The sequence below is a fragment of the Stenotrophomonas sp. RIT-551 genome (assembly GCF_026241915.1).
Lineage (GTDB): Bacteria > Pseudomonadota > Gammaproteobacteria > Xanthomonadales > Xanthomonadaceae > Stenotrophomonas > Stenotrophomonas bentonitica_A.
Genome location: NZ_JAPJIU010000012.1, coordinates 55,288 through 103,283, shown reverse-complemented (window position 1 = coordinate 103,283; position 47,996 = coordinate 55,288). Strand labels below are relative to the sequence as shown.

The following is a 47,996-nucleotide window of genomic DNA, read 5'->3' as shown; positions in this document are numbered from 1 at the left end:
TGAAATGTAAGCGTTTTCTGGCCAACGCCATTTCGTTGCATCCGTTATCATGGCCGGCTGATACCCAAAGGAGCCCCCGCCATGCGCCGCAAGATCGTCGCCGGTAACTGGAAGCTGCACGGCAGCCGCCAATTCGCCACCGACCTGGTCAGTGACCTGGTTGCCGACCTCCCGCTGCAGGGCGTCGACGTCGTGGTCCTGCCGCCGCTGCCGTATCTGGGCGAGCTGGTCGAAGCCTTCGAAGGCCGCGCCGTCGCGTTCGGCTCCCAGGACGTCAGCAGCAATGAAAAGGGCGCCTACACCGGTGAAGTCTCGGCCACCATGCTGGCCGAAGTCGGGGCCCGCTACGGCCTGGTCGGTCACTCCGAGCGCCGGCAGTACCACGCTGAAAGCAGCGAACTGGTCGCCCGCAAGTTCGCCGCCGCCCTGCATGCCGGTCTGACCCCGATCCTGTGCGTCGGTGAGACGCTCGAGCAGCGCGAAGCCAACCAGACCGAGGCGGTCATCGCCGCCCAGCTGGCCCCGGTGCTGGATCTGGTCGGGGCCGCAGGGTTCGCCCAGGCCGTGGTCGCCTATGAGCCGGTCTGGGCCATCGGCACCGGCCGGACCGCCTCCAAGGAGCAGGCCCAGCAGGTCCACGCGTTCATCCGTGGCGAAGTGGCCAAGCTCGATGCTAGAATTGCGGATTCACTGTCGATCCTCTATGGCGGCAGCGTGAAGCCCGACAACGCCGCGGAACTGTTCGCACAGCCCGATGTCGATGGTGGGCTGGTGGGCGGCGCCTCGCTGGTGGCCGCGGACTTCCTTGCCATCGCTGCCGCGGCGGCGGGGCGCTAATTAGTTACGTTGTCGGCCCAATCGCCGGCACGACATGTCCGAGGACGGATTCGAAATGCTGATGTTGATCCTCAATGTGGTCTACGTGCTGGTCGCAGTGGCCATGATCGCGCTCATCCTGATGCAGCGTGGTTCCGGCGCGGCCGCAGGGTCGGGTTTCGGTGCCGGCGCCTCGGGCACCGTGTTCGGCGCACGTGGTGCGTCCAACTTCCTGTCCAAGTCGACCAAGTGGCTGGCCGTGGTGTTCTTCGGCATCAGCCTCTTCATGGCCTGGTACGCCAGCCATGGCTCGCGCCCGGCAGCACAGCAGGACCTCGGCCTGATGTCGGCGCCGGCCGCCACTGCGCCGGCCGCACCCGCAGGCGAGCTTCCGGCCGTGCCCAAGGCCCCGGAAGCCCCGGCGCAGCAGCCTGTTCCGTCGGCCACTGTGCCGGCTCAGGCGGAAACTCCGAAATCTGGTGAAGAAAAGCCTTCGGAAGGCACCCAGACTCGCTGAAGACGGTTACAATATGCGGCGCACTGGAGAACAACCGGTGCGATCGTAAGCCCAGGTGGCGGAATTGGTAGACGCACTACCTTGAGGTGGTAGCGACGAGAGTCGTAGGGGTTCGAGTCCCCTCTTGGGCACCATTTGTTTGTAAGCGGGTTCGTCTGGCGCGCAAAGCGCCAGGTAGCGGTATCCGTCCACTCCCCCATGCCAAAGCGCCTGCAGGCGCAGCGGCAGAGGCAAGAGAGAATCGCTGTGCTGGCCGAATATTTGCCGTCTCTGCTGTTTCTGATCGTTGCCACCGGTATCGGCGTTGCGCTGATGCTGGTTGGCCGATTCCTCGGTCCCCGACGTCCTGATCTTAAAAAGCTCTCGCCGTACGAATGCGGCTTCGAGGCTTTCGAGGACGCGCGCATGAAGTTCGATGTGCGCTACTACCTGATCGCGATTCAGTTCATCGTATTTGATCTGGAAATCATCTTCATCGTGCCGTGGACCCAGGTCTTCATGGAACTGGGCGCACGTTCGCTGGTCACGATGGGCCTCTTCGTAGGCATGCTTTTCCTCGGTTTCATTTACGTCTGGAAGAAGGGAGCGCTGGAATGGGAGTAATTCAGACGCTCGACGGCCTGATGAACAACCCGGTCCCGGAAGGGCGGGTCGATGACATCCTGCGCCCCGAAGGCGACAACCCCCTGCTCGACAAGGGCTACGTGACCACCAGCGTCGATGCGCTGTTGAATTGGGCGCGTACCGGTTCGATGTGGCCGATGACTTTTGGTCTGGCCTGCTGCGCAGTGGAAATGATGCACGCCGGTGCGGCGCGCCTGGATCTTGACCGTTACGGCGTGGTGTTCCGCCCGTCGCCGCGTCAGTCCGACGTGATGATCGTGGCCGGCACCCTGGTCAACAAGATGGCTCCGGCCCTGCGCAAGGTCTATGACCAGATGCCGGACCCGAAGTGGGTCATCTCGATGGGCAGCTGCGCCAACGGTGGCGGCTACTACCACTACTCCTATGCAGTAGTGCGTGGCTGTGACCGCGTGGTGCCGGTGGACATCTATGTCCCCGGCTGCCCACCTACCGCCGAAGCGCTGGTGTACGGGATCCTGCAGTTGCAGAAGAAGATCTGGCGTACGCAGACCATCGCCCGCTGACATCCCTCCTGACAAGAGCACGCCAAGCCCCCATGGCAGAGCAAGCACATTCCTTCATCGACCGACTTTCCGCACGTTTCGCAGGTGCGCAGGTCTTCGTGGTCGAACCCCGCGGCGAAGTGACGCTGGAAGTGCCCGCCGCTGACTGGCATGCCACCGCTCTGGCGCTGCGCGACGAATTCGGTTTCGAGCAGGCCGTTGATCTGTGCGGCCTGGATTATCTCGGTTATGGCAGCGACGAATGGGATACGGCCGATGTGTCGTCCCAGGGTTTCAGCCGTGGCGTCGAGGGCAAGTCCGTCGGCCGTTTCGCCTGGGGTGAATTCCCCACCCGCGAAACCAGCGATGGTGCCCAGCCGCAGCCGATCCCGCTGCAGCGGTTTGCCGTTGTCGCCCAGCTGCGTTCCTACCAGCACAACCTCACCATGCGCATCCGCTGCTTTGCGCCGAACGAGGAGCTGCCGGTGGTCGCTTCGCTGACCAACATCTGGCCGGGCCTGAACTGGTTCGAGCGCGAAGCGTTCGATCTGTTCGGCGTGATCTTCGAAGGTCACCCGGACCTGCGCCGCATCCTGACCGACTATGGCTTCGTCGGCCATCCGTTCCGCAAGGATTTCCCGCTGATCGGCAACGTCGAAGTGCGCTACGACGAAGAAAAACAGCGCGTCATCTATGAACCGGTGACCTCGGTCGAACCGCGTGTCGGCGTGCCGCGCGTGATCCGTGACGACGCCCGTTTCCAGACCGCTGCCGGTGAATCCGCGCAGTCGGAGGCAAGCAAGTGAGTGAATTCACCCAGGCCAGCCAGGCCTTTGCGAGCAACCCGGCCGAACTGCGCCAGGAGATCCGCAACTACACGATGAACTTCGGTCCGCAGCATCCGGCCGCGCACGGTGTGCTGCGCCTGATCCTGGAAATGGACGGCGAAACCATCATGCGTGCCGACCCCCACGTGGGCCTGCTGCACCGTGGTACCGAAAAGCTGGCCGAGTCCAAGCCGTTCAACCAGTCGATCGGCTACATGGATCGCCTGGATTACGTGTCGATGATGTGCAACGAGCACGCCTACGTGCGCGCGATCGAGACCCTGATGGGGATCGAGGCGCCGGAGCGTGCGCAGTACATCCGCACCATGTTCGACGAAATCACCCGCATCCTGAATCACCTGATGTGGCTGGGTTCCAACGCGCTCGATCTGGGCGCGATGGCGGTCATGCTGTACGCCTTCCGTGAGCGCGAAGAGCTGATGGACTGCTACGAAGCGGTCTCCGGCGCGCGCATGCACGCAGCGTACTACCGTCCGGGCGGCGTCTACCGTGACCTGCCGGACCACATGCCCAAGTACAAGGAATCGCGCTGGCACAAGGGCAAGGCCCTGAAGAACCTCAACGCCTCGCGCGAAGGTTCGCTGCTGGATTTCCTGGAGAACTTCACCGTCGAGTTCCCCAAGCGCGTGGACGAATACGAAACCCTGCTGACCGACAACCGTATCTGGAAGCAGCGTACGGTCGGCATCGGCGTGGTCACCCCGGAACTGGCCCATGCCTGGGGCATGACCGGCGTGATGCTGCGCGGCTCGGGCATCGCCTGGGATCTGCGCAAGAAGCAGCCGTATGCCAAGTACGACGCGGTCGAGTTCGACATCCCGCTCGGCAAGGAAGGTGACTGCTACGACCGTTACCTGTGCCGCGTGGCCGAGATGCGCGAATCCAACCGCATCATCAAGCAGTGCGTCACCTGGCTGAAGGCCAACCCGGGCCCGGTCATGGTCAAGAACTTCAAGGTCGCGCCGCCCAGCCGCGAAGACATGAAGGACGACATGGAAGCGCTGATCCATCACTTCAAGCTGTTCAGTGAAGGCTACTGCGTCCCGGCCGGCGAAACCTACGCCGCCGTCGAAGCGCCCAAGGGCGAGTTCGGCTGCTACCTGATGTCCGATGGCGCCAACAAGCCGTTCCGCGTGCACCTGCGCGCGCCGGGCTTCGCCCATCTGTCCTCGATCGACTCGGTCGTGCGCGGGCACATGCTCGCCGACGTGGTGGCCATGATCGGCACCTACGACCTGGTGTTCGGTGAGGTGGACCGGTGATCGCATCCGCTTGCACGATGCCTGACACCCGCCGGCTGCTGCCGGCGCTGCAGGTTCTGGTTTTTAACGATTTCGTATTCGCTGAGGTCGGCCGATGAAGGCGACAGGTAATTTCGAGGCGGCGCGCGACGTCGACCCGATGGTGGTCTTGAGTGACAAGACCCGTGCGCACATCGATCACTGGCTGGCCAAGTTCCCGCCGGACCGCAAGCGCTCGGCTGTCCTGCAGGGCCTGCACGCCGCACAGGAACAGAATGCGGGCTGGCTGACCGACGAGCTGATCGCCGGCGTCGCCAAGTACCTGGACCTGCCGCCGGTGTGGGCCTACGAGGTCGCCAGCTTCTATTCGATGTTCGAACTGGAGAAGGTCGGCCGCCACAACGTCGCCTTCTGCACCAACATCAGCTGCTGGTTGAACGGCGCCGAAGACCTGGTCGCGCACGCCGAGAAGAAGCTCGGCTGCAAGACCGGTCAGTCCACCGCCGATGGCCGCATCTACCTCAAGCGCGAAGAAGAATGCCTGGCCGGTTGCGCCGGTGCGCCGATGATGGTCATCAACGGCCATTACCACGAGCGCCTGACCGTCGAGAAAGTCGACGAGCTGCTGGACGGGTTGGAGTAAGACATGGCACATCATCACGCACCCAGTGGTCCGGTCGGTCCCGCACCGTTGCCGCACCAGGTGGTCTACACCACCCTGCATTACGACACTCCGTGGTCGTATGAAAACTACCTCAAGACCGGCGGTTACGCCGCCCTGCGCAAGATCCTCGAAGAGAAGATCTCGCCGGAGCAGGTCATCGAGATGGTCAAGCAGTCCAACCTGCGCGGCCGTGGCGGCGCGGGCTTCCCGACCGGCCTGAAGTGGTCCTTCATGCCCAAGGGCACGATGCAGAAGTACATCCTGTGCAACTCGGATGAATCCGAGCCGGGTACCTGCAAGGACCGCGACATCCTGCGTTACAACCCGCATTCGGTGGTGGAAGGCATGGCGATCGCCTGCTACGCCACCGGCTCGACCGTGGGCTACAACTACCTGCGTGGCGAGTTCCACCACGAGCCGTTCGAGAACTTCGAGCAGGCCCTGGCCGACGCGTACGCGAACGGCTGGCTGGGCAAGGACATCCTCGGCAGCGGCGTGGACATCGACATCTACGGTGCGCTGGGCGCCGGCGCGTACATCTGCGGCGAAGAAACCGCGCTGATGGAATCGCTGGAAGGCAAGAAGGGCCAGCCGCGCTACAAGCCGCCGTTCCCGGCCAACTTCGGCCTGTACGGCAAGCCGTCGACGATCAACAACACCGAGACCTATGCCTCGGTGCCGGCGATCATCCGCAACGGTCCGGAGTGGTTCCAGGGCCTGAGCCTGACCAAGAACGGCGGCCCGAAGATCTTCTCGGTCTCCGGCTGCGTGCAGAAGGGCGGCAACTTCGAAGTGCCGCTGGGCACCACCTTCGACGAGCTGCTGGAAATGGCCGGTGGTCTGAAGCCGGGCCGCACGCTCAAGGGCGCGGTCCCGGGCGGCGTCTCGATGCCGGTGCTGAAGGCTGAAGAGCTCAAGGGCCTGCAGATGGACTACGACACCCTGCGTGCCCTGGGCACCGGTCTGGGGTCGGGCGCCATCGTGGTGCTGGACGACAGCGTCTGCTGCGTCAAGTTCGCCTGCCGCATCAGCCAGTTCTTCCACAAGGAATCCTGTGGGCAGTGCACCCCGTGCCGTGAAGGCACCGGCTGGATGCACCGCGTGCTGGAGCGCATCGTCGCCGGCAAGGCCACGATGGAAGACCTGCATCAGTTGAAGACGGTGGCCGGCCAGATCGAAGGCCACACCATCTGCGCGTTCGGTGAAGCGGCGGCATGGCCCATCCAGGGCTTCCTGCGCCAGTTCTGGGACGAATTCGAGTACTACATCGTCAACGGTCATTCGATGGTTGACGGCAAGAAGGTGGAGGCAGCCGCCGCATGAGCGCGCAACCCGTAAACCCGAGCGTGCCACCGGATCACGTGACCGTCGAAATCGACGGCCAGTCCCTGGTCGTGCCCAAGGGCTCGATGATCATCCAGGCCGCCGACAAGGCCGGCATTCCGATCCCGCGCTTCTGCTACCACGAGAAGCTGCCGATCGCCGCCAACTGCCGCATGTGCCTGGTCGACGTGGAAAAGTCGCCCAAGCCGGCACCGGCCTGCGCCACGCCGGTCATGGATGGCATGAAGGTCGCCACCCGCAGTGAAAAGGCGCTGAAGTTCCAGCGCTCGGTGATGGAATTCCTGCTGATCAACCATCCGCTGGACTGCCCGATCTGCGATCAGGGCGGCGAGTGCGAGCTGCAGGACGTGTCGCTGGGCTATGGCCGTTCGGTCAGCCGCTTCAACGAGCGCAAGCGCGTGGTGCCCGACGAGGACATCGGTCCGCTGGTCGCCACGGAAATGACCCGCTGCATCCAGTGCACCCGCTGCGTCCGCTTCACCGCCGACGTTGCCGGTACCTACGAACTGGGTGGCATGTACCGCGGTGAAAACCTGCAGATCGGCACCTACGACGGCAAGCCGCTGACCACCGAGCTGTCCGGCAACGTCGTCGATGTCTGCCCGGTCGGCGCGCTGACCAACAAGGTGTTCCAGTTCCGCGCCCGTCCGTGGGAACTGACCGCGCGTGAGTCGCTGGGTTACCACGACGCGATGGGCTCGAACCTGTTCCTGCACGTGCGTCGCGGCGAAGTGCTGCGCGCAGTGCCGCGCGACAACGAAGCCGTCAACGAATGCTGGCTGTCCGATCGCGACCGCTATTCGCACCAGGGCCTGTACAGCGATGACCGTGCGGTCAAGCCGCTGCGCAAGGTCAACGGCGAGTGGAAGGAAGTGAGCTGGGCTGAAGGCCTGGCCGCCGCCAAGGAAATCTTCGCCGCGAACCAGGGCGACGACCTCGGCGTGCTGGTGCACCCGTCGGCCTCGAACGAGGAGGGCGCGCTGCTGGCCCGCCTCGCCACCGGCCTGGGCACCACCAACATCGATCACCGCATCAACAACCGCGACTTCTCCGACGCCGCCACCGCCGAAGTCTTCGGCCTGCCGCTGGCCGAGATCGAAGGCGCGGACAGCATCGTCGTGCTCGGCAGCAACATCCGCCACGAGCTGCCGCTGCTGCATGCCCGGCTGCGCAAGGCACAGACCACGCGCAACGCGAAGATCCATGCCGTCAACCCGGTGGACTTCGATTTCGCGTTCAAGCTGGCCAGCAAGCAGATCGTTGCCCCGTCGGCCTTCATCGACGCGCTCGGCAATGCCGACCTGCGCGACGCGGTCAAGGGCGCCAGCAATGCCGTGCTGATCGTCGGTGGCATCGCCGAAAACCACCCGCAGGCTGCCGCGATCCGCGCCGCCGCGCGTGATTTCGCCGCTGCGACCGGTGCCAAGCTGTGCCGCATCCCGCAGGGCGCCAATGCCGTGGGCCTGACCCGCGCCGGCGTGCTGCCGGCCGGCAAGGACGTCAACGCCATGCTGGCGCAGCCGCGCAAGGCGTACGCCATCTACGGCATCGAGCCGGGCCTGGACTTCGCCGACGCCGCCGCTGCCCGCAAGGCACTGGCCGGTGCCCAGGTGGTGGCCTTCAGCCAGTTCGCCTGTGCCTCGACCCGCGATGTGGCCGACGTGATCCTGCCGATCGGCGCGCTGCCGGAAGTGGATGCCACCTTGACCAACCTCGATGGTCGCGAGCAGTCGGCGCGTGCCGGCGGCAAGCTGCCGGGCGAGGCGCGTGAAGGCTGGCGCGTGCTGCGTGCACTGGGCGGCGAACTGTCGCTGGCCGGTTTCGAGTTCACCGATCTGGCCGGCCTGCGCGCCAGCCTGGCCGCGGTCAGCGTCAACGTGTCGTCTTCGGCGGCCACGCCGGTGGCGGGCGAGGGCCTGGAAGTGACCTCGACCGCCGCGATCTACCGCACCGATGCGGTGGTCCGTCGTGCCCAGGCGCTGCAGTCGCATCCGCTCAACAACGCCCCGCGCATCGTGCTCAACGCCGACGACGCTGCCCGCCTGCAGTTGGTGGAAGGCCAGATGGCCAAGGTCGGCACCGATGCCGGCCGTGCCACCTTGCCGGTGGTGGTCGACGCCCGCGTTGCCGCTGGGTCGGTCTGGATTGAATCGGGCCACGGTGCAACCGCACCGCTGGGTGCCGCACGCGTAACGGTGGTGGCTGCATGAACGAATTGCTGTTGAACGCGGTCGATCCGCTGCACCAGTGGCTGCTGTCACTGGGCGACATCGGCGCGCTGCTCTGGATCATCCTGAAGATCCTGGTGATCGCCATGCCGGTGATCATCTCGGTGGCCTTCTACGTGGTCTGGGAGCGCAAGCTGATCGGCTGGATGCACGTGCGTCATGGCCCGATGTATGTCGGCATGGGCATCTTCCAGGCCTTCGCCGACGTCTTCAAACTGCTGTTCAAGGAAATCATCCAGCCGAGCAGCTCGCACAAGGCGATGTTCATCCTGGCGCCGCTGATCACCCTGGGCCCGGCCTTCGCGGCATGGTCGGTGATTCCCTTCGACGCCCGGATCGTGCTCTCCAACGCCAACGCCGGCCTGCTGTACCTGCTGGCGATGACCTCGCTGGGCGTGTACGGCATCATCCTGGCCGGTTGGGCCTCCAACTCGAAGTACGCGTTCCTCGGTGCGATGCGTGCCTCGGCGCAGATGATCAGCTACGAAATCGCGATGGGCTTTGCCCTGGTCGGCGTGATGATCGCTTCGGGCAGCCTCAACCTGAGCAACATCGTGATGGCGCAGGCGGGCAACTCCGGTCTGTTCGACTGGTTCCTGCTGCCGCTGTTCCCGCTGTTCATCGTGTACTGGGTGTCCGGCGTTGCCGAAACCAACCGCGCGCCGTTCGACGTCGTGGAAGGTGAATCGGAAATCGTGGCCGGCCACATGGTCGAGTACTCCGGTGGTGCCTTCGCGCTGTTCTTCCTGGCCGAATACGCCAACATGATCCTGATCAGCTTCCTGATCTCGATCTTCTTCCTCGGTGGTTGGCTGAGCCCGTTCCAAGGTTGGTTCGACATCCAGCTCAGCAACCAGGCCATTGCGCCGTGGGTTGAGTGGATCTGGGTGGGCGGCTGGCCGTGGCTGCTGCTGAAGGTCTTCTTCTTCGCCAGCTCCTACATCTGGTTCCGTGCCAGCTTCCCGCGCTTCCGTTACGACCAGATCATGCGTCTGGGCTGGAAGGTCTTCATCCCGCTCACCATCTTCTGGATTGCAGTGACGGCGTTGATGGTGTTTTACGGCGTGATCCAGAAGGGCGTCTAAGCGATGAACCGAATTACCCATTACTTCAAAAGCCTGCTGCTCCTTGAGCTGCTCGGTGGTCTGTGGCTGACCCTGAAGTACGCCTTCAAGCCCAAGTACACGCTGATGTACCCGATGGAGAAGTTCCCGCAGTCGCCGCGTTTCCGCGGCCTGCATGCGCTTCGCCGCTACCCCAACGGCGAGGAACGCTGCATCGCATGCAAATTGTGCGAAGCGGTGTGCCCGGCGCTGGCGATCACCATCGATTCGGCCAAGCGCGAGGACGGCACCCGCCGTACCACCCGTTACGACATCGATCTGTTCAAGTGCATCTTCTGCGGCTTCTGCGAAGAAAGCTGCCCGGTGGACTCGATCGTCGAGACCCACATTCTCGAGTACCACTTCGAGAACCGTGGCGAGAACATCGTTACCAAGCCGCAGCTGCTGGCCATCGGTGATCGGCTTGAAGCCGAGATCGCCGAGCGTCGCGCCGCCGATGCCGCTTTCCGCTGAGGTCGAATGATGGATTGGGTAAATATCAGTTTCTGGGTCTTCTCCATCGTGGCGGGCATTTCCGCCGCGGCGGTGATCAGCGTGCGCAATCCGGTCTATGCCGTGTTGTGCCTGATCCTGACCTTCTTCTCCGTGGCCTGCATCTGGATCCTGGTCGGCGCCGAGTTCCTGGGCGTGGCCCTGGTGCTGGTCTACGTCGGCGCGGTCATGGTGCTGTTCCTGTTCGTGGTGATGATGCTGGACATCGATCCCTCCAACCTGCGTGAGGGCTGGGTGCGTTACCTGCCGCTCGGCCTGGTGGTGGCGGTCACGATGCTGGTGCAGATGCTGGTGCTGATCGGCGTGAAGGGCAGGGCGGTCAATCCGTTCCCGGCCGACAACGCTGCCGCGCTGGCTGCCGACACCTCCAACATCACCTGGCTGGCCCGCAGCCTGTTCACCGAATACCTGCTGCCGTTCGAGTTCGCCGCCGTCATCCTGACCGTGGCCGTGGTTGCCGCCGTGATGCTGACCCTGCGTCGCCGCACCGGCCTGAAGACCCAGAACCCGTCCGAGCAGACCATGGTCAAGGGCAGCGACCGCCTGCGCGTGGTCAAGATGGACGCGGAGAAGCCGGTCGTGCACACCAACATCAAGCCGTCCAGCAACGAGGAGGCGCAGCCATGATCACGCTTGGCCACATTCTGGCGCTCGGCGCGGTGCTGTTCTGCATCAGCCTTGCCGGCATCTTCCTCAACCGCAAGAACATCATCGTGCTGCTGATGTCCATCGAGTTGATGCTGCTGTCGGTCAACATCAATTTCGTCGGGTTCTCGCGTGAGATGGGTGATACGGCCGGACAGCTGTTCGTCTTCTTCATCCTGACCGTGGCCGCGGCCGAGGCCGCCATCGGCCTCGCGATCCTGGTAACCCTGTTCCGTACTCGCCGCACCATCAATGTCGGCGAAGTCGATTCGCTGAAGGGCTGATCCGTAGATGGAAATCACTCTCTCCAAGAGTCTGTTGATCGCAGTGGTGCTCGCACCGCTGTTCGGCAGCATCATCGCCGGCCTGTTCGGTCGTCAGGTCGGTCGCGCTGGCGCGCAGGCGGTCACCATCCTCGGCGTGGCGGTCAGCTGCGTGCTGTCCAGCTATGTGCTGTACATGCTGCTGTGGGGCGGCGCCCAGCCGTTCAACCAGAACATCTATACGTTCTTCGAAGTGGGCCAGTACTCGGCGCACGTCGGCTTCATGGTCGACAAGCTCACCGCGATGATGATGGTCGTGGTGACCTTCGTGTCCTTCCTGGTGCACGTGTACACCATCGGCTACATGCAGGACGACCCGGGCTACCAGCGGTTCTTCAGCTACATCTCGCTGTTCACCTTCTCGATGCTCACCCTGGTGATGAGCAACAACTTCCTGCAGCTGTTCTTCGGCTGGGAAGCGGTGGGCCTGGTCTCGTACCTGCTGATCGGCTTCTGGTTCAAGCGCCCGACCGCCATCTTCGCCAACATGAAGGCCTTCCTGGTCAACCGTGTCGGTGACTTCGGCTTCATCCTCGGCATCGCCGGCGTGTTGTGGGTGTTCGGCACCCTCGATTACGCCACCGTGTTCGCCAATGCGCAGGTGCTGGGCCACCCGGATGCGCTGATCCAGATCTGGTCGGGCACGATCAACCTGTTCGGCACCTCCATTCCGGTGATGAGCGAGCCGGTGATCTGGTCGGTCGCCACCGTGATCTGCATCTGCCTGTTCATCGGTGCGATGGGCAAGTCGGCCCAGGTGCCGCTGCACGTCTGGCTGCCGGACTCGATGGAAGGCCCGACCCCGATCTCGGCCCTGATCCACGCCGCGACCATGGTCACCGCGGGCATCTTCATGGTCACCCGCATGTCGCCGCTGTTCGAGCTGTCGCAGACCGCGCTGAACTTCGTGCTGTTCATCGGTGCCACCACCGCGTTCTTCACCGGCCTGATCGGCATCGTGCAGAACGACATCAAGCGCGTCGTCGCGTACTCCACGCTGTCCCAGCTGGGCTACATGACCGTCGCCCTGGGTGTGTCGGCCTACTCGGCGGCCGTGTTCCACCTGATGACCCATGCCTTCTTCAAGGCGCTGCTGTTCCTCGGCGCGGGCTCGGTGATCATCGCCATGCACCACGAGCAGGACATGCGCAAGATGGGCGGCCTGCGCAAGTACATGCCGATCACCTTCATCACCATGTGGATCGGTACGCTGGCCCTCGTCGGCACCCCGTTCTTCTCCGGCTTCTACTCCAAGGACACCATCATCGAGGCCGCGCAGCACCACGCGCATGTCTCCTCGAGCTGGGTGGCGACCTACGGGTACTGGGCGGTGCTGGGTGGCGTGGTCGTCACCAGCTTCTACAGCTTCCGCCTGCTGTTCCTGACCTTCCATGGCAAGGAACGCTTCCGCGATGCGCATGACGATCACGGCCATGGCCATGACGATCATCACGCCGCAGACGCGCACGCAGCCGACGCCCACCATGGCGACGCGCATCATGACGATCATGGCCACGGCCATGGCGCGCATGAGCCGCACGAAACCCCGTGGGTGGTGACGCTGCCGCTGATCCTGCTGGCGATCCCCTCGATGGTCATCGGTTTCTTCAGCATCGGTCCGATGCTGTATGGCACCGACTGGGCCGGCCACCACGCCGACACCGCCATCCCGGGCCAGGTGCACACGTTCTTCACCGGCATCGTTGATTTCTACGACCCGGCGCGCAACACCATTGGTGCGCTGGCCGAAGAATTCCACGGCCCGGTGGCCTTCGCGATCCACGGCATGATGGCCCCGGCCTTCATCCTGACGGTGGTCGGCTTCCTGCTGGCGGCGCTGTTCTACCTGTGGAAGCCGGAACTGGCCGGCAAGGCCCGCAAGACCTTCGCGCCGATCGTGTCGGTGCTGGAGAACAAGTACGGCTTCGACAAGCTCTGGATCGGCGGTTTCGCCGGCGGCGGTATCAAGCTCGGCAAGGTTTCGCGCGCGATCGACACGAATGTGGTCGATGGTGTGGTGGTCAACGGTTCGGCGCGCCTGATCGATCTGGCGGCCAACCTGCTGCGTCGCACCCAATCCGGTTTCCTCTATCACTACGCCTTCGCGATGATCATCGGCCTGATTGCCCTTCTGGGCGTCCTGATGCATTACCTGCGTTGATGACCTGTACGGAATAAGAAGACGTGTCGAACTGGCCCCTACTTAGTGTTCTCATCTGGCTGCCGATCATCGGCGGTGCATTGATCCTTGCCATCCGGGATGCCCAAACCGCCCGGTGGGCGTCCCTGGGCGTCGCGGTGCTGACCTTCGTGGCCAGCCTGTCGCTGCTCAGCGGCTATGACACGGGAATCGACGCACTGCAGTTCGTCGAGACCCGCGCCTGGATCCCCGCCTACGACATCGGCTACAACCTCGGCGTCGACGGCATCGCGATCGCGCTGATCCTGCTGACCACGCTGGTCTCGGTGCTGGCCCTGATCGGTGCCTGGAGCGCGATCGACAAGCGCGTGAACCAGTACGTGGCCGCCTTCCTGATCCTGGAGGGTGTCACCGTCGGTATCTTCTCGGCGACGGACGCGATGCTGTTCTACGTGTTCTTCGAAGCGATGCTGATCCCGATGTTCCTGATCATCGGTGTCTGGGGCGGCCCGCGCCGCATCTACGCCGCGCTCAAGTTCTTCCTGTACACCTTCCTCGGCTCGGTGCTGATGCTGGTAGCCCTGATCTACCTGTACCTGAAGGGCGGCAGCTTCCAGCTGGCCGACCTGTACCAGCTGCAGCTGTCGGGCAAGGAACAGACGTGGATCTTCTTCGCCTTCCTGATCGCCTTCGCGGTCAAGGTGCCGATGTTCCCGGTCCACACCTGGCTGCCGGACGCCCACGTGGAAGCGCCGACCGCCGGTTCGGTGATCCTGGCCGCCATCGCCCTGAAGATCGGTGGCTACGGCTTCCTGCGCTTCAACCTGCCGATCGTGCCGGACGCCTCGCATGAGTGGGCCTGGCTGGTGATCGCGCTGTCGCTGGTGGCGGTGATCTACGTTGGCCTGGTCGCCCTGGTGCAGGACGACATGAAGAAGCTGATCGCCTATTCGTCGATCGCGCACATGGGCTTCGTGACCCTGGGTACCTTCATCGCCATGTGGCTGGTGCGCGACGCCGGCAACCCGGATGCCGCCCGTCTGGGCCTGCAGGGCGCGATGGTGCAGATGGTCTCGCACGGCTTCGTGTCCGGCGCGATGTTCTCCTGCGTCGGCGTCCTGTACGACCGCATGCACAGCCGCCGCATCGCCGATTACGGCGGCGTGGTCAACGTGATGCCCTGGTTCGCCACCTTCGCCATGCTGTTCTTCATGGCCAATGCCGGCCTGCCGGGTACCAGCGGCTTCGTCGGTGAATTCATGATCATCATGGCCAGCTTCCAGCGCAATCCGTGGCTGGCACTCGGCGCGGCGAGCACCCTGGTGATCACCGCGGCGTATACGCTGTGGCTGTACAAGCGCGTGTTCTTCGGTGAAGTGGCCAACGCCCATGTCGCCGAACTGAAGGACATCAACGGTCGCGAGTGGCTGGTGTTGGGTGTATTCGCCGTGGGCACCCTTGCCCTGGGCCTGTACCCCAAGCCGCTGACCGACCTGATGGAGCCCTCGATCGCGAAGCTGGCGATGCAGATCGCATCCAGCAAGCTGCTGTAATCGGGCCGTCGAGAGTATTGATTCCAGGATTTGATGATGACCACCTCGCCGCTGTTGCCACTGACCGCCGCTGACCTCCCGCCGCTCGCTCCCGAGCTGGTGCTGGTCGGCAGTGCGTTCGCCCTGTTGATGCTTGATCTTTTCATCAGTGAGAAGAACAAGATCTGGACCCACCTGTTCTCGATCGCTGCGCTGGCGGTCGTGTTCTTCATGCTCGCCACCGGAATGGGCGGGCAGGGCGAGGTCTTCCACGGCATGTTCGTCCGCGACAACGCGGCCGACGTGATGAAGACCGTGATCGTGCTGTGCAGCGGCCTGACCCTGATCTACGGCTGGAGCTACCTGCGCGAGCGCAAGCTGTACCAAGGTGAGATCCCGGTGCTGATCCTGTTCGCCACCGCAGGCATGATGATCCTGGTCTCGGCCGGCAGCCTGCTGATGGTCTACCTGGGCCTGGAACTGCTGGCGCTGTGCTCGTACGCACTGGTCGCCAGCAACCGTGAGAACGGTCTGGCCTCGGAAGCGGCGATGAAGTACATCGTGCTCGGTTCGCTGGCCTCGGGCCTGCTGCTGTACGGCATGTCGCTGATCTACGGCGCCACCGGCTCGCTGCATCTGGATGCGATCAACGCTGCCATTCCGCACACCGAAGAGAAGATGCTGCTGCTGACCGGCGCGGTGTTCATGATCGCCGGCGTGGCCTTCAAGCTGGGTGCCGCCCCGTTCCACATGTGGCTGCCCGACGTGTACCAGGGTGCCCCGGCACCGGTCGCGCTGTTCATCAGCTCGGCCCCGAAGCTGGCCGCGTTCGGCATGGCCTACCGCCTGCTGGAGATGGGCGTGGGCCCGCTGGCCGACGAGTGGAAGTACCTCATTGGTGGGCTGGCCGCACTGTCGCTGGTAATCGGCAACCTGATGGCGATCGCGCAGACCAACCTCAAGCGCATGCTGGCCTTCTCGACCGTCTCGCACATCGGCTTCCTGCTGATGGGCATGGCCGGTGGTGGCGAGCGTGGCTACTCGGCGGCGCTGTTCTACGCCCTGAGCTACGCGATCATGTCCACGGCCGCGTTCGGCGCGATCATCGCGCTGTCGCGCAACGGCTTTGAAGCGGAGAAGATCGAAGACTTCAAGGGCCTCAATGCCCGCAACCCGTGGATGGCCGGCCTGGTGCTGTGCATCATGGCGTCGCTGGCAGGCATCCCGCCGTTCCTGGGCTTCTGGACCAAGCTGGCCGTCCTCGGCGCGGCGATCCAGGGCGACATGCTGTGGCTGGCCATGGTCGGCGTGATCTGCGCCGTGATCGGCTGCTTCTACTACCTGCGCGTCATCAAGGTCATGTACTTCGATGAGCCGGTGGGCGAGCCGCTGCCGGCCAACAACGACCGCGTGCTGGGCGTGGTGCTGGGCGTGAACGCGCTGGCGCTGCTGGCCCTGGGCGTGGCGTGGAACCCGATCATGGTGTGGTGCCAGCAGGCATTTGCACAAATTTCGTAAAAAACGATACAAACGTGCGCAACTCGTGTAATATTCATCTCCTGAGTTGTTGATGCAGCGGTTTCGCCAGAAGATCGTTGCTAGGAAGTCCCCCGGGCCTTCCGCACTCATCCGCTTCTGCTGCGGGGTGGAGCAGTCTGGCAGCTCGTCGGGCTCATAACCCGAAGGTCGCAGGTTCAAATCCTGCCCCCGCTACCATATAGCTCCGGTGCAAACCGGAGGCAGTGGACGAATCAAGCGATACCGGAGACGGTGTCGCTTTTTTCGTTCCAGGCCCGGTAGAGCCGACCGTTGGTCGGCTGCTCTCCTGGGCAGGGGAGGAAACCGTCCCCCGGCTGCCGTTCCTCGGTGCGAGGTATTCGTTTCAACATGGGGTTGCACGGGGATGAAAACTCCCTTACAATTCCGCTTCTGCTGCGGGGTGGAGCAGTCTGGCAGCTCGTCGGGCTCATAACCCGAAGGTCGCAGGTTCAAATCCTGCCCCCGCTACCACAGAAAATCTGCAGTGCAGATGCAGTAGACGAAAAGGCGATCTCGGCAACGAGGTCGCTTTTTTCGTTGGGTCACGGCGCCTTCTTCGGACCTGCCCGCGCCGCTGCCCACGACGAAGGTTACACAGCCGCTTGGCTGTTCAGCTTTTCGAACAGGGACGCCAGAGGCCACCCCAACCATTGCACCAGCGCGGTGCAACGGCTATCATCAGTGGCTTAGCGGACTGTCTATTCCTATCCCCTCAAGGGATATGAACAGGCCCCGCGACCGGCTTCCAGGAACGGCAACCTGTACCCAGGCCGCCGTGACCCCCCGGAACGCTGGGCTCGCAGATTCGCACCACGTGCGCATCTGCACCGGAATCCAGCATGACCGGAGTTGTACCGGACAGGGGCCCAACGGGCCCTTTGTTGTTTCCGGAAGGTGGTCCAAGCCATGGACCAGACCGTATTTCTTTTCAACGAATCAAGGCCGACTGTGAGCGACAAGGCAACCGAAATCGCGAATCTGCTCGCCCCCACCGTTCAGTCGCTGGGTCTCGAGCTGCTGGGCGTGGAATATCTGACCGCCCCGGGTGGTGCCACGCTGCGCCTGTACATCGACGTGCCGCTGGCCGAACAGCCCGAGCGCATCGTCAACATCGACGATTGCGAGCGCGTCAGCCGCGAAGTGTCCGCCCAGCTGGACGTCGAAGACCCGATCACGGCGAACTACACGCTGGAAGTGTCTTCGCCGGGCGTGGACCGCCCGCTGTTCACCGGTGAGCAGTTCCAGCGCGCCATCGGCGAATCGGCCAAGGTGACGCTCAGCCTGCCGCAGGACGGCCGCCGCCGTCTGCAGGGCGAGATTCTCGCCGTGGATATCGAACAGGGCACGGTGACCTTCAAGGTCGACAATGCTCCGTTCACCGCCGACATCGAAAACATCGACAAGGCACGCATCATGCCGGACTGGGCCGCCCTCGGCCTGGCTCCGACCAAACCGACTGGCCCGGCACCCAAACAGGGTGGCAAGGCGAACAAGAAACCATCCAACGAGCCGGCGGCCAAAAAGCCGCGCGCGGAGTGAGCCAATGAGCAAGGAACTTTTGCTGGTAGTGGATGCGGTCGCCAACGAAAAAGGCGTCCCGCGCGAAGTCATCTTCGATGCCATCGAGGCAGCGTTGGCTTCGGCTGCCAAAAAGCGTTACCCGGAAGAAGAAGTGCTGGCCCGTGTGTCGATCGACCACAAGGACGGCAACTACGAAACCTTCCGCCGCTGGGAAGTGGTGGCCGATGACGTGGTCATGGAGTCTCCGGACCGCCAGATCCGTCTGATGGACGCCATCGATGAAGCCGACGGCGTGGAAGTCGGCGATTTCATCGAAGAGCAGATCGAAAACCCGGACTTCGGCCGTATCGCCGCACAGGCCGCCAAGCAGGTGATCGTCCAGCGCGTGCGCGAGGCCGAGCGTCAGCAGGTGGTCGATGCGTGGAAGGATCGCGTTGGCGAACTGGTCACCGGTGTGGTCAAGCGCGCCGAGCGCGGCAACATCTATGTGGACCTGGGCGGCAACGCCGAGGCCTTCATTCCGAAGGACAAGGGCATTCCGCGCGACGTGCTGCGCGCTGGCGACCGCGTGCGCGGTTACCTGGCCGAAGTCCGTTCGGAACCGCGTGGACCGCAGCTGTTCATCAGCCGCGCCGCCCCGGAATTCATGATCGAACTGTTCAAGCTCGAAGTGCCGGAAGTCGGCCAGGGCCTGGTCGAGATCAAGGCCTGCGCACGTGATCCGGGCGACCGCGCCAAGATCGCCGTGCTGGCCCACGATTCGCGTACCGATCCGATCGGTGCGTGCATCGGCATGCGCGGTTCGCGCGTGCAGGCCGTGTCCAACGAGCTCAACGGCGAGCGCGTGGACATCGTGCTGTGGAACGAGAACCCCGCCAACTTCGTCATCAATGCGATGGCGCCGGCGGAAGTGCAGTCGATCATCGTCGATGAAGAAAAGCACTCGATGGACCTGGCCGTGGCGGAAGAGCGCCTGGCCCAGGCGATCGGCAAGGGCGGCCAGAACGTCCGTCTTGCCAGCCGCCTGACCGGTTGGCAGCTCAATGTGATGACCCAGGACCAGGTGACCGCCAAGTCCGAGGCAGAGCAGGGCGTTGCCCGCCAGCTGTTCATGGACAAGCTGGAAGTGGATGAAGAAATCGCCGCCATCCTGGTGACCGAAGGCTTCAACACCGTGGAAGAAATCGCCTACGTCCCGGTCGGCGAACTGCTGGCCGTGGAAGGCTTCGACGAAGACATCGTCGAAGAGCTGCGTGCCCGTGCCCGCGATGCGCTGCTCAACGAAGCGCTGGCGGTGGAAGAAGGTCTGGAAGACGGCTCGCCGTCGGAAGACCTGCTCGCCCTGGAAGGCATGGACGAGGCAACCGCCTACGCCCTGGCCGGTCACGGCGTGCGTACCAGTGAGGACCTGTCGGACCTGGCCGCCGACGAGATCCTCGAGTTCGGCATCGAGGACATGGACCAGGAGCGCGCCGCCGCCCTGATCCTTGCCGCCCGAGCCGAGGAGATCGCCCGCCTGGAGCGCGGCGAATGAGCCAGCGATGAACAGTGCCCTGACCCGCTCAGGGCTTAGACTCCGCGCTGCCTTCGCACGTTTCGAGGGAGCGCCAACCAGATCATAGGATCCGAATGTCGCAGCAAACCACCATCCGCAAGCTTGCCGAACTGGTCAATACCCCGGTCGATAAACTGCTCGTACAACTTGCCGAAGCCGGCATGAAGTTCAGCGGTCCCGACCAGGTCGTGACCAGTACCGAGAAGGTGAAGCTCCTGGGCTTCCTTCGTCGCTCGCACGGCAAGACCGAGCAGCCCGTCGAGAGCACCGACGAAGCCGCCAAGAAGATCACCCTGAACCGTCGCAAGTTGCAGGAAGTGACCGTCAGTGCCGGCCGCAGCAAGACCACCGTCAACGTGGAAGTGCGCCAGAAGCGTACCTACATGAAGGACGCCAGCGGCAAGCCGATGACCGCGGATGAGGAGCGCGCCGACATCCTGCGCAAGCTGGAGGAATCCCGCCAGCGCAATCTGGACGAGCAGCGCGCACTGGCCGAGAAGGACCGTGCGCGCGATGAAGAGATCGCCCGCAAGCGTCAGGAAGAAATCGACGCCAAGGAACGTGCCGAAGCCGAGCGCAAGGCGGCTGAAGCCGCTGCCGAAGCGGCCAAGAACGCACCGCCGGCCCCGGCCCCGGTTGCCGCCAAGCCGGCTGCTGCCGATGCACCGGCGCGCAATGCGCGCCCGGCGGCACCGTCGGCTGCCCGTCCGGCGCCGCGTTCGGACGATCGCAACTCGAACAACAACAACCGTCCGGGCGCCAAGCGCGACGACGATGGTGGCAACCGCTTTGCCGGTCAGCTGCATCTGTCGGCCGCCGATCGTGCCCGCCGCGGCAACAACAGCAACTCGCGCGGTCGTCCGACCGGGCGCGTGCAGCACGGCAGCCGCCGTGACAGCAACCAGTCGCGCAGTGGCGGTGGTGCCCATGGCTTCGAACGTCCGGTCGCTCCGATCGTGCGTGACGTCACCATCGGCGACACCATCACCGTCGCCGATCTGGCCCAGAAGCTGGCCGTCAAGGGCGGCGATGTGGTCAAGGCGCTGTTCAAGATGGGCGTCATGGCGACCATCACCCAGACCATCGACCACGACACCGCCGCGCTGGTGACCGAAGAACTCGGCCACAACGTGATCCGTGCCAACACCAACGACGCCGAAGACGCGCTGCTGGCGCTGGCCGGTGGCAACCAGGGCGAGCCGGTGGCACGTCCGCCGGTGGTCACCATCATGGGCCACGTCGATCACGGCAAGACCTCGCTGCTGGATTACATCCGCCGCACCAAGGTCGCCACGGGCGAAGCCGGTGGCATCACCCAGCACATCGGTGCGTACCACGTTGAAACGCCGAAGGGCGTGATCAGCTTCCTGGATACCCCGGGCCACGCGGCGTTTACGTCCATGCGTGCCCGCGGTGCCAAGCTGACCGACATCGTGGTGCTGGTGGTGGCGGCCGATGACGGCGTCATGCCGCAGACCAAGGAAGCCATCCAGCACGCCCGTTCGGCGGGTGTGCCGCTGATCGTGGCGATCAACAAGATCGACAAGTCCGGCGCCGATCCGATGCGCGTCAAGAACGAGCTGCTCACCGAGCAGGTCGTGTCCGAAGACTTCGGTGGCGATACCCAGATGGTCGAGATCTCGGCCAAGGCTGGCCTGGGCATCGACGACCTGCTGGACGCGATCTCGATCCAGGCCGAACTGCTGGAGCTGAAGGCCGTGGCCGACGGCCGCGCCAGCGGCGTGGTCATCGAGTCCTCGCTGGACAAGGGCCGTGGCCCGATCGCCACCGTGCTGGTGCAGCAGGGTTCGCTGAAGAAGGGCGATTACCTGGTCTGCGGTATCCAGTACGGCCGCGTGCGCGCCCTGTTCGACGAAACCGGCGCACAGCCCGACCAGGCTGGCCCGTCGATTCCGGTGCAGGTGCTGGGTCTGTCCGGCGTGCCGGATGCCGGCGATGACTTCGTCGTGGTCGAAGACGAGCGTCTGGCCAAGGACGTCGCGCAGCAGCGCGAAACCAAGCGCCGTGAATCGCGCCTGGTGCAGTCCGCTGGCAGCCGCATGGAAGACATCATGGCGACCCTGGGCAAGGGCGATGGCCAGCAGGTGCTGAACCTGGTGATCAAGGCCGACGTGCAGGGTTCGGTGCAGGCGCTGAGCCAGGCACTGGTCGCGCTGTCCAACGACGACATCCGCATCAACGTGATCCACTCCGGCGTGGGCGGCATCACCGAATCGGACGCCAACTCGGCGGTTGCCTCCAAGGCCACCGTCATCGGCTTCAACGTGCGTGCCGACGCCTCCGCGCGTCGCATCATCGAGTCCAACGGTGTGGACCTGCGTTACTTCTCGATCATCTATGACGTGATCGATCAGGTGAAGCAGGTGGCCTCCGGTCTGCTCGGCGTGGAAATCCGCGAAGAGATCATCGGTATCGCCCAGGTCCGCGATGTGTTCCGCAGCTCGAAGTTCGGTGCCGTCGCAGGCTGCATGATCATCGAAGGTACGGTGAAGCGCAGCAAGCCGATCCGCGTCCTGCGCGACAGCGTCGTGGTCTTCGAAGGCGAGCTGGAATCGCTGCGTCGCTTCAAGGAGAACGTCGAGGAAGTCCGCAACGGTACCGAATGCGGTATCGGCGTGAAGGCTTACAACGACGTCAAGCCGGGTGACCAGATCGAGTGCTTCGAGCGTATCGAAGTGCCGCGCACCCTGTAATGTTCCAGGCCGGACCGCATCACGCGGTCCGGCTTTTTCGCTTTCGCATCACCCTTCAAGACGAGTCCGCCTACCGTGCCAAAGACCTTCCATCGAACCGACCGTGTTTCCGCCCAGATCCGCCGTGAACTGGGAACACTCGTGCACAACGCAGTGCGTGAACACGGCCTGCCTTCGGTGAGCGTCTCCGACGTGGAAATCACCCGTGACATGGCACATGCCAAGATCTTCGTCACGGCGCTGATGCCCGAACGTTCGGTGGAAGCGATGAAGGGCCTGAAGGAACTGGCCTGGGGCCTGCGCATGGAGCTGGCGCGTGCGATGAAGCTGCGTCACGTGCCCGAGCTGCACTTCCACTACGATGATTCGGTGGATCGCGGCGAGCGCATCGACAACATCCTGCGCGATCTGCCCGATACGCTGGCGGCAGAGAAGAGCCGGCAGGGCGATGACGACGGTGGCGACGATGCTGCCGACGAAGGCGAAAAGAACGCCTGATGGACCAACAGCCCGCAAGGGCTGTTGTCTTATGGGGCGGGGCCTGTCGCAGTGCGACCGCTCCGCCGGAGGCCGGATTGACCGGCAGCGCCACACGGCGCCGATTTGAATTGAATGCATGGCACCCCGAATTTCGTTCCGTCGCCTGGATGGCATCCTGCTGCTCGACAAGCCGACCGGCATGAGCTCCAACGCAGCCTTGCAGGTGGCACGCCGTCTGTACCGCGCCGAGAAGGGCGGCCACACCGGCAGCCTGGATCCGCTGGCGACTGGCCTGCTGCCACTGTGCTTTGGTGAAGCTACCAAGATCGCCGGTCTGCTGCTGGGCTCGGCCAAAGCCTATGACGCCGAGGTGGTGCTGGGCCAGACCACCGATACCGATGATTCCGATGGCGCGGTACTGCGCGAGCGGCCGGTGCCGGCCATCAGCGCGGCCGAACTGGAGGCGGCGCTGGCACCGCTGCGCGGTCGCATCCGCCAGCGCGCGCCGATCTACTCCGCGCTCAAGCAGGGCGGCGAGCCGCTGTATCTGAAGGCGCGCCGCGGTGAGGCCATCGAGGCCCCCGAACGCGACGTGGAGGTCCACGCCCTGGAGGTGCTGGACCAGCAGCCGACCCGTCTGTCGCTGCGGGTGACCTGCGGTTCAGGCACCTACATCCGCAGCCTGGCCCGCGATCTGGGCGAGACCCTGGGCTGCGGCGCCCATATCGCCGGCCTGCGCCGGCTGTGGGTGGATCCCTTCCGTGAGGCGCCGATGGTCACCCTGGAGACCCTGCGCGGCCTGGCCGAGCAGGGCGATGAGGCCGGCATGGAGGCCCTGCTGCTGCCGCTGGACGCGGGTCTGGCGCATTACTCCCGGGTTACGCTGAACGAGGAGCAGACCCCTCGCTTCCGCGTGGGCCAGCGCATCCGCGATGCTGGCTGGCCGCAGGGTGGGGTGGTCGTGTTCGGGCCGGGCGAGGCGATCCAGGGCCTGGGGCAGGTCGACGAGACCGGTCTGCTGGCCCCGCAGCGCCTGTTCAACCTCTGACCGGCCCCGGCCGGGCACCACCCCGGTCCTTGTCCCGGACGGCCGCTGACGTTACAATTTCGCGGCCTTTTCAGGCTTCCCGCGTTCTGCGGGTTCATCCTTTCGTTAACGGCGAGTCGCGCGGTACGTCAACCGGACGTTTCTGCGGGCCACGCATCCAAGAGAAAACTGATATGTCGATCGACACCCAGAAGGTCATTGAAGAAAACAAGCGCAGCGCGGCTGACACCGGCTCCCCGGAAGTCCAGGTCGCCCTGCTGACCGCCCGCATCGAACTGCTGACCGGCCACTTCAAGACCCACAAGAAGGATCACCACAGCCGTCGTGGTCTGCTGCAGATGGTCAACCGTCGCCGCAGCCTGCTCGACTACCTGAAGAAGAAAGACGCTCCGCGTTACAAGGCCCTGATCGAAAAGCTCGGCCTGCGTCGCTAAGCACGAACCCCCACCGCGGCGCAGGAATGCGCCGCGGTTTTGTTTTGGTAGTACCGCAATAAACGCCTGGGCCGGACAACCGGTCACCCGTCGGCGGCAAGGGTCGCCCGCGGTCCATTGAAGAAAGCATCATCCAAGGAAACCCCCGTGGCAAAAATCACCAAAACCTTCCAGTACGGCAAGCACACCGTCACGCTTGAAACCGGCGAAATCGCCCGTCAGGCAGGTGGCGCCGTCATCGTCAAGTTCGACGACACCGTGCTGCTGGTCTCCGCCGTTGCCGCCAAGAGCGCGCGTGAGGGCCAGGACTTCTTCCCCCTGACCTGTGACTACCAGGAGAAGTTCTACGCCGGTGGCCGTATCCCGGGTGGCTTCTTCAAGCGCGAAGGCCGCGCGACCGAAAAAGAGACGCTGATTTCGCGCCTGATCGATCGCCCGATCCGTCCGCTGTTCCCGGAAGACTACAAGAACGAAGTTCAGATCATCGCCACGGTGATGTCGCTGAACCCGGACATCGATGGTGACATCGCTGCCCTGATCGGCGCCTCGGCCGCGCTGTCGCTGGCCGGCACCCCGTTCAAGGGTCCGATCGCCGCCGCCAAGGTGGGTTACAAGAACGGTGAGTACATCCTCAACCCGACCGTGACCGAACTGAAGGATTCGGAGCTGGAGCTGGTTGTCGCCGGTACCGCCAACGCCGTGCTGATGGTGGAATCCGAAGCCGCGCTGCTGTCCGAAGACGTGATGCTGGGCGCTGTGACCTTCGGTCATCGCGAAATGCAGAAGGTCATCAACGCGATCAACGAGCTGACCGTGGAAGCCGGCACCAAGCCGTCGACCTGGGAAGCCCCGGCCAAGAACACCGCGCTGATCAGCGCCCTGCAGGAAGCCATCGGCCCGCGCCTGGGCGAAGCCTTCCAGGTGCGCGACAAGCTGCAGCGCCGTGACGCCATCTCGGCGATCAAGAAGGACGTGACCGAGTCGCTGGCAGGCCGCGTGGCCGCTGACGGCTGGAACCCGGCCGAACTGTCGAAGGAATTCGGCGAGCTGGAATACAGCACCATGCGCAACTCGGTGCTCGACACCAAGGTCCGCATCGACGGCCGTGCGCTGGACACCGTCCGCCCGATCTCGGTGAAGACCGGCATCCTGCCGCGTACCCACGGTTCCTCGCTGTTCACCCGCGGTGAAACGCAGGCCATCGTGACCATCACCCTGGGCACCGCCCGTGATGGCCAGGTCATCGATGCCGTTGCCGGTGAGTACAAGGAAAACTTCCTCTTCCATTACAACTTCCCCCCCTACTCGGTGGGTGAGACCGGCCGCATGATGGGCCCGAAGCGTCGCGAAATCGGCCACGGCCGCCTCGCCAAGCGCGGCGTGCTGGCAGTGATGCCGTCGCTGGAAGCCTTCCCGTACACCATCCGCGTGGTGTCGGAAATCACCGAATCCAACGGCTCCTCGTCGATGGCCTCGGTCTGCGGTTCCTCGCTGGCCCTGATGGACGCCGGCGTGCCGGTCAAGTCGCCGGTGGCCGGTATCGCCATGGGTCTGGTCAAGGAAGGCGATCGCTTCGTCGTCCTGTCCGACATCCTGGGTGACGAAGATCACCTGGGCGACATGGACTTCAAGGTGGCCGGTACTGCTGAGGGCATCTCCGCCCTGCAGATGGACATCAAGATCGAAGGCATCACCGAAGAGATCATGAAGCAGGCACTGCAGCAGGCCAAGGCTGGCCGTCTGCACATCCTGGGTGAAATGGCCCACGGCCTGACCGCCCCGCGCGAAGAGCTGTCGGACTACGCGCCGCGCCTGCTGACCATCAAGATCCACCCGGACAAGATCCGCGAAGTGATCGGCAAGGGTGGTTCCACCATCCAGGCCATCACCAAGGAAACCGGCACCCAGATCGACATCCAGGATGACGGCACCATCGTCATCGCCTCGGTCAACGCCATCGCTGCGCAGGCTGCCAAGGCCCGCATCGAGCAGATCACCTCGGACGTCGAGCCGGGCCGCATCTACGAAGGCAAGGTCGCCAAGATCATGGACTTCGGTGCGTTCGTCACGATCCTGCCGGGCAAGGACGGTCTGGTCCACGTGTCGCAGATCTCCAGCGACCGCGTCGAGAAGGTCGGCGACGTGCTGAAGGAAGGCGATGTGGTCAAGGTCAAGGTCCTGGAAGTCGACAAGCAGGGCCGTATCCGCCTGTCGATGAAGGCCGTCGAAGAAGGCGAAGGCGCCGCTGCCGCCGAGTGATCGGCCCACGCCGATCGGTCGGCAGGTGAGGACCGTTGGTCCTCACGCTTCCCGGTCGGTAGGTGAGGACCGTTGGTCCTCACGCTTTCGCAGACAAGAAAAAGCGGGCTTCGGCCCGCTTTTTTTGTGCCCGCATGTCCAACCAACAGCGCCGGTTCGCGGTGGAGTGCCATGCTATGCCACGCATGGCTGCCGTTGGGTGGGGCGCATTACGCCAGATAGCGCGATACCTCGATCAGATTCCGGTCCGGATCGCGGAAATACACCGACAGGATCGGTCCGGTCGCACCCGTCCGCTGGACCGGTCCTTCTTCGACGGTCACGCCCTGCGCCTGCAGGTGCGCCAGGATCTCGTCCATGGTCGCGTAGGTGATCAGGCACAGGTCCGCCGAGCCCGGTGTCGGCCGTTCGGCCTTGGGGTCGAATTCGTTGCCGTGCGCATGCAGGTTGATCTTCTGCAGGCCGAAGCGCAGCGCCTTGCGCCCCTCGCCGAAGGTATCCACCTCCATGCCCAGCACGCGGTGGTAGAACTCACAGGTCGCGGCGACATCCGCCACGGTCAGGACCAGATGGTCCAATCGGTCGATATGCAGGTCGGTCATCGGTGTCACGCAGCAGGCAGTCACTATCGCTGAACTGTAAAACCGATGACGCAAGGCGGGGGTGAACACCTGTCGCCGTCAGGCATACAGGCAGGCAGGCATACGTGCGGGCGGGCGGCGCGGCAGAGCGGGACAGACCGCGCGGTCGTCCGCTGCGGGCGGCGACTTCGAGTGACGCGTCCGTGGCGCGTACCGGGTGTTGCCGCACGGCCTGTGGACAGCCGCCAGGCCTGCGTGGGTCAGCCGTCAGTGTCCGCTGGACGGATTCACAGGACATCACCGCGCAAAGCGCCCGCGCACCACAGCACGCTGCTAACGTGGCTTCGCCTTCGCCCCGGGAGATGCCATGTTCCGTCCAACCGTCGCTGTCCTGGCCGTTCTGATCGCCAGCGTGATGCCACAGGCCGCCTCTGCCACGGAGTCGTTGCCCAAGGTGATCGGCGCGTACTACCCGGGGGGTTCGGCGGACCGCTACCCGGTGGAGACCATTCCGGCCGATACGCTCACCCATCTGTTCTATGCGTTCGCCACCATCGACCAAGGTCAATGCGCGGTCGCGCCGCAGGCCGATGCACATTTCAGGGCACTGGCCGCGCTCAAGCGTGCGCATCCGACGCTGCACACCCTGATCTCGATCGGCGGCTGGAACGCGGGCGGGTTCTCCGATGCGGCGCTGACCGCGGAAAGCCGCGAACGCTTCGTGGCCTCCTGCGTGGCGATGTTCTTCGAGCGCCATCGCGGCAGCTTCGATGGCGTGGACATCGACTGGGAGTTCCCGGTATATGGCGGCCCGACCCACATCACCGACCGCCCGGAAGATCGCCGCAACATGACCCTGCTGGTGCGCGAGTTCCGCCGCCAGCTCGATGCGCTGGACAAGAAAGACGGCCAGCACCGGCTGGTCACCGCCGCGCTGCCCGCCGGCCGCGTGCAGACCGATGGTCCGTATGATCCGGCCCGCAGCTATGAACTCAAGGAGCTCGGCCGCACGCTCGATTTCATCAACCTGATGAGCTACGACATGGGCACCGGCTTCTCGGCGGTGTCCACCTTCAACGCGCCGCTGCACGCGGTGCCGGAAGATCCGCTGGCGCCGGAACTGAAACGCTGGAACAGCGTGGCCGGCGCGGTGGCCTACTACGAGCAGCACGGTGTGCCGAAAGACAAGCTGGTGCTGGGTGTGCCGTTCTACGGCCGTGGCTTCCAGCTGGAGGGCGATGCCAACCAGGGCCTCTACCAGCACTACAGCGCGCCGCATCCGGCCGGCGACTGGCGGCAGATCCAGGCCAGCATGCTCGGCCAGCCCGGCTGGGAGCGGCACTGGCACCCGGTCGCGCAGACGCCGTGGTTGTACAACGCCACCGGGAAGCTCTTCGTCAGCTATGAGGATCCCACCTCGATCGGTCTGCGCGCCAGCTTCGCCAAGGACAGCGGTCTGCGCGGCGTCTTCATGTGGGAGCTGACCGGTGACGACGCGCAGGGCAGCCTGCTCAAGGCCATGGTGGCGCCGTTCCGGGTACCTGCGAAGTAAGTGCGCCGAACGCCGCCGCCACGCACGCGGCGTGCCCTATGCTTGCCGCCATGGAGACTGTCCGCCTGCTGGATCTGCACATCGACCGCCCTGCCCAGCAGGTGCGGCGAGGGGATCAGGTATTGCCGGTCGGCGGGCTGAGTTGGCGGCTGCTGGACTGCCTTCTGGCCCACGGCAACGCCGTCGTCGATTTCGACACGCTCGCCGATCAGGTCTGGGCACCGGCGGTGGTCGGCGAGGATGCGATCAGCCAGCGGGTGAAGCTGCTCCGGCAGGCGCTGGGCGATGACGGTCGCCGGCCGCGCTACATCCGCTCGGTCCGTGGCCGTGGCTACCAGTTGTGCGCCTCGCCGCAGCCGGTGATACGTGATGCCGTTGCCAGCGCCAGCACGGAGGGCGCTCCCGTCGCACCCGGCGCGCGCGCACCCGCACGGTGGGTCTGGCTGGCTGGGGTAACGGTCGCCGCTGCTGCCGTCGTGTTCACCTTGGTACGTCCCGCCAGCGCACCGGCGTCGCCAGCGGAGGCGGTCCTGCAGCGCGCCGCCTATTACGCGGGTATCGGCCAGGCCAGCAACAACGAACGGGCGATCGCGTTGTACCGCCAGGCGCTGCAGATCGACCCTGAATCGCTTATCGCACGGCGTGGACTCGCCCGGGCGCTGGCGGCCGATGCCTGCTTGTTCAACGGCGCGCGCGAGCGTGCGCAGGAGGCGCTGGTGTTGAGCAGCCAGTTGGTGCTCAAGGCGCCGGAAGATGCCGCCGGCTGGGCCGCACGCGGCTATGCCCACGACTGCCTCGGTGCGATGTCGCGCGCCATGGCGGACTACCGGCAGGCACTGCGGCGCGACCCGGGTGACGAGCGCACGCGCGCATCGCTGGCCTATCTGCAGCAGGAAAAAGGCGACCTCGCGCAGGCCCTGCAGGACAACCTGTCGCTGCGCGCGCCCGAGCGGGTTCGGTTCCGCGACGTGCAGCTCGCACGCGAGCTTGAGCTGTTGGGGTTCACCGATGCGGCCGCTCGACGGCACGCGCACAACTTCCAGCTCTATCCGGACAATGTCTTCGCCAACATCGCCTGGCCGCACAGCCTGTTGGCAATGGGGGAGTCGGCCAAGGCACAGCAGGCGCTGGATCAGGCACTGGCTCGCGGGACGCCACATCCGCAGTTGCTGCGCCTGCAGGGCGAGATGCTGCTGTTGAGCGAGAACCGGAAGGGCGCCGCCGGAGCCTTCGAGCAGAGCCGGGCATTGCGCCCGCAGCAGTCGATGGGGCAGACCCTGGCCGGCCTCTATGGCGATCCGGCGCCTGCCCCGACCTGGATCGCCGAGCGCCTGCAGATGCTGGAAGGGCAAGGCGATGATGGCTGGTCCGACACCGCACTGGAGCGTGCGATGTTGCTGCAGGCCCAGGGTGATGAGGCCGCTGCGCTGGTGGCCCTGCATCACGCGGTGAACGCTGGCTTCCGCGACGCGGCGTGGTTGCGCGCCACCCCTTTGTTTGCGCCGCTGCACGGTGCGGCCGGCTGGCAGGAACTGCTCGACACGATCGAGACAGACATATCCGCCCAGCGCGCCCGGGTGTTGGCCGCCCCATGGCGGCCAACAGACCTCGATGGCCTCAGCGCAGCGCGGGCAGCAGGAACTCGGTAAGGATGCGGCGCGACTGCGGGTGGGCGTAGCTGCGGTTGTAAGCCTGGCTGGTGATCACCGCGACCAGCTTCTTGCCGGGCATCACGAACACGTAGTTGCCGCCGTTGCCGGACATCGACCAGACCGTGGTCTGGTGCCCATCGACCGGAAGCTTCAGCCCCCACCACTGATAGCCGTAGTCGCTGCCATCACCGGTGGTGGCCTGGGCGCTGACCATCGCGCGGACATAGCGGGCCGGGATCAGCTGCTTGCCCTGCCAGCGCCCCTCGGCGAGCACCAGCTCGCCCAGCCGGGCGAGGTCCCGGCTGCGGTAGCGCGTCCCGCCGCCGCCCATGCCGATGCCTTCCGGGGAGCGGTTCCATCTGCTCGTCGTGATCCCCAGCGGTCGTTCCAGCGCCTGCGCGGCATAGTCGGCCAAGGGCTGCTTGGTGGCCTGTTCCAGTACCGCGCCGAGCACGAAGGAATTGGCCGTGCAGTAGGCATGCGCGCGACCGTGCGGGCTGTCTTCCGGGCGCGTCATCCACGGTGCGAAGCCCTTGACCGGCAGCGACAGCACGAAGTCCAGCCAGTGCTCGGTCACGTACATGCGTTCCTCGTGGCCGGCCGAGAACGCGTTTTCGTCATCACATTCCCACAGCGTGCTCATGGTGAGCAGGTCTTCCACGGTGGTGGCGCGCAGTCGCGGGTCGACCGGATGGTGGGCCGTGAACGCCGGGAAGTAGTCGTACACGCGGGCCTGCACGCCGGGCAGGGAACCGTCGCCGATGGCGGCGCCGACCAGCATGGCGGTGACGCTCTTGCTGGCCGAGCGCACGTCGTTGAGGGTGTCCGCCGAGCCGCCGTTGAAGTAGCCCTCGTACGCCACCTGGCCGTCCACCAGCAGCACGATGCTGGTGACCTGCTTGATGTCCTGGGTGGCGATCGCCGACTCCAGCGCGGTGATCCGGGCTGCGTCCAACTGGGTGGGCCCGGCCAGTGCGGTCGGTGGCAGGGCCACCGCCAGGGCGAAGATCAGCGCGGCGGAAAAACGGGGGCGGCAGGGGTGCATGGGCAAGGCTCCTCGAGATGAGGGCCGACTACGCCATGGGGCGGTCTGAAGTGCTGGAAACCCGGCTGAAGAATTCTGAAGGCCCGCCGCCGCAAGCCTTCGAGGCGATCAGCGCGGTGCACTCCAGACGCTGTTCGGATCACCATGCCGTGCCCGGCGCAGGCTCGCACGCGCCAGGGTGGCAAAACCAAAGGCCAGTGCCAGCGCCACCGCGTCCACCCAGAACAGCGGCCAGTAGCCCCGTGCCGCGCTCGCCCACGGCCAGAAGCCGGTCAGGGCGCCATGCATTACCGCTACCAGCGCGGTGCTGATCGCGGCCGCCCACAGCAGCTCACGGGCCGCCTGGTCGGGGCGACGCAGCGCCGCCCACAGGGCGCAGACGCCCCAGGTGACGAAACAGATCCAGCGGATGCCGTGGTCCACCGCCTGCGGCGCGACCTGCTCCAGGATCTGTGCGCCGACGAAGCTGGCCGAGATCGCCACGCACAACCCGATGCATACCCCCACTGTCGCGCGGGCCATGTTGATCTGCGCGCGACCTTGTTCGACCTGGCGTCGCTTGCGCCGCGATTCGATCCACAGCAGGTTGCCGGAGTAGAACAGGAAGGCGCCGCCCAGGCCGAGCAGGAAGTACAGCCACACCACCACGCCATTGCCGAATTCACCGAAATGCAGCGCATAGGCGGCACTCAGGGTGGCGTGGTTGGCATCGCGCTGGCCAGGCAACTGGCTGCTCAGCAGGCGGCCGCTGGCCGCATCCAGGCCGACCGCGCCGAGCGGCCCCAGGGTGCCGCCGGATTCGCCGGTGATCTCGATCGTGGCGTTGGCATCGCCGGCATGGGCGAGCTTGAGGAAGGCCGGCTCGAAATCAGCCACGCCCTGCGCCCGGGCCACCTCGATGGCGCGGGCATGCAGCATGCGCAGGTTGGTGTCATCGCCTGGCTGGCCGCTGGGCTCGCGTACCGGCGCGGTGTCCATCGCTGCCGGCACCGCCTGCAGCAACTTGCCGTCGAAGATCAGCGGATTGAGCGCCGCCATCTGCAGGAAGACCAGGCAGAGCAGTGCGCCGGTCACCGCGAACATCAGGTGGAAGGGCAGGCTGAGTACGCCGATCACGTTGTGCGCGTCCTGCCACATCTGCTTGAGGTTGCGGCCCGGGCGCAGCGCGAACAGATCGCCCAGCAGTCTGGGCAGGTGGATGACCAGCCCGCTGAGCAGGGCCACGCCATACAGCAGGCTGACGATGCCCATCAGGTAGGTGCCCGCGACCGGCAGGCCGAGGCTGTAATGCAGTTCGTTGACCAGCTCCGCCAGCCCGGTCTGCGGCGGCGTGACACTGCCGTCGTAATGGTCCAGCCACGCGTACAGCCAGGTGCCCTTGGCGTCCTGCCAATACGCGATCGGCTGCGGGTGATCGCCACCGGGGAAGGTCATGCCGACGTGGGCGCGCGCGGCCGGGTGGCGTTCGAGCACGCCATCGAGCAGGCGTTGCGCGTCGTCCAGGCTCGCGGCCGGCGTGTCCACCGCATGCGGGGTCTGCCACAGCGGCAGATCGTGGTGGAACAGGGTCAGCGCGCCGGCGTAGAACGCGACGAACAGCGCGAAGCCGGCGACCAGGCCGACCCACGTGTGCACGGTGGTGAAGGTACGCAGGGTCTGGGAACTGAACTTCATCGCATCGCTCTCATTGCACCGCGCCGGTCAGGCGCAGCAGCCACAGCAGGCCGAACCCGGCCACGGCGGTGGCACTCATCACGGCCCACGCCCGCAGCCCGGTGCGGAAGCTGAAGGCCCAGATCGCAGCCAGCATCCACAGCGGGATGAACGCGATCAGGCTGGGTACCAGCGCGTTCTGCCACGGCCCCGGTGGCAGCCAGGCGATCAGCCCGGTCGCCGCGGCGGCCACGAAGAACCCCGCCAGGACGCCGGCGCCGGCCCGTGCCCACATCAGCGTGTCACCTGCGCCGGGCGATGCCAGGCGGCGAGCAGGGGCAGCGCGATCGCCACCAGCATCCAGCTGCACAGCATCACCACCACGCCGGTGGCGATGCCCAGATTGGCGATCCACAGCCAGAGCGCCGCCACCGCGGCGACCAGGCTGATCTGCCGGCCCAGGCGGCCGGCCCGGCGCAGGCGCGGCCAGCGGCAGTGCGGCGAGGCGGCATACAGCGCCAGCGCCGAGAACGCCGAGCCGGCCAGCGCCAGGCTGCAGAAGCCAAGCGAGGTCAGGGCGACCGTGATCATCGGGTGGCCGCCAGCGCACGCGGCAGGGCGCGGCGGGCCGGGAAGGAAGCGGGGCAGGGCATGGGGGAATCCAATCGGCAACCCTGTCCTGGTCAGGACAGTAACCCGCGCATGGTAATCATTGCCGTTTATGGGCGCCACACGTACACATTCAGGCGCCTGGGCAGGGGCATGCCGGCGCGCGGCGGCGCATTCATCGGCAGATTGGTTTAAGATCAGGGCATCTCTATCGAGGCAACAAGGTGGCCCGCGCCCTGCGCCGGTCTAGCGTGTGACATGAGCACTACCACCGCCCACCGCTGAACGCCCCCGACGGCCCCTGACGCAGGCGCCTTCGTGGCGCTTTTTTATTGCCTCGCCCCCGGATTCTCCAGGCCCCCTGCGGGCCACCAGACCAAAGCACTCTCATGATCGCGATCACGCTCCCCGACGGCAGCCGCCGTGAATTCGAACATCCCGTCAGTGTCATGGACGTCGCCCAGTCGATCGGCGCCGGCCTGGCCAAGGCCACCATCGCCGGTTCGGTGGATGGCGTGCTGGTCGATGCCAGTGATGTCATCGACCACGATGCCAGCCTGCGCATCATCACCGCCAAGGACGAGGAGGGCGTGGAGATCATCCGCCACTCCGCCGCCCATCTGGTCGGCCATGCGGTCAAGCAGCTGTACCCGGACGTCAAGATGGTGATCGGCCCGGTCATCGCCGAAGGCTTCTACTACGACATCTACTCCGAGCGTCCGTTCACGCCCGAAGACATGGCCGCCATCGAAAAGCGCATGGGCGAGCTGATCGCGCAGGACTACGACGTGATCAAGAAGGTCACTCCGCGTGCCGAGGTCATCGAGATCTTCAAGGCCCGTGGCGAGGACTACAAGCTGCGCCTGATCGAGGACATGTCGCCTGACATCCAGGCGATGGGCATGTACTACCACCAGGAATACGTGGACATGTGCCGCGGCCCGCACGTGCCCAACACGCGCTTCCTGAAGGCCTTCAAGCTGACCCGCATTTCCGGCGCCTATTGGCGCGGCGATGCGCAGAACGAGCAGCTGCAGCGCGTCTATGGCACCGCCTGGGCCGACAAGAAGCAGCTCGATGCGTACATCAAGCGCATCGAAGAGGCGGAGATGCGCGACCACCGTCGCATCGGCAAGCAGCAGGACCTGTTCCACCTGCAGGAAGAGGCCCCGGGCCTTGTGTTCTGGCACCCGAAGGGCTGGGCGCTGTGGCAGGTGGTCGAGCAGTACATGCGCAAGGTGTACCGCAATACCGGCTACGGCGAAGTGCGCTGCCCGCAGATCCTGGACGTATCGCTGTGGCAGAAGTCCGGCCATTGGGACAACTACCAGGACGCGATGTTCTTCACCGAGTCGGAGAAGCGCACCTACGCGCTCAAGCCGATGAACTGCCCGGGCCACGTGCAGGTGTTCAACCAGGGGCTGCACAGCTACCGCGATCTGCCGATCCGCTACGGTGAGTTTGGTGCCTGCCACCGCAACGAGCCCTCCGGCGCGCTGCACGGCATCCTGCGCGTGCGTGGCTTTACCCAGGACGACGGCCACGTGTTCTGCACCGAAGACCAGGTCGAGGCGGAAGTGACCGCGTTCCACCAGCAGGCGTTGGCGGTGTACCAGCACTTCGGCTTCGAGGAGATCCAGGTCAAGATCGCGCTGCGCCCCGAATCGCGCCTGGGCGATGACAGCACGTGGGACAAGGCGGAGGGCGCATTGCGCTCGGCACTGTCCAGCTGCGGGGTGGAATGGCAGGAGCTGCCGGGCGAGGGCGCCTTCTACGGCCCGAAGATCGAGTACCACCTCAAGGATGCCATCGGCCGTACCTGGCAGCTGGGCACGATGCAGGTCGACTTCATGATGCCTGGCCGCCTTGGCGCCGAGTATGTGGACGAAAACAGCCAGAAGAAGCACCCGGTCATGCTGCACCGCGCGATCGTCGGTTCCATGGAGCGTTTCCTGGGCATCCTGATCGAGCACCATGCCGGCCAGTTCCCGGCTTGGCTGGCCCCGACCCAGGTGGTGGTGGCCAATATCACCGACGCTCAGGCTGAATACGTCAGTGAAGTCAGGAAAACCCTTGCAGATCAAGGGTTCCGCGTGAACGCCGATTTGCGCAACGAGAAGATCGGATATAAGATTCGCGAGCATACGCTGCAGCGGGTCCCGTACCTGCTGGTGGTTGGCGACCGTGAGAAGGAAAATGGCGCCGTGGCCGTGCGTACGCGCTCTGGCGAAGATCTGGGCAGCATGTCCGTCCAGGCCTTCATCGAGCGGTTGCAGGCAGAACAGTCCGTGTAAGAAAGTCCCGGCCCTGCGGATGCTCCGCGATGGGCCGGTTTGATTCCTCTGGGAGATTGCAATATCAGTACCCCTGACAACAAACAGAACCGCAAGAATCAGGAAATCCGGGTGCCGCGCGTCCGCGTGATCGGCAGCGACGGAGAAATGATTGGTGTGTTGACGCGTGACGAAGCGCTGTCGATGGCCGAAGACGAAGGTCTGGACCTGGTCGAGATTCAGCCGCAGGCTGATCCGCCGGTGTGCAAGATCATGGACTTCGGCAAGTTCAAGTTCGAAGCGCAGAAGAAGGCCAACGAGGCCAAGAAGAAGACCAAGCAGGTCGAGATCAAGGAAGTGAAGTTCCGCCCGGTCACCGATGAAGGTGATTACCAGATCAAGCTGCGCAAGATGCGCGGGTTCCTGGAAGAGGGCGACAAGATCAAGGTCAACATCCGCTTCCGTGGCCGTGAAATGAGCCATCAGGAACTGGGTCGCGAGATGGCCAGCCGGATCGAAGGTGATCTGGGCGAAGACATCGTGATCGAGTCCCGTCCGCGCCTTGAAGGCCGGCAGATGGTGATGATGATCGCGCCGAAGAAGAAGTAACCGGCCATCGGGCCTGGCCCGAACCGGCGGGAGGTAGAGCCGACCGTCGGTCGGCTGCCCGGCTCCGGCCGCACCTCTTCGTGCACCACGCAGCGGGCGCCCATCGGCGCCTTCTGTCGTTTCCCGCGCGCGGCCTGGCGTCACGCCCGGGCTCGCGCCCGTTCCGTTCAGGTTCGGCCGCGCCGCGGTAAACACCCGCCCAATCAAGCGTTTGCAACTGTCCGTATACACGGGCATAATGGGCGGCCCCGTTTTGCGGGGGTGCTGTTTTGAACGGTTTCCCCCCCCACAAAGGCACGCTGTTCCAACGGCAAACAGGACCGGCCTGGTTCCCATCGGGGATCCCGGGCTTACAAGCAGGCAAGGGCACGGACGGAAAGTGTGGCAATGCCACCGCCCTGGTCAGTGACAAAACATCATCAAGGACATAGCAATGCCCAAGATCAAGACCAACCGGGCGGCGGCCAAGCGTTTCCGCAAGACCGCCTCCGGCAAGTTCAAGGCTGGCCACGCCAACCGCAGCCACATCCTCACGAAGAAGTCGACCAAGCGGAAGCGCAATCTGCGTCAGACGAACCATGTTCGTGCAGAAGACGCAGGCCGTTTGAACCGTATGCTTCCCTACCTCTGAGGACTGACCCATGGCACGAGTAAAGCGTGGCGTACAGGCGCGTCGCCGCCACAAGAAAATTCTGACCCTGGCGAAGGGTTATTACAACGCTCGCCGCAAGGTCTTCCGCGTTGCCAAGCAGGCCGTGATCAAGGCACAGCAGTACGCCTACATCGGCCGTAAGCAGAAGAAGCGCAATTTCCGTTCGCTGTGGATCACCCGCATCAACGCGGCTGCCCGCATCAACGGCCTGAGCTACAGCCGTTTCATGAACGGCCTGCTCAAGTCCGGCATCACCCTGGACCGTAAGGTTCTGGCTGACATCGCCGTGCACGACGCAGCTGGTTTTGCTGCACTGGCCGAAAAGGCCAAGGGCGCACTGGCGGCATAAGTCCATTCCCCTGCCGTTGCCGTTCACGCGCAACGGCTGTGGGTAAGGCAAATGCATGGGGAAGGGCGCAAGTCCTTCCCCATTCTTTTTTGTGTTGGCGGTGGCCCTCCCGGTGCCATCGATCGACAGCGCTGGCGACGGGGGTCGGCCCGACGCGCATCGCGATGGCATACCGACGCGAGGCTCCGGCTATCCATGAGTGACATCCAATCCCTGACCACGCAGGCACTGGCCGACGTGGCCGCTGCCCAGAGCCCCGACGCGCTGGAAGCCCTGCGCGTGGCCCTGCTGGGCAAGAACGGCAGCATCACCGCCCAGCTCAAGCAGCTCGGTGGCCTGCCGGCCGATGAGCGCAAAGCCGCCGGCGAAGCCATCAACCGTGCCCGTGACGCGCTGACCAGCGCGCTGGGTGATCGCAAGACCGTGCTGGAAGACGCTGCGCTGGACGCGCGCCTGGCCGCCGAAGCGATCGACATCACCCTGCCGGGCCGTCGCGAAGAGCGCGGTGGCCTGCACCCGGTGACCCGTACCCTGGAGCGCATCACCGAGATCTTCGGCCGCCTGGGTTACGAGCTCTCCGAAGGCCCGGAAATCGAAGATGACTGGCACAACTTCGAAGCGCTGAACTTCCCGCCGCACCACCCGGCGCGCGCGATGCACGACACTTTCTATTTCGGCGATGGCCGCCTGCTGCGCACGCATACCTCCGGTGTGCAGGTGCGCTACATGGGCGAGCACGCTCCGCCGCTGCGCATGATCGCGGCCGGCAAGGTGTACCGCAGCGACAGCGACCAGACCCATTCGCCGATGTTCCACCAGGTCGAAGGCCTGCTGGTCGACGAGCACTCCACGTTCGCCGATCTGAAGGGCACGCTGTCCGAGTTCGTGCGCGCGTTCTTCGAGCGCGATTTCGAGATGCGTTTCCGTCCCAGCTACTTCCCCTTCGTCGAACCCGGCGCGGAAGTGGACATCGCCTGGCAGCAGCCTGACGGCAGCACCCGCTGGCTGGAAGTGCTTGGCTGCGGCATGGTCCACCCGAACGTGCTGCGCAGCGTCGGCATCGATCCGGAGCGCTACACCGGCTTCGCCTTCGGCCTGGGCGTGGAGCGCTTTGCGATGCTGCGTTACGGCGTCAACGACCTGCGCGCGTTCTTCGAAAACGACGTGCGGTTCCTGAAGCAGTTCGCGTAACAGCGGAACCGCCGGGCAGCCCCCGGCGCGACGTCGCACCACCATTCATCACCGCCCAGGCGCCTGCGCCGGGTCCACCAGGGTGACACCATGAAATTTTCTGAAAACTGGCTGCGCAGCCACGTCCCGACCACCGTCTCGCGCGATGAACTCAGCGCGGTGCTGACCGCGATCGGTCTGGAAGTGGAAGAGGTCGATGCGCTGGGCGATGGCCTGCAGCATGTGGTCGTGGCGAAGATCATTTCCGCCGAACGCCATCCCGAAGCCGACCGCCTGCAGATCTGCCAGGTCGATGCGGGGCAGGGCGAGCACCTGCAGATCGTGTGCGGTGCGCCGAACGCGCGCCCGGGCCTGGTCGCACCGCTGGCAATGGTAGGCGCGCAGATCGGCGAGCTGAAGATCAAGCCGGCCAAGCTGCGCGGCGTGGAATCCAACGGCATGCTGTGCTCGGCCAAGGAGCTGGGCCTGGACACCGATGCGTCCGGCCTGTTCGAACTGCCCGACGATGCCCCCGTTGGCCAGACCCTGGTCGAGTACCTCGGCCTGCCCGACGCCAGCATCGAGATCAAGCTGACCCCGAACCGCGCCGACTGCTTCAGCATCCGCGGCATCGCCTTCGACGTGGCCGCTGCGTGCGCCAGTGAAGTGGTGCCGTTCGACGCTGCGCCGGTGGCCGCCGTGGGCACGCGTGAACTGTCCATCCAGCTGGATGCAGGCGCCGAAGCGCCGCGTTACGTTGGTCGCGTGATCGAGGGCGTCAACGCCCGTGCCGCGACCCCGCTGTGGATGGCCGAGCGCCTGCGCCGCAGTGGCGTGCGCCCGGTGTCGCTGCTGGTGGACGTTACCCAGTACGTCATGCTCGAGCTCGGCCAGCCGATGCATGCCTTCGATCTGGACACCCTGCAGGGCAGCATCGGCGTGCGTCGTTCGCGTGCCGGTGAGACCCTGAAGCTGCTCGATGGCCGCGACGCCGCGCTGGACGACAGCTTCCTGCTGGTCACCGATGCCGACCGCCCGATCGCGCTGGCCGGCCTGATGGGCGGCTTCGATACGCGCGTCACCGATGACACCACCAACGTGTTCCTGGAGGCCGCGCACTTCGCGCCCGCCGCGATCATGGGCCGTGGCCGCAAGCTGGGCCTGCACACCGATGCCGGCCACCGCTTCGAGCGTGGCGTCGACCCGGTGCTGCCGCGCGCGGCGATCGAGTACGCCACCCGCCTGATCCTGGACCTGGCTGGCGGCACGCCGGCGCCGGTCACCGAGGCCGTGCGCGACGCCGACCTGCCGGCGACCGCCACCATCGGCCTGCGCCGCGCCCGTATCGCGCGCGTGTTGGGCATCCAGATCGCCGATGCCGATGTGGAGCGCATCCTGCGTGCGCTGGGCATGGACGTGACCGCGACCGCCGATGGCTGGCAGGTCACCGCGCCGAGCCGCCGTTTCGATATCGCCATCGAAGAAGACCTGATCGAAGAGCTGGCCCGTATCCACGGCTATGAGCAGATCCCGACCACGTTGCCGGGCGGTGCCTCGCGCATCGCCATGCCGACCGAGACCCGCCTGGACGACCTGAGCGTGCGCCGCCAGCTGGTGGCCCGTGACCTGCAGGAAACCATCAATTACGCCTTCGTCGATGCCGCGCTGCTCGCACAGTGGCAGCTGAGCGAGGGTCTGGTCGCGCTGGCCAACCCGCTGTCGGCCGAACTGGCAGTGATGCGCCCCTCGCTGCTGCCGGGCCTGGTCGCCACCCTGGGCCGCAACGCCGCCCGCCAGCTGGGCCGCGTGCGCCTGTTCGAACTGGGGCGCGTGTTCCACCAGCAGGCTGGCGAGGGCCAGCCCGCGCCGCTGGAAACCCAGCGCGTGGCTGCCGCGATCTGTGGCGATGCCGACACCCAGCAATGGGGCCTGCCGACCCGCAAGGTCGACTTCCACGACCTCAAGGGTGACCTGGAATCGCTGGCCGCTGCCAGCGGCGCCGAGCTCGAGTTCAGGCCGTCGCAGCGTCCGTATGGCCACCCGGCACGCTCGGCCGAGGTCTACCGTGACGGCGTGAGCCTGGGCTGGATCGGCCAGATCCACCCGCGCCTGGCCAAGGCCATGGATATCGACGTGGACGTGGTCGCCTTCGAGCTGGACCTGGCCCCGCTGGCCGCCCGCGCCCTGCCGCGCGCCACCGAGCTGTCGCGCTTCCCGTCGATGCGCCGCGATCTGGCCTTCCTGGTGCCCGAGGCCGCCGCCTGGGCCGACCTGGAAGCCACCCTGCGCCGGGCCGCCGGCCCGCTGCTGCGCGAGGTCACGCTGTTCGACCGGTACGTCGGCCAGGGGGTCGAGCCGGGCTTCAAGAGTCTCGCTATGGGCTTGATTTTGCAGGACAAGTCGCGCACTCTGACGGACCGCGACGTGGATGCGGTGGTGGCCGAGGCGGTCTCTGCCATGGAGCGTGAACATCACGCCCGGATCCGCGGTTGAGCGGGAAGCATGGGGGATAGCAGGCAATGGCATTGACCAAGGCGGAGATGGCCGAGAAGCTGTTCGACGAAGTCGGTCTGAACAAGCGCGAAGCCAAGGAATTTGTCGACGCGTTCTTCGATGTGCTGCGTGAAGCATTGGAACAGGGACGTCAGGTGAAGCTGTCCGGCTTCGGGAATTTCGACCTGCGGCGCAAGAACCAGCGCCCGGGTCGCAACCCCAAGACCGGTGAGGAAATTCCGATTTCCGCTCGTACGGTGGTCACCTTCCGTCCGGGCCAGAAGCTCAAGGAAAGGGTAGAGGCATATGCTGGATCCGGGCAGTAACCGAGAACTTCCGCCGATACCGGCCAAGCGCTACTTCACCATCGGTGAGGTCAGCGAACTGTGCGACGTCAAGCCGCACGTGCTGCGCTACTGGGAAACCGAGTTCCCCAGCCTGGAGCCGGCCAAGCGCCGGGGCAATCGCCGCTACTACCAGCGCCACGACGTGCTGATGGTCCGCCAGATCCGCGGCCTGCTCTACGAGCAGGGCTACACCATCGGCGGCGCGCGCCTGCGCCTGGAAGGCGCCGATGCGCGCGAGGAATCGGCGCTGAGCAACCAGATCATCAAGCAGACGCGGATGGAACTGGAAGAAGTGCTTCAATTGCTGCGCCGCTGAACCATTTTTCACGCAAACCCGTTATACTCGTCGGCCCGCTGAGAGGCGGGGACATTGCCAGCATCATCGGGGCGTAGCGCAGCCTGGTAGCGCATCTGCCTGGGGGGCAGAGGGTCGTCGGTTCAAATCCGGCCGTCCCGACCAATGTTGGTGATTCGATCAAAGGCTTGTGCAGCGATGCGCAGGCCTTTTTTCTTTTTCGCTGCTCTGTACCTTCGGCGTTTCACGCGTTACCTGAGCCAGCGGGCCAACTCACGCTCGCCGTGAGCGGTGACATTCAACACCCGCGATCCTGGTCGCTGCCTGACGAGATCCTGCGCCAGCATTACCTGCAGCAGGGCCATGCCGAGTTGGCCTGCCATGTGACAACGGCGTTCGCTCCAGTCCATGCAGCCGCGTAACGTTGGCCTTCGTTGCCCGGCGGGAAGGACAACCCCCATCGCCTGAAGGCCCTCGCGGCCCGATGCGGTCAGCTGCCACGTGTCGCCGTTGATGACGAACCAGCCCCGCTGAAGCCAGTGCTCGGTCAGTTGTACGGCGATCTCACCGGCCATGTGGTCGTAGCAGACACGCGCGCGCCGAAGCCCGGTGTCCGCAGGCCCCAGCCGATGACGGGGCTGGGTCGCAGCCGACACGACGAGCATCGCTTCCAGCGCATGCGCCACCTCGGCGCTGGCCAATCGGTGATACCGATGTCGCCCCTGCTTCTCGATGACAAGCAAGTCGCCTTCGACCAGTTTTGCGAGATGACTGCTGGCCGTTTGTGGTGCGATCGTCGCTTCCCGTGCCAGTTCGCCAGCGGTTCTGCTGCGGCCATCCATCAGGGCCGAGAGCATCCGCGCACGTGCCGGATCACCGATCAGGCTCGCAATCCGGGCGATAGGGGGCAGGGTGGTCATGGTTCGATACTCGCCGAAGCGTTGAGGGCGGGGCGCGCAGGATACTGCGCGCATCTTCACATGACTGATCCCATGAAGCGCAGAGCGATGCTGAAACTTCCTGGACTCGCCTTGGGTGCGAGTGTGTTTCCCGTTGGCGGGCGAGGTCCATCCCGGTTGCCTCCTACCCAGTCATACACGTTGCCATGGCAGCATGCTGGCGAATCGCTCAAGCTTGCCCTCCATCGCCAGCCCGCGGACGGTGATGTGGTCCTGTACGTGCACGGCGCCACGTTTCCCAGTGCGTTGGCGGTGGGGTGGAGGATGCAGGGTGTGTCCTGGATGGATGATCTGCAGCAGGCCGGATTTGATGCCTGGGCACTGGATTTCGCCGGCTACGGCGACGCGCAGCGGCCAAGGGCATTTTCCGCGGAGACGAACGCTGGCTCACCCTTCGGTCGATACGACGCGGCTGCCGAACAGATCGGTGTGGCGCTGCAGTACATCCGCAGGGTCAGGCCAGAGGCCCGCATCCATCTGATCGCACACTCCTGGGGCACCTTGCCCGCGCAGCGCGCGGTGATCCAGTACCCCGACAGGGTGTCGCGGCTGGTGCTGTTCGGCCCGCTCGTGCCCCGCGATGGCACTCCGATGGGGAGTCCCACCGAGACCTGGGCATTGATTGACGAAGCAGCGCAGCGGCCCCGCCAACGTACCGGCATGCCTGAGGATCTGCCCACGCCGGTTGATGAGGCCGAACTGGAACGATGGTGTGCGGCTTACCTGGCCAGCGACGCGACGGCATCACAACGAACACCCCCGTCGGTACGCATTCCGAATGGCCCTTCAGCCGATGTCGCCGCGTCCTGGGGCGGACAGTCCCTTATTGACAGTGCGCTGATCCAGATTCCCGTGCTGATCGTGCGCGGCGAATGGGATCACGTCACCACCGATGAGGACGCGCGACGTCTCTTCGATGCACTGCGCGGTGCCAGCGACAAACGCGACGTCAAGATTTCCGGGGGCAACCATTGGCTGCACCTGCAGCCGCGCCGTGTCGCGTTGTGGACCGAGGTCAGAAGCTTCCTCGGCGAGCGCTGAGCCACCGCGCGGGGGACGCTTCAGTGCGGGTGCCTCAACGCCCGTGCAACGGCAACGGCCGGTCGATCACCACATCCTTCATCACCAGGGTCGAGGTCAGCCGCTGCACGCCGGGCAGGGCGGAAAGGTGTTCGTCGTACAACTGCCGGAACGCGGCCAGGTCGCGGGTGATGACGTGCAGCAGGTAGTCCGGATCGCCGAACAGGCGCTGCGCCTGCAGGACCTGGGGCACCTCGGCGACGGCCTGCTCGAAAGCGTCCACGGCGTGGCGGTCGCCGTCGCGCAGGGTGATGAACACCAGCGCCGAAAACTTCAGGCCCAGCGCGGCGGGATCGAGCTCGGCGCGGTAGCCCCGGATCGCGCCGGACTGTTCCAGCGCCCGCACGCGACGGTGGCAGGGCGAGACGCTCAGGCCGATGCGCTCGGCCAGTTCGGTCACGGTGAGGCGGCCGTCTTTCTGCAGCTCGGCAAGAATCCGCTGGTCGGTGATGTCCATGCGCAAGAGTTTCCTACTGAGTAGCCGTGCCGGGCAAGTATTTGGAAGCACATTCCAAAGGAGCAGGAATATTCTTCTGTCTGGCACACGGATCGCGGCAAGACCGCCCTTTGGACCCCCATGCAACCCAGCGTCATTGCCGCCTTCTGGGCGGTCTCGATCCTCTTCGTGCTCACCCCCGGTGCGGATTGGGCGCACGCGATCGCTGCCGGCCTGCGCGGGCGCGCGGTAGTGCCGGCGGTGGCCGGGTTGTTGTCCGGGCACCTGCTGGCGATCGCGCTGGTCGCTGCGGGCGTCGGCGCGCTGTTCGCCCAGGCACCGGTCGCGCTGCACGTACTGACCGTCCTGGGCGCGCTGTATCTGCTGTGGCTGGGCATCGGGCTGCTGCGCCATCCGCCGGTCGCCGCCGCCGAAGCGGGGCAGGCCGTGGCGGGCTGGCGCCACTGGGCGGTCAAGGGCGCCTGCGTGAGCGGGCTCAATCCCAAGGTGCTGTTGCTGTTCCTGGCGCTGCTGCCCCAGTTCATTTCCGCCAGCGCGGCATGGGCGATGCCTGTGCAGATCCTCGCGCTGGGCATGGTGCATCTGGTCAGCTGCGCGGCGGTCTATCTGGCCGTCGGGTATGGCGCCGGTGCCGTGCTGCGCACCCGCCCGCGTGCATCACGCGTGGTCGGCCGCATCTCGGGCGCCGCGATGATCCTGATCGCGGTGCTCTTGCTGAGCGGAACCGGCACACTCTGACCCCACGTTGTTCCCCCACCAGGATCCTTCGCATGACCGAACAGCTCCATCCCTACGCGACCCCGGGCAGTGCACCGGTCCCGGCCCCGCGCGTGCGTATCCCGCATCTGCAGCAGATGAAGGAGCGCGGCGAGAAGTGGGCGATGCTCACCGCCTACGACATGTATACCGCGGCGATCTTCGAAGACGCCGGCATTCCGGTGCTGCTGATCGGCGATTCGGCGTCCAACAACGTGTTCGGCAACGACTCGCTGCTGCCGGTCACGGTCGATGAGCTGATGCCGCTGGTGCGTGCGGTGAGCCGCTGCACGCGCCGGCCGCTGGTGATCGCCGATCTGCCATTCGGTTCCTACCAGGCCTCGCCGGAGCAGTGCTTCCATACCGCCGTGCGTTTCATGAAGGAAGGCGGGGCGCATGCGGTCAAGCTGGAGGGCGGCATCGAGATGGTGCCCCAGGTGCGCAAACTGGTCAGCTGTGGCATTCCGGTACTGGCGCACATTGGCTTCACGCCGCAGTCGGAGCATCAGCTGGGTGGCTTCCGCGTGCAGGGGCGGGGCGACGATGGCGCGCGCCTGATCGAGGAGGCGCGTGCGCTGGAGGCGGCAGGTGCGTTCACCGTGCTGATGGAGATGGTGCCCGGCGCGGTTGCCGCCCAGATCACCGCGGCTCTGAAGATCCCCACCGTCGGCATCGGGGCGGGCAGCGAGTGCGATGCACAGGTGCTGGTCTGGCAGGACATGGCCGGGCTGCGCACCGGCAAGCTGCCGCGCTTCGTGAAGCAGTACGCGGACATGCACGGGCTGCTGCAGAAGGCGGCGCGTGAGTTCGCGGCAGAGGTGGGGGCAGGCACCTTCCCCGGCCCGGAACACACGTTCTGATCGACCGCCGTATCGCCTGAGGCGCGTGCCCACCGCGCCCAATGCCGCCGACCAGCATCCGGTGCTGGATCATCTGGAGCTGATCGTGGCGCGCACGGCGATGCGCAGGGGCCAAGCATGCGCACGCGGGTGTTCGGGGCTGGCGATTGGGCCGGGGCAGCAGTACCGCCGAGCGCTCGCCCCTGCCCGATGTGCCGGATGAGGATTCCTCGCCTGCCCCGCGCATGCGACGAAGGATGGGCGGGTAGGGGCCATCGGGGTAGAGTGACTGCTCAACCCCATGGACGAGGAAAGAGAAAAAGATGGCGGTGCGCACCTTGGTAGCGGCGGATCTGGAACAGGCCAGCCGCATCTGCATGGCGGCCTTCATGGGATCGGTGGCCGATTCACTGACCCCAGTTGGTATCGAGACGTTTTCCCGCATCGCTTCGGTGGAAGGATTCCGTACGCGGATGTCGCACGACAACCTCATGCTGGTGTTCGAACAGCAGGACCGTATCGTCGGTGTGGCCGAGCTCAAGGAGGGCCGCCACGTGGCGATGTTGTTCGTGGACCCTGCCGCTCAGCAGCAGGGCATCGGCAAGGCGCTGATGGCCGCCATGATCGATCACGCACGCGTGGACGTGCTGAGTGTCAGCGCTTCGCTGTCGTCGGTGCCGGCGTATGAGCGCTATGGCTTTGCGTGCGCAGGCGAGGCGGCCGAATCCTCCGGCCTGCGGTATCAGCCGATGAACATGCAGCTCATGGCCCGCCCCTGACTTCACACCGTTCAGCCGGCGCGTTCACGAAGGTGAGACAGCCCAGTGGCTACCGTGGAGTCCTGTCATTCAACCCGATTCGGGGAAAGGATCATCATGATCAAGTGGGCCATCATTTTTGCTGTCATCGGCCTGATCGCCGGCGCCCTCGGTTTTGCGGGCATCGGTGGCGCCGCCATCGGCATTGCCAAGTTCCTCTTCTGGGCGGGCATCATCATCGCCGTCGTGCTGTTCGTACTGGGCATGACCGTCGCCAAGAAGGTCACCTGACCCGGCGCGCCTGCGCCAACGGTCAGGAACCAAGGCCTGCGCGGTTTCGCGCAGGCCTTTTCATTGGTGGCTTTCGTTCCAGCACACGCAGCTCACTGGAAATACACCGAGACCCCCAGCCCGGCCTGCGTGTCCGGACTGTCCTCATCCAGGCCCACGTCGAACGAGGCATCCAGCTGGACTGTCGGGGTGACCATCCAGGTGATGCCTGCCCCCGCTATTCCGGTCGAAGGCTCACCGTCGCTATCGGTGAAGCCGGCCTCCAGATAGGTGCTGATGGTATCGGTGGCGGCAAAGCTCAGGCTGGGTGCCCAGGTCACGCTGTCCTCGCTGCCACCGCGGGTGACATTGGCGTACAGCGCGCCGGTCCAGTGATCGTTGAACGCGTACTCGTAGCTCGCACCCAGCGCGTACTGCGTGGCGCCTTCGCTGAAGTCGCGCGAGCCGGTGGCGAAGGTGGTGCTGGCCAACAGCGCCACGGCGTGCGTGTCCGAGGGCAGGGGCAGGGCGAACTTCAGGCCGACGCCCACATCACCGGCACCGCTGCTGCGCTCGGCGGGGGCATTGCGCGGTGCCACGCGCAGATGGTTCCAGGGCGAGGTGAAGGCCTGCAGTTCCACATGGCTGGCCAATCCGATACGGAGGTTGATGTCGGCACTGTACTGCGTGCTCAGGACGCCAGCGTCGTCGCGGTCGCGGCTGAAACCGGGCAGCCCCGCCTCGAGCGCCACGCCACCGCGGGGCAGCGTCGAGGCGGCAAAGCCGATGCCGGGGCGATCGAAGGCCAGGTCCGGCGGCGCGTCCTGCTGCGCGTGCACGGCACCGGAGAACAGCAGGGAAACCAGCAGGGCCGAACACCGCATGCGCACGCTCCAGGCCGGCCGATACCGGCATCAGGCGCAGTCAGCCTGCCCCTTGGCCGGAATGTAGCACGGTGATTTCGGCGGTCATGTGCAGGTGTCGGCAACACGCGCCCGCAGGGCGG

The 47,996-nt window shown here is 65.3% G+C and carries 46 protein-coding genes and 4 tRNA genes; 42 read left to right on the top strand and 8 right to left on the bottom strand.

All coding sequences use genetic code 11. The features are described 5' to 3' along the window. Nucleotides 1-81: 81 nt before the first annotated feature. The 26 genes from tpiA (at nucleotide 82) to pnp (ending at nucleotide 26,591) form a co-directional block, all read left to right on the top strand. Nucleotides 82-837: a triose-phosphate isomerase gene (tpiA, locus tag ORK51_RS14355; RefSeq protein ID WP_046273238.1), complete on the top strand. Its 756-nt coding sequence runs from the start codon at nucleotides 82-84 to the stop codon at nucleotides 835-837. Nucleotides 838-892: 55 nt separating this feature from the next. Beyond that, complete coding sequence (gene secG / locus ORK51_RS14350; RefSeq protein WP_070427438.1) at nucleotides 893-1,333, top strand: preprotein translocase subunit SecG; 441 nt, start codon at nucleotides 893-895, stop codon at nucleotides 1,331-1,333. 49 nt (nucleotides 1,334-1,382) lie between these two features. Then, nucleotides 1,383-1,467, top strand: a tRNA-Leu gene (locus ORK51_RS14345). A gap of 112 nt (nucleotides 1,468-1,579) precedes the next feature. Then, the gene (locus tag ORK51_RS14340; protein ID WP_026069699.1) at nucleotides 1,580-1,936 is read left to right on the top strand and encodes an NADH-quinone oxidoreductase subunit A; all 357 of its coding nucleotides are present in this window, start codon (nucleotides 1,580-1,582) and stop codon (nucleotides 1,934-1,936) included. Continuing rightward, entirely contained in the window at nucleotides 1,927-2,481 is a 555-nt protein-coding gene (locus ORK51_RS14335) for a NuoB/complex I 20 kDa subunit family protein (protein ID WP_266085325.1), read from the top strand. Before ORK51_RS14340 ends, ORK51_RS14335 begins: the two co-directional genes overlap by 10 nt. 32 nt (nucleotides 2,482-2,513) lie before the next feature. After that, nucleotides 2,514-3,266, top strand: coding sequence for an NADH-quinone oxidoreductase subunit C (locus ORK51_RS14330; protein ID WP_019182678.1), 753 nt, complete (start codon nucleotides 2,514-2,516; stop codon nucleotides 3,264-3,266). After that, on the top strand, nucleotides 3,263-4,570 hold the full coding sequence (locus ORK51_RS14325; protein WP_046273237.1) for an NADH-quinone oxidoreductase subunit D: 1,308 nt from the start codon (nucleotides 3,263-3,265) through the stop codon (nucleotides 4,568-4,570). The genes ORK51_RS14330 and ORK51_RS14325 overlap by 4 nt, the downstream gene beginning before the upstream one ends. A 94-nt stretch (nucleotides 4,571-4,664) precedes the next feature. Next, nucleotides 4,665-5,192 carry an NADH-quinone oxidoreductase subunit NuoE gene (nuoE, locus tag ORK51_RS14320; protein WP_019182680.1) on the top strand — a complete coding sequence of 176 codons (528 nt, stop codon included), beginning with the start codon at nucleotides 4,665-4,667 and terminating at the stop codon, nucleotides 5,190-5,192. Between the two features lie 3 nt (nucleotides 5,193-5,195). After that, nucleotides 5,196-6,536 carry an NADH-quinone oxidoreductase subunit NuoF gene (gene nuoF, locus ORK51_RS14315; RefSeq protein ID WP_266085321.1) on the top strand — a complete coding sequence of 447 codons (1,341 nt, stop codon included), beginning with the start codon at nucleotides 5,196-5,198 and terminating at the stop codon, nucleotides 6,534-6,536. Further along, nucleotides 6,533-8,767 carry an NADH-quinone oxidoreductase subunit NuoG gene (gene nuoG / locus ORK51_RS14310; RefSeq protein WP_070425591.1) on the top strand — a complete coding sequence of 745 codons (2,235 nt, stop codon included), beginning with the start codon at nucleotides 6,533-6,535 and terminating at the stop codon, nucleotides 8,765-8,767. Before nuoF ends, nuoG begins: the two co-directional genes overlap by 4 nt. Beyond that, on the top strand, nucleotides 8,764-9,870 hold the full coding sequence (gene nuoH / locus ORK51_RS14305; RefSeq protein ID WP_070425590.1) for an NADH-quinone oxidoreductase subunit NuoH: 1,107 nt from the start codon (nucleotides 8,764-8,766) through the stop codon (nucleotides 9,868-9,870). Before nuoG ends, nuoH begins: the two co-directional genes overlap by 4 nt. A 3-nt stretch (nucleotides 9,871-9,873) precedes the next feature. Then, a complete protein-coding gene (gene nuoI, locus ORK51_RS14300; protein WP_017355930.1) occupies nucleotides 9,874-10,362 on the top strand; it encodes an NADH-quinone oxidoreductase subunit NuoI in 489 nt (162 codons plus the stop codon). A 9-nt stretch (nucleotides 10,363-10,371) separates the two neighbouring features. Continuing rightward, the gene (locus tag ORK51_RS14295) at nucleotides 10,372-11,028 is read left to right on the top strand and encodes an NADH-quinone oxidoreductase subunit J (protein ID WP_026069700.1); all 657 of its coding nucleotides are present in this window, start codon (nucleotides 10,372-10,374) and stop codon (nucleotides 11,026-11,028) included. Next, nucleotides 11,025-11,330, top strand: a complete 306-nt coding sequence (gene nuoK, locus ORK51_RS14290; protein WP_019182685.1) for an NADH-quinone oxidoreductase subunit NuoK — start codon at nucleotides 11,025-11,027, stop codon at nucleotides 11,328-11,330. Before ORK51_RS14295 ends, nuoK begins: the two co-directional genes overlap by 4 nt. A 7-nt stretch (nucleotides 11,331-11,337) precedes the next feature. Beyond that, the gene (nuoL, locus tag ORK51_RS14285; protein WP_266085316.1) at nucleotides 11,338-13,530 is read left to right on the top strand and encodes an NADH-quinone oxidoreductase subunit L; all 2,193 of its coding nucleotides are present in this window, start codon (nucleotides 11,338-11,340) and stop codon (nucleotides 13,528-13,530) included. Between the two features lie 23 nt (nucleotides 13,531-13,553). After that, the gene (locus tag ORK51_RS14280; RefSeq protein WP_019182687.1) at nucleotides 13,554-15,062 is read left to right on the top strand and encodes an NADH-quinone oxidoreductase subunit M; all 1,509 of its coding nucleotides are present in this window, start codon (nucleotides 13,554-13,556) and stop codon (nucleotides 15,060-15,062) included. A gap of 36 nt (nucleotides 15,063-15,098) precedes the next feature. Continuing rightward, nucleotides 15,099-16,559 (top strand): NADH-quinone oxidoreductase subunit NuoN, encoded by a 1,461-nt coding sequence (nuoN, locus tag ORK51_RS14275; protein WP_266085313.1) that lies wholly within the window; start codon nucleotides 15,099-15,101, stop codon nucleotides 16,557-16,559. Between the two features lie 121 nt (nucleotides 16,560-16,680). Beyond that, nucleotides 16,681-16,757: transfer RNA gene (locus tag ORK51_RS14270), tRNA-Met, on the top strand. A gap of 217 nt (nucleotides 16,758-16,974) precedes the next feature. Continuing rightward, nucleotides 16,975-17,051 (top strand) — tRNA-Met (locus ORK51_RS14265). Between the two features lie 477 nt (nucleotides 17,052-17,528). Beyond that, nucleotides 17,529-18,119, top strand: a complete 591-nt coding sequence (gene rimP, locus ORK51_RS14260) for a ribosome maturation factor RimP (protein ID WP_019182689.1) — start codon at nucleotides 17,529-17,531, stop codon at nucleotides 18,117-18,119. A gap of 4 nt (nucleotides 18,120-18,123) precedes the next feature. Beyond that, nucleotides 18,124-19,635: a transcription termination factor NusA gene (gene nusA / locus ORK51_RS14255; RefSeq protein ID WP_019182690.1), complete on the top strand. Its 1,512-nt coding sequence runs from the start codon at nucleotides 18,124-18,126 to the stop codon at nucleotides 19,633-19,635. A 95-nt stretch (nucleotides 19,636-19,730) separates the two neighbouring features. Next, nucleotides 19,731-22,370, top strand: a complete 2,640-nt coding sequence (gene infB / locus ORK51_RS14250) for a translation initiation factor IF-2 (RefSeq protein ID WP_070425586.1) — start codon at nucleotides 19,731-19,733, stop codon at nucleotides 22,368-22,370. Nucleotides 22,371-22,445: 75 nt separating this feature from the next. Continuing rightward, nucleotides 22,446-22,868 carry a 30S ribosome-binding factor RbfA gene (gene rbfA / locus ORK51_RS14245; RefSeq protein ID WP_019182692.1) on the top strand — a complete coding sequence of 141 codons (423 nt, stop codon included), beginning with the start codon at nucleotides 22,446-22,448 and terminating at the stop codon, nucleotides 22,866-22,868. Nucleotides 22,869-22,986: 118 nt separating this feature from the next. Next, the gene (gene truB, locus ORK51_RS14240) at nucleotides 22,987-23,898 is read left to right on the top strand and encodes a tRNA pseudouridine(55) synthase TruB (protein WP_266085309.1); all 912 of its coding nucleotides are present in this window, start codon (nucleotides 22,987-22,989) and stop codon (nucleotides 23,896-23,898) included. Nucleotides 23,899-24,071: 173 nt separating this feature from the next. After that, nucleotides 24,072-24,332 (top strand): 30S ribosomal protein S15, encoded by a 261-nt coding sequence (gene rpsO, locus ORK51_RS14235; protein ID WP_019182694.1) that lies wholly within the window; start codon nucleotides 24,072-24,074, stop codon nucleotides 24,330-24,332. A 147-nt stretch (nucleotides 24,333-24,479) separates the two neighbouring features. Beyond that, on the top strand, nucleotides 24,480-26,591 hold the full coding sequence (gene pnp, locus ORK51_RS14230; protein WP_019182695.1) for a polyribonucleotide nucleotidyltransferase: 2,112 nt from the start codon (nucleotides 24,480-24,482) through the stop codon (nucleotides 26,589-26,591). A gap of 209 nt (nucleotides 26,592-26,800) precedes the next feature. Here pnp and ORK51_RS14225 read toward each other — a convergent pair whose 3' ends face one another. After that, the gene (locus ORK51_RS14225) at nucleotides 26,801-27,184 is read right to left on the bottom strand and encodes a VOC family protein (protein WP_216636719.1); all 384 of its coding nucleotides are present in this window, start codon (nucleotides 27,182-27,184) and stop codon (nucleotides 26,801-26,803) included. Between the two features lie 355 nt (nucleotides 27,185-27,539). On the opposite strand from ORK51_RS14225, the gene ORK51_RS14220 reads away from it, so the two are divergent. Then, on the top strand, nucleotides 27,540-28,724 hold the full coding sequence (locus ORK51_RS14220; RefSeq protein ID WP_266085306.1) for a glycoside hydrolase family 18 protein: 1,185 nt from the start codon (nucleotides 27,540-27,542) through the stop codon (nucleotides 28,722-28,724). A 50-nt stretch (nucleotides 28,725-28,774) separates the two neighbouring features. After that, entirely contained in the window at nucleotides 28,775-30,373 is a 1,599-nt protein-coding gene (locus ORK51_RS14215) for a winged helix-turn-helix transcriptional regulator (protein WP_266085304.1), read from the top strand. Here ORK51_RS14215 and ORK51_RS14210 read toward each other — a convergent pair. From ORK51_RS14210 to ORK51_RS14195, 4 genes are all read right to left on the bottom strand, one after another. Next, nucleotides 30,342-31,421 (bottom strand): serine hydrolase domain-containing protein, encoded by a 1,080-nt coding sequence (locus ORK51_RS14210; protein WP_266085302.1) that lies wholly within the window; start codon nucleotides 31,419-31,421, stop codon nucleotides 30,342-30,344. The two genes, ORK51_RS14215 and ORK51_RS14210, sit on opposite strands and share 32 nt — an antisense overlap. Before the next feature lie 108 nt (nucleotides 31,422-31,529). Beyond that, nucleotides 31,530-33,095 (bottom strand): PepSY-associated TM helix domain-containing protein, encoded by a 1,566-nt coding sequence (locus ORK51_RS14205; RefSeq protein ID WP_266085300.1) that lies wholly within the window; start codon nucleotides 33,093-33,095, stop codon nucleotides 31,530-31,532. Nucleotides 33,096-33,105: 10 nt separating this feature from the next. Next, a complete protein-coding gene (locus tag ORK51_RS14200; protein WP_019182701.1) occupies nucleotides 33,106-33,369 on the bottom strand; it encodes a hypothetical protein in 264 nt (87 codons plus the stop codon). Beyond that, the gene (locus ORK51_RS14195; RefSeq protein WP_019182702.1) at nucleotides 33,369-33,665 is read right to left on the bottom strand and encodes a hypothetical protein; all 297 of its coding nucleotides are present in this window, start codon (nucleotides 33,663-33,665) and stop codon (nucleotides 33,369-33,371) included. The genes ORK51_RS14200 and ORK51_RS14195 overlap by 1 nt, the downstream gene beginning before the upstream one ends. Before the next feature lie 407 nt (nucleotides 33,666-34,072). Here ORK51_RS14195 and thrS point away from each other — a divergent pair, with 407 nt between their 5' ends. The 9 genes from thrS (at nucleotide 34,073) to ORK51_RS14150 (ending at nucleotide 42,036) form a co-directional block, all read left to right on the top strand. Further along, on the top strand, nucleotides 34,073-35,977 hold the full coding sequence (gene thrS / locus ORK51_RS14190) for a threonine--tRNA ligase (protein WP_070425580.1): 1,905 nt from the start codon (nucleotides 34,073-34,075) through the stop codon (nucleotides 35,975-35,977). A 48-nt stretch (nucleotides 35,978-36,025) separates the two neighbouring features. After that, entirely contained in the window at nucleotides 36,026-36,565 is a 540-nt protein-coding gene (gene infC, locus ORK51_RS14185) for a translation initiation factor IF-3 (protein WP_172838068.1), read from the top strand. A 433-nt stretch (nucleotides 36,566-36,998) separates the two neighbouring features. Further along, nucleotides 36,999-37,196 (top strand): 50S ribosomal protein L35, encoded by a 198-nt coding sequence (rpmI, locus tag ORK51_RS14180; RefSeq protein WP_017355265.1) that lies wholly within the window; start codon nucleotides 36,999-37,001, stop codon nucleotides 37,194-37,196. Nucleotides 37,197-37,206: 10 nt separating this feature from the next. Next, complete coding sequence (gene rplT / locus ORK51_RS14175; protein WP_017355264.1) at nucleotides 37,207-37,566, top strand: 50S ribosomal protein L20; 360 nt, start codon at nucleotides 37,207-37,209, stop codon at nucleotides 37,564-37,566. Between the two features lie 195 nt (nucleotides 37,567-37,761). After that, nucleotides 37,762-38,757 (top strand): phenylalanine--tRNA ligase subunit alpha, encoded by a 996-nt coding sequence (locus tag ORK51_RS14170; protein WP_019182705.1) that lies wholly within the window; start codon nucleotides 37,762-37,764, stop codon nucleotides 38,755-38,757. 90 nt (nucleotides 38,758-38,847) lie between these two features. Further along, nucleotides 38,848-41,229: a phenylalanine--tRNA ligase subunit beta gene (gene pheT / locus ORK51_RS14165; RefSeq protein WP_266085294.1), complete on the top strand. Its 2,382-nt coding sequence runs from the start codon at nucleotides 38,848-38,850 to the stop codon at nucleotides 41,227-41,229. 26 nt (nucleotides 41,230-41,255) lie between these two features. Then, nucleotides 41,256-41,555, top strand: coding sequence for an integration host factor subunit alpha (locus ORK51_RS14160; RefSeq protein ID WP_005410432.1), 300 nt, complete (start codon nucleotides 41,256-41,258; stop codon nucleotides 41,553-41,555). Further along, nucleotides 41,536-41,892, top strand: coding sequence for a MerR family transcriptional regulator (locus tag ORK51_RS14155; RefSeq protein ID WP_019182707.1), 357 nt, complete (start codon nucleotides 41,536-41,538; stop codon nucleotides 41,890-41,892). Before ORK51_RS14160 ends, ORK51_RS14155 begins: the two co-directional genes overlap by 20 nt. A gap of 67 nt (nucleotides 41,893-41,959) precedes the next feature. Beyond that, nucleotides 41,960-42,036, top strand: a tRNA-Pro gene (locus tag ORK51_RS14150). Between the two features lie 86 nt (nucleotides 42,037-42,122). Here ORK51_RS14150 and ORK51_RS14145 read toward each other — a convergent pair. After that, nucleotides 42,123-42,791, bottom strand: a complete 669-nt coding sequence (locus tag ORK51_RS14145; RefSeq protein ID WP_266085292.1) for an ArsR/SmtB family transcription factor — start codon at nucleotides 42,789-42,791, stop codon at nucleotides 42,123-42,125. 60 nt (nucleotides 42,792-42,851) lie between these two features. On the opposite strand from ORK51_RS14145, the gene ORK51_RS14140 reads away from it, so the two are divergent. Further along, nucleotides 42,852-43,871, top strand: coding sequence for an alpha/beta hydrolase (locus tag ORK51_RS14140; protein WP_323054096.1), 1,020 nt, complete (start codon nucleotides 42,852-42,854; stop codon nucleotides 43,869-43,871). Nucleotides 43,872-43,905: 34 nt separating this feature from the next. Here ORK51_RS14140 and ORK51_RS14135 read toward each other — a convergent pair whose 3' ends face one another. Continuing rightward, nucleotides 43,906-44,367 (bottom strand): Lrp/AsnC family transcriptional regulator, encoded by a 462-nt coding sequence (locus ORK51_RS14135; RefSeq protein WP_070470897.1) that lies wholly within the window; start codon nucleotides 44,365-44,367, stop codon nucleotides 43,906-43,908. A gap of 120 nt (nucleotides 44,368-44,487) precedes the next feature. Here ORK51_RS14135 and ORK51_RS14130 point away from each other — a divergent pair, with 120 nt between their 5' ends. The 4 genes from ORK51_RS14130 (at nucleotide 44,488) to ORK51_RS14115 (ending at nucleotide 47,011) form a co-directional block, all read left to right on the top strand. After that, nucleotides 44,488-45,105 (top strand): LysE family translocator, encoded by a 618-nt coding sequence (locus tag ORK51_RS14130; RefSeq protein WP_266085289.1) that lies wholly within the window; start codon nucleotides 44,488-44,490, stop codon nucleotides 45,103-45,105. Nucleotides 45,106-45,137: 32 nt separating this feature from the next. Next, nucleotides 45,138-45,983, top strand: coding sequence for a 3-methyl-2-oxobutanoate hydroxymethyltransferase (panB, locus tag ORK51_RS14125; RefSeq protein WP_266085287.1), 846 nt, complete (start codon nucleotides 45,138-45,140; stop codon nucleotides 45,981-45,983). Between the two features lie 302 nt (nucleotides 45,984-46,285). Next, nucleotides 46,286-46,741 (top strand): GNAT family N-acetyltransferase, encoded by a 456-nt coding sequence (locus tag ORK51_RS14120; RefSeq protein ID WP_019182773.1) that lies wholly within the window; start codon nucleotides 46,286-46,288, stop codon nucleotides 46,739-46,741. 96 nt (nucleotides 46,742-46,837) lie between these two features. After that, nucleotides 46,838-47,011 (top strand): DUF1328 family protein, encoded by a 174-nt coding sequence (locus ORK51_RS14115; protein ID WP_070425574.1) that lies wholly within the window; start codon nucleotides 46,838-46,840, stop codon nucleotides 47,009-47,011. A 92-nt stretch (nucleotides 47,012-47,103) separates the two neighbouring features. On the opposite strand, the gene ORK51_RS14110 is transcribed toward ORK51_RS14115, so the two are convergent. Next, the gene (locus ORK51_RS14110; protein ID WP_266085284.1) at nucleotides 47,104-47,874 is read right to left on the bottom strand and encodes a transporter; all 771 of its coding nucleotides are present in this window, start codon (nucleotides 47,872-47,874) and stop codon (nucleotides 47,104-47,106) included. Nucleotides 47,875-47,996 lie beyond the last annotated feature (122 nt).

Coding starts and splice junctions, on each gene's coding strand:
- tpiA (WP_046273238.1), top strand. CDS start 82: ATGCGCCGCAAGATCGTCGCCGGTAACTGGAAGCTGCACGGCAGCCGC.
- secG (WP_070427438.1), top strand. CDS start 893: ATGCTGATGTTGATCCTCAATGTGGTCTACGTGCTGGTCGCAGTGGCC.
- ORK51_RS14335 (WP_266085325.1), top strand. CDS start 1,927: ATGGGAGTAATTCAGACGCTCGACGGCCTGATGAACAACCCGGTCCCG.
- ORK51_RS14330 (WP_019182678.1), top strand. CDS start 2,514: ATGGCAGAGCAAGCACATTCCTTCATCGACCGACTTTCCGCACGTTTC.
- nuoE (WP_019182680.1), top strand. CDS start 4,665: ATGAAGGCGACAGGTAATTTCGAGGCGGCGCGCGACGTCGACCCGATG.
- nuoF (WP_266085321.1), top strand. CDS start 5,196: ATGGCACATCATCACGCACCCAGTGGTCCGGTCGGTCCCGCACCGTTG.
- nuoG (WP_070425591.1), top strand. CDS start 6,533: ATGAGCGCGCAACCCGTAAACCCGAGCGTGCCACCGGATCACGTGACC.
- nuoH (WP_070425590.1), top strand. CDS start 8,764: ATGAACGAATTGCTGTTGAACGCGGTCGATCCGCTGCACCAGTGGCTG.
- nuoI (WP_017355930.1), top strand. CDS start 9,874: ATGAACCGAATTACCCATTACTTCAAAAGCCTGCTGCTCCTTGAGCTG.
- ORK51_RS14295 (WP_026069700.1), top strand. CDS start 10,372: ATGGATTGGGTAAATATCAGTTTCTGGGTCTTCTCCATCGTGGCGGGC.
- nuoK (WP_019182685.1), top strand. CDS start 11,025: ATGATCACGCTTGGCCACATTCTGGCGCTCGGCGCGGTGCTGTTCTGC.
- nuoL (WP_266085316.1), top strand. CDS start 11,338: ATGGAAATCACTCTCTCCAAGAGTCTGTTGATCGCAGTGGTGCTCGCA.
- nuoN (WP_266085313.1), top strand. CDS start 15,099: ATGACCACCTCGCCGCTGTTGCCACTGACCGCCGCTGACCTCCCGCCG.
- nusA (WP_019182690.1), top strand. CDS start 18,124: ATGAGCAAGGAACTTTTGCTGGTAGTGGATGCGGTCGCCAACGAAAAA.
- infB (WP_070425586.1), top strand. CDS start 19,731: ATGTCGCAGCAAACCACCATCCGCAAGCTTGCCGAACTGGTCAATACC.
- truB (WP_266085309.1), top strand. CDS start 22,987: ATGGCACCCCGAATTTCGTTCCGTCGCCTGGATGGCATCCTGCTGCTC.
- rpsO (WP_019182694.1), top strand. CDS start 24,072: ATGTCGATCGACACCCAGAAGGTCATTGAAGAAAACAAGCGCAGCGCG.
- ORK51_RS14220 (WP_266085306.1), top strand. CDS start 27,540: ATGTTCCGTCCAACCGTCGCTGTCCTGGCCGTTCTGATCGCCAGCGTG.
- ORK51_RS14215 (WP_266085304.1), top strand. CDS start 28,775: ATGGAGACTGTCCGCCTGCTGGATCTGCACATCGACCGCCCTGCCCAG.
- ORK51_RS14210 (WP_266085302.1), bottom strand. CDS start 31,421: ATGCACCCCTGCCGCCCCCGTTTTTCCGCCGCGCTGATCTTCGCCCTG.
- ORK51_RS14205 (WP_266085300.1), bottom strand. CDS start 33,095: ATGAAGTTCAGTTCCCAGACCCTGCGTACCTTCACCACCGTGCACACG.
- ORK51_RS14200 (WP_019182701.1), bottom strand. CDS start 33,369: ATGTGGGCACGGGCCGGCGCCGGCGTCCTGGCGGGGTTCTTCGTGGCC.
- ORK51_RS14195 (WP_019182702.1), bottom strand. CDS start 33,665: ATGATCACGGTCGCCCTGACCTCGCTTGGCTTCTGCAGCCTGGCGCTG.
- thrS (WP_070425580.1), top strand. CDS start 34,073: ATGATCGCGATCACGCTCCCCGACGGCAGCCGCCGTGAATTCGAACAT.
- rpmI (WP_017355265.1), top strand. CDS start 36,999: ATGCCCAAGATCAAGACCAACCGGGCGGCGGCCAAGCGTTTCCGCAAG.
- rplT (WP_017355264.1), top strand. CDS start 37,207: ATGGCACGAGTAAAGCGTGGCGTACAGGCGCGTCGCCGCCACAAGAAA.
- ORK51_RS14170 (WP_019182705.1), top strand. CDS start 37,762: ATGAGTGACATCCAATCCCTGACCACGCAGGCACTGGCCGACGTGGCC.
- pheT (WP_266085294.1), top strand. CDS start 38,848: ATGAAATTTTCTGAAAACTGGCTGCGCAGCCACGTCCCGACCACCGTC.
- ORK51_RS14160 (WP_005410432.1), top strand. CDS start 41,256: ATGGCATTGACCAAGGCGGAGATGGCCGAGAAGCTGTTCGACGAAGTC.
- ORK51_RS14155 (WP_019182707.1), top strand. CDS start 41,536: ATGCTGGATCCGGGCAGTAACCGAGAACTTCCGCCGATACCGGCCAAG.
- ORK51_RS14145 (WP_266085292.1), bottom strand. CDS start 42,791: ATGACCACCCTGCCCCCTATCGCCCGGATTGCGAGCCTGATCGGTGAT.
- ORK51_RS14140 (WP_323054096.1), top strand. CDS start 42,852: ATGACTGATCCCATGAAGCGCAGAGCGATGCTGAAACTTCCTGGACTC.
- ORK51_RS14135 (WP_070470897.1), bottom strand. CDS start 44,367: ATGGACATCACCGACCAGCGGATTCTTGCCGAGCTGCAGAAAGACGGC.
- ORK51_RS14130 (WP_266085289.1), top strand. CDS start 44,488: ATGCAACCCAGCGTCATTGCCGCCTTCTGGGCGGTCTCGATCCTCTTC.
- panB (WP_266085287.1), top strand. CDS start 45,138: ATGACCGAACAGCTCCATCCCTACGCGACCCCGGGCAGTGCACCGGTC.
- ORK51_RS14120 (WP_019182773.1), top strand. CDS start 46,286: ATGGCGGTGCGCACCTTGGTAGCGGCGGATCTGGAACAGGCCAGCCGC.
- ORK51_RS14115 (WP_070425574.1), top strand. CDS start 46,838: ATGATCAAGTGGGCCATCATTTTTGCTGTCATCGGCCTGATCGCCGGC.
- ORK51_RS14110 (WP_266085284.1), bottom strand. CDS start 47,874: ATGCGGTGTTCGGCCCTGCTGGTTTCCCTGCTGTTCTCCGGTGCCGTG.